The sequence below is a fragment of the Caulobacter sp. LARHSG274 genome, assembly GCF_052871235.1.
The window spans coordinates 503,490-559,054 of record NZ_JBIXJO010000001.1 but is presented as its reverse complement, the minus strand read 5'-3'; the positions used below and the strand labels follow the sequence as shown (position 1 = coordinate 559,054).

General features: G+C 70.1%; 51 protein-coding genes (2 of these 51 cut by a window edge). 29 read left to right on the top strand and 22 right to left on the bottom strand.

What is annotated here, in order from left to right:
• The 3 genes in view from ACIPQB_RS02575 to ACIPQB_RS02565 are tightly spaced (at most 46 nt apart) and all read left to right on the top strand, a layout consistent with a single transcriptional unit that may run on beyond the window.
• Positions 1-184, top strand: the end of a protein-coding gene (locus ACIPQB_RS02575) for a putative toxin-antitoxin system toxin component, PIN family (RefSeq protein WP_446483626.1). 242 nt of this gene lie to the left of the window's left edge; 184 of the gene's 426 nt are visible here — the last part of the coding sequence; its start codon lies beyond the left edge, outside the window; the stop codon is at positions 182-184.
• Positions 181-432: a toxin-antitoxin system HicB family antitoxin gene (locus tag ACIPQB_RS02570; protein WP_446483625.1), complete on the top strand. Its 252-nt coding sequence runs from the start codon at positions 181-183 to the stop codon at positions 430-432. Before ACIPQB_RS02575 ends, ACIPQB_RS02570 begins: the two co-directional genes overlap by 4 nt.
• A gap of 46 nt (positions 433-478) precedes the next feature.
• Positions 479-2,251, top strand: a complete 1,773-nt coding sequence (locus ACIPQB_RS02565) for a cation:proton antiporter domain-containing protein (protein WP_446483975.1) — start codon at positions 479-481, stop codon at positions 2,249-2,251.
• On the opposite strand, the gene ACIPQB_RS02560 is transcribed toward ACIPQB_RS02565, so the two are convergent.
• Entirely contained in the window at positions 2,248-3,366 is a 1,119-nt protein-coding gene (locus tag ACIPQB_RS02560; protein ID WP_446483624.1) for a hypothetical protein, read from the bottom strand. The genes ACIPQB_RS02565 and ACIPQB_RS02560 overlap by 4 nt on opposite strands.
• Before the next feature lie 388 nt (positions 3,367-3,754).
• Between ACIPQB_RS02560 and ACIPQB_RS02555 the strand changes: the two genes are divergently transcribed.
• The 5 genes from ACIPQB_RS02555 to ACIPQB_RS02535 all read left to right on the top strand — a co-directional run bounded on the left by ACIPQB_RS02555 (position 3,755) and on the right by ACIPQB_RS02535 (position 9,000).
• Complete coding sequence (locus tag ACIPQB_RS02555; protein ID WP_446483623.1) at positions 3,755-4,396, top strand: TetR/AcrR family transcriptional regulator; 642 nt, start codon at positions 3,755-3,757, stop codon at positions 4,394-4,396.
• Complete coding sequence (locus ACIPQB_RS02550) at positions 4,393-5,379, top strand: HlyD family secretion protein (RefSeq protein WP_446483622.1); 987 nt, start codon at positions 4,393-4,395, stop codon at positions 5,377-5,379. Before ACIPQB_RS02555 ends, ACIPQB_RS02550 begins: the two co-directional genes overlap by 4 nt.
• A complete protein-coding gene (locus ACIPQB_RS02545; protein ID WP_446483621.1) occupies positions 5,376-6,326 on the top strand; it encodes an ABC transporter ATP-binding protein in 951 nt (316 codons plus the stop codon). The genes ACIPQB_RS02550 and ACIPQB_RS02545 overlap by 4 nt, the downstream gene beginning before the upstream one ends.
• Positions 6,323-7,468, top strand: coding sequence for an ABC transporter permease (locus ACIPQB_RS02540; protein ID WP_446483620.1), 1,146 nt, complete (start codon positions 6,323-6,325; stop codon positions 7,466-7,468). The genes ACIPQB_RS02545 and ACIPQB_RS02540 overlap by 4 nt, the downstream gene beginning before the upstream one ends.
• Before the next feature lie 326 nt (positions 7,469-7,794).
• The gene (locus ACIPQB_RS02535; protein ID WP_446483619.1) at positions 7,795-9,000 is read left to right on the top strand and encodes an OmpA family protein; all 1,206 of its coding nucleotides are present in this window, start codon (positions 7,795-7,797) and stop codon (positions 8,998-9,000) included.
• A 100-nt stretch (positions 9,001-9,100) separates the two neighbouring features.
• Here the strand turns inward: ACIPQB_RS02535 and ACIPQB_RS02530 are convergent, their stop codons facing one another.
• On the bottom strand, positions 9,101-9,439 hold the full coding sequence (locus ACIPQB_RS02530; protein ID WP_446483618.1) for a hypothetical protein: 339 nt from the start codon (positions 9,437-9,439) through the stop codon (positions 9,101-9,103).
• A gap of 390 nt (positions 9,440-9,829) precedes the next feature.
• Here ACIPQB_RS02530 and ACIPQB_RS02525 point away from each other — a divergent pair, with 390 nt between their 5' ends.
• The 3 genes from ACIPQB_RS02525 (at position 9,830) to ACIPQB_RS02515 (ending at position 13,310) form a co-directional block, all read left to right on the top strand.
• On the top strand, positions 9,830-11,713 hold the full coding sequence (locus tag ACIPQB_RS02525) for a ribonucleoside-diphosphate reductase subunit alpha (protein WP_446483617.1): 1,884 nt from the start codon (positions 9,830-9,832) through the stop codon (positions 11,711-11,713).
• Positions 11,714-11,920: 207 nt separating this feature from the next.
• Positions 11,921-12,901, top strand: coding sequence for a lipid A-modifier LpxR family protein (locus ACIPQB_RS02520; RefSeq protein WP_446483616.1), 981 nt, complete (start codon positions 11,921-11,923; stop codon positions 12,899-12,901).
• A gap of 91 nt (positions 12,902-12,992) precedes the next feature.
• The gene (locus ACIPQB_RS02515) at positions 12,993-13,310 is read left to right on the top strand and encodes a hypothetical protein (RefSeq protein ID WP_446483615.1); all 318 of its coding nucleotides are present in this window, start codon (positions 12,993-12,995) and stop codon (positions 13,308-13,310) included.
• A 163-nt stretch (positions 13,311-13,473) separates the two neighbouring features.
• On the opposite strand, the gene ACIPQB_RS02510 is transcribed toward ACIPQB_RS02515, so the two are convergent.
• From ACIPQB_RS02510 to ACIPQB_RS02500, 3 genes are all read right to left on the bottom strand, one after another.
• Positions 13,474-14,727: a patatin-like phospholipase family protein gene (locus ACIPQB_RS02510; RefSeq protein ID WP_446483614.1), complete on the bottom strand. Its 1,254-nt coding sequence runs from the start codon at positions 14,725-14,727 to the stop codon at positions 13,474-13,476.
• Between the two features lie 7 nt (positions 14,728-14,734).
• Entirely contained in the window at positions 14,735-15,430 is a 696-nt protein-coding gene (gene trhA, locus ACIPQB_RS02505) for a PAQR family membrane homeostasis protein TrhA (protein ID WP_446483613.1), read from the bottom strand.
• Positions 15,431-15,505: 75 nt separating this feature from the next.
• Positions 15,506-16,282, bottom strand: coding sequence for a sulfite exporter TauE/SafE family protein (locus tag ACIPQB_RS02500; RefSeq protein ID WP_446483612.1), 777 nt, complete (start codon positions 16,280-16,282; stop codon positions 15,506-15,508).
• A 151-nt stretch (positions 16,283-16,433) separates the two neighbouring features.
• Between ACIPQB_RS02500 and ACIPQB_RS02495 the strand changes: the two genes are divergently transcribed.
• Complete coding sequence (locus ACIPQB_RS02495) at positions 16,434-17,111, top strand: hypothetical protein (RefSeq protein ID WP_446483611.1); 678 nt, start codon at positions 16,434-16,436, stop codon at positions 17,109-17,111.
• Here ACIPQB_RS02495 and ACIPQB_RS02490 read toward each other — a convergent pair.
• Together ACIPQB_RS02490 and ACIPQB_RS02485 are read right to left on the bottom strand one after the other, a co-directional pair.
• The gene (locus ACIPQB_RS02490; RefSeq protein ID WP_446483610.1) at positions 17,045-17,530 is read right to left on the bottom strand and encodes a GFA family protein; all 486 of its coding nucleotides are present in this window, start codon (positions 17,528-17,530) and stop codon (positions 17,045-17,047) included. The genes ACIPQB_RS02495 and ACIPQB_RS02490 overlap by 67 nt on opposite strands.
• Before the next feature lie 70 nt (positions 17,531-17,600).
• Positions 17,601-18,731, bottom strand: a complete 1,131-nt coding sequence (locus ACIPQB_RS02485; RefSeq protein ID WP_446483609.1) for an aminotransferase-like domain-containing protein — start codon at positions 18,729-18,731, stop codon at positions 17,601-17,603.
• Positions 18,732-18,805: 74 nt separating this feature from the next.
• Here ACIPQB_RS02485 and ACIPQB_RS02480 point away from each other — a divergent pair, with 74 nt between their 5' ends.
• From ACIPQB_RS02480 to ACIPQB_RS02470, 3 genes are read left to right on the top strand one after another with little or no spacing between them, the layout of a single operon-like run.
• Positions 18,806-19,246 (top strand): MarR family winged helix-turn-helix transcriptional regulator, encoded by a 441-nt coding sequence (locus ACIPQB_RS02480; protein ID WP_446483608.1) that lies wholly within the window; start codon positions 18,806-18,808, stop codon positions 19,244-19,246.
• 32 nt (positions 19,247-19,278) lie between these two features.
• Positions 19,279-20,418, top strand: a complete 1,140-nt coding sequence (locus ACIPQB_RS02475; protein WP_446483607.1) for a serine hydrolase domain-containing protein — start codon at positions 19,279-19,281, stop codon at positions 20,416-20,418.
• 20 nt (positions 20,419-20,438) lie between these two features.
• A complete protein-coding gene (locus ACIPQB_RS02470; protein ID WP_446483606.1) occupies positions 20,439-21,254 on the top strand; it encodes a transporter in 816 nt (271 codons plus the stop codon).
• On the opposite strand, the gene ACIPQB_RS02465 is transcribed toward ACIPQB_RS02470, so the two are convergent.
• From ACIPQB_RS02465 to ACIPQB_RS02450, 4 genes are all read right to left on the bottom strand, one after another.
• Complete coding sequence (locus tag ACIPQB_RS02465) at positions 21,251-22,672, bottom strand: DHA2 family efflux MFS transporter permease subunit (protein WP_446483605.1); 1,422 nt, start codon at positions 22,670-22,672, stop codon at positions 21,251-21,253. The genes ACIPQB_RS02470 and ACIPQB_RS02465 overlap by 4 nt on opposite strands.
• A 78-nt stretch (positions 22,673-22,750) precedes the next feature.
• Positions 22,751-23,653 (bottom strand): EamA family transporter RarD, encoded by a 903-nt coding sequence (gene rarD, locus ACIPQB_RS02460; protein WP_446483604.1) that lies wholly within the window; start codon positions 23,651-23,653, stop codon positions 22,751-22,753.
• A gap of 139 nt (positions 23,654-23,792) precedes the next feature.
• The gene (locus ACIPQB_RS02455) at positions 23,793-24,821 is read right to left on the bottom strand and encodes an aspartate-semialdehyde dehydrogenase (RefSeq protein WP_446483603.1); all 1,029 of its coding nucleotides are present in this window, start codon (positions 24,819-24,821) and stop codon (positions 23,793-23,795) included.
• 154 nt (positions 24,822-24,975) lie between these two features.
• Positions 24,976-26,172, bottom strand: coding sequence for a CaiB/BaiF CoA transferase family protein (locus ACIPQB_RS02450; protein WP_446483602.1), 1,197 nt, complete (start codon positions 26,170-26,172; stop codon positions 24,976-24,978).
• 118 nt (positions 26,173-26,290) lie between these two features.
• On the opposite strand from ACIPQB_RS02450, the gene ACIPQB_RS02445 reads away from it, so the two are divergent.
• Positions 26,291-26,890 (top strand): DUF4142 domain-containing protein, encoded by a 600-nt coding sequence (locus tag ACIPQB_RS02445; RefSeq protein ID WP_446483601.1) that lies wholly within the window; start codon positions 26,291-26,293, stop codon positions 26,888-26,890.
• 69 nt (positions 26,891-26,959) lie between these two features.
• Here ACIPQB_RS02445 and ACIPQB_RS02440 read toward each other — a convergent pair whose 3' ends face one another.
• Entirely contained in the window at positions 26,960-30,553 is a 3,594-nt protein-coding gene (locus tag ACIPQB_RS02440; RefSeq protein ID WP_446483600.1) for a M1 family aminopeptidase, read from the bottom strand.
• 11 nt (positions 30,554-30,564) lie between these two features.
• Entirely contained in the window at positions 30,565-31,443 is an 879-nt protein-coding gene (locus tag ACIPQB_RS02435; RefSeq protein WP_446483599.1) for an ABC transporter ATP-binding protein, read from the bottom strand.
• Positions 31,444-31,632: 189 nt separating this feature from the next.
• Between ACIPQB_RS02435 and ACIPQB_RS02430 the strand changes: the two genes are divergently transcribed.
• The 3 genes from ACIPQB_RS02430 to ACIPQB_RS02420 are packed head-to-tail and all read left to right on the top strand — an operon-like array spanning position 31,633 to position 33,602.
• Positions 31,633-32,331, top strand: coding sequence for a fumarylacetoacetate hydrolase family protein (locus ACIPQB_RS02430; protein WP_446483598.1), 699 nt, complete (start codon positions 31,633-31,635; stop codon positions 32,329-32,331).
• A 10-nt stretch (positions 32,332-32,341) separates the two neighbouring features.
• Entirely contained in the window at positions 32,342-32,983 is a 642-nt protein-coding gene (gene maiA, locus ACIPQB_RS02425; protein ID WP_446483597.1) for a maleylacetoacetate isomerase, read from the top strand.
• A complete protein-coding gene (locus ACIPQB_RS02420) occupies positions 32,976-33,602 on the top strand; it encodes a carbonic anhydrase (protein ID WP_446483596.1) in 627 nt (208 codons plus the stop codon). The genes maiA and ACIPQB_RS02420 overlap by 8 nt, the downstream gene beginning before the upstream one ends.
• Positions 33,603-33,670: 68 nt before the next feature.
• Here the strand turns inward: ACIPQB_RS02420 and ACIPQB_RS02415 are convergent, their stop codons facing one another.
• The 5 genes from ACIPQB_RS02415 to ACIPQB_RS02395 all read right to left on the bottom strand — a co-directional run bounded on the left by ACIPQB_RS02415 (position 33,671) and on the right by ACIPQB_RS02395 (position 43,510).
• Positions 33,671-34,498, bottom strand: coding sequence for a flagellin (locus ACIPQB_RS02415; RefSeq protein WP_446483595.1), 828 nt, complete (start codon positions 34,496-34,498; stop codon positions 33,671-33,673).
• Between the two features lie 280 nt (positions 34,499-34,778).
• Entirely contained in the window at positions 34,779-36,812 is a 2,034-nt protein-coding gene (gene pbpC / locus ACIPQB_RS02410) for a penicillin-binding protein 1C (RefSeq protein WP_446483974.1), read from the bottom strand.
• Between the two features lie 153 nt (positions 36,813-36,965).
• On the bottom strand, positions 36,966-42,029 hold the full coding sequence (locus ACIPQB_RS02405; RefSeq protein ID WP_446483594.1) for an alpha-2-macroglobulin family protein: 5,064 nt from the start codon (positions 42,027-42,029) through the stop codon (positions 36,966-36,968).
• Positions 42,030-42,129: 100 nt separating this feature from the next.
• Entirely contained in the window at positions 42,130-42,954 is an 825-nt protein-coding gene (locus ACIPQB_RS02400; protein ID WP_446483593.1) for a carbonic anhydrase, read from the bottom strand.
• A gap of 82 nt (positions 42,955-43,036) precedes the next feature.
• On the bottom strand, positions 43,037-43,510 hold the full coding sequence (locus ACIPQB_RS02395) for an Lrp/AsnC family transcriptional regulator (RefSeq protein ID WP_446483592.1): 474 nt from the start codon (positions 43,508-43,510) through the stop codon (positions 43,037-43,039).
• 119 nt (positions 43,511-43,629) lie between these two features.
• On the opposite strand from ACIPQB_RS02395, the gene ald reads away from it, so the two are divergent.
• From ald to ACIPQB_RS02345, 10 genes are all read left to right on the top strand, one after another.
• The gene (ald, locus tag ACIPQB_RS02390) at positions 43,630-44,742 is read left to right on the top strand and encodes an alanine dehydrogenase (protein ID WP_446483591.1); all 1,113 of its coding nucleotides are present in this window, start codon (positions 43,630-43,632) and stop codon (positions 44,740-44,742) included.
• A gap of 887 nt (positions 44,743-45,629) precedes the next feature.
• Entirely contained in the window at positions 45,630-47,267 is a 1,638-nt protein-coding gene (gene murJ / locus ACIPQB_RS02385) for a murein biosynthesis integral membrane protein MurJ (RefSeq protein ID WP_446483590.1), read from the top strand.
• A gap of 165 nt (positions 47,268-47,432) precedes the next feature.
• Positions 47,433-48,467 carry a tryptophan--tRNA ligase gene (trpS, locus tag ACIPQB_RS02380; RefSeq protein ID WP_446483973.1) on the top strand — a complete coding sequence of 345 codons (1,035 nt, stop codon included), beginning with the start codon at positions 47,433-47,435 and terminating at the stop codon, positions 48,465-48,467.
• A 63-nt stretch (positions 48,468-48,530) separates the two neighbouring features.
• A complete protein-coding gene (locus ACIPQB_RS02375) occupies positions 48,531-49,115 on the top strand; it encodes a NifU family protein (protein WP_446483589.1) in 585 nt (194 codons plus the stop codon).
• A 98-nt stretch (positions 49,116-49,213) separates the two neighbouring features.
• The gene (locus ACIPQB_RS02370; protein WP_446483588.1) at positions 49,214-49,801 is read left to right on the top strand and encodes a malonic semialdehyde reductase; all 588 of its coding nucleotides are present in this window, start codon (positions 49,214-49,216) and stop codon (positions 49,799-49,801) included.
• 180 nt (positions 49,802-49,981) lie between these two features.
• Positions 49,982-50,626, top strand: a complete 645-nt coding sequence (locus ACIPQB_RS02365; protein WP_446483587.1) for a DUF1131 family protein — start codon at positions 49,982-49,984, stop codon at positions 50,624-50,626.
• A gap of 4 nt (positions 50,627-50,630) precedes the next feature.
• The gene (locus tag ACIPQB_RS02360; RefSeq protein WP_446483586.1) at positions 50,631-51,281 is read left to right on the top strand and encodes a DUF1131 domain-containing protein; all 651 of its coding nucleotides are present in this window, start codon (positions 50,631-50,633) and stop codon (positions 51,279-51,281) included.
• Positions 51,278-51,919, top strand: a complete 642-nt coding sequence (tsaB, locus tag ACIPQB_RS02355; protein WP_446483585.1) for a tRNA (adenosine(37)-N6)-threonylcarbamoyltransferase complex dimerization subunit type 1 TsaB — start codon at positions 51,278-51,280, stop codon at positions 51,917-51,919. Before ACIPQB_RS02360 ends, tsaB begins: the two co-directional genes overlap by 4 nt.
• On the top strand, positions 51,916-52,359 hold the full coding sequence (gene rimI / locus ACIPQB_RS02350; RefSeq protein WP_446483584.1) for a ribosomal protein S18-alanine N-acetyltransferase: 444 nt from the start codon (positions 51,916-51,918) through the stop codon (positions 52,357-52,359). Before tsaB ends, rimI begins: the two co-directional genes overlap by 4 nt.
• Positions 52,360-52,406: 47 nt before the next feature.
• Positions 52,407-52,814: a Fur family transcriptional regulator gene (locus ACIPQB_RS02345; RefSeq protein ID WP_446483583.1), complete on the top strand. Its 408-nt coding sequence runs from the start codon at positions 52,407-52,409 to the stop codon at positions 52,812-52,814.
• A gap of 12 nt (positions 52,815-52,826) precedes the next feature.
• On the opposite strand, the gene trmB is transcribed toward ACIPQB_RS02345, so the two are convergent.
• The 4 genes from trmB to lnt form a co-directional block, all read right to left on the bottom strand.
• A complete protein-coding gene (gene trmB / locus ACIPQB_RS02340) occupies positions 52,827-53,507 on the bottom strand; it encodes a tRNA (guanosine(46)-N7)-methyltransferase TrmB (protein WP_446483582.1) in 681 nt (226 codons plus the stop codon).
• A gap of 114 nt (positions 53,508-53,621) precedes the next feature.
• Complete coding sequence (gene metK / locus ACIPQB_RS02335) at positions 53,622-54,845, bottom strand: methionine adenosyltransferase (protein ID WP_446483581.1); 1,224 nt, start codon at positions 54,843-54,845, stop codon at positions 53,622-53,624.
• A 112-nt stretch (positions 54,846-54,957) separates the two neighbouring features.
• Positions 54,958-55,392: a helix-turn-helix domain-containing protein gene (locus ACIPQB_RS02330; protein ID WP_446483580.1), complete on the bottom strand. Its 435-nt coding sequence runs from the start codon at positions 55,390-55,392 to the stop codon at positions 54,958-54,960.
• Between the two features lie 48 nt (positions 55,393-55,440).
• Positions 55,441-55,565, bottom strand: partial view of an apolipoprotein N-acyltransferase gene (gene lnt / locus ACIPQB_RS02325; protein ID WP_446483972.1) — the final stretch only. The gene runs 1,438 nt beyond the window's last position; 125 of the gene's 1,563 nt are visible here — the last part of the coding sequence; its start codon lies beyond the right edge, outside the window; the stop codon is at positions 55,441-55,443.

Below are 55,565 nucleotides of genomic sequence, written 5' to 3'. Positions count from 1 at the left end.
GGCCTTCCTTTGGCGTCCCGCGGTGCGGGACCCGGACGACGATATGGTGCTGGAGACGGCGGCCAACAGCCAAGCGGACGCCATCGTGACATTCAACATGCGCGATTTCGTCGTCGCCGAACGGTTTGGAATTGAGGTTTGGTCACCGGGTGAAGCGGTGCGAAAATTGGAGATGGATCGATGAGGAAAAGCAATTTCGCGTTGCGACTGCAGCCTTCGCTGCTGGACGAGGCGCGCAAGCTGGCCGAGTCCGAGGGTGTCGCCCTGAACCAGCTCATCAATGTCGCTGTCGCTGAAAAGTTGTCAGCGTTGCGGACAGAAACCTATTTCGCCGAGCGGGCGGCCCGGGCCGACGTGCCCAAGGCGTTGGCCATTCTCAAGCGGGCGGGAGCCGGCGCCAAGCCGGTGAAGGGCGACGAACTGACCGACTAGACCGAACCTCGACCCGCACAGGAGACGCGACCCCGTGAACCACGCCATGTCCCCGGCCGACTACAAGGACCTGGTGCTGTTCCTGGCCACGGCGGGGATCGTCGCGCCGCTGTTCAAGCGGCTGAGCATCAATCCTATCCTGGGCTTCCTGCTGGCCGGGGTGATCCTGGGGCCGTTCGGCCTGGGCAGCCTGACCCACATCGCCCCGTGGCTGGACTATGTGACCGTCGACAAGCCCGACGAGATCGCCCAGCTGGCCGAGTTCGGGGTGGTGTTCCTGCTGTTCATGATCGGGCTGGAGCTGTCGTGGGAACGGCTGCGGTTGATGCGCAAGCTGGTGTTCGGCCTGGGGGCGGCCCAGGTGTTCGGCGGGGCGGCGGTGCTGGGCGGGGCGGCGATGCTGCTGGGCCAGGGCCCGGTCGCCGGCCTGGCGATCGGCGCGGCACTGGCCCTGTCGTCCACCGCCATCGCCGTGCCGGTGCTGGTCGAGCGCAAGCGGCTGCACGCCGAAGGCGGCCGGGCGACCTTCTCGGTGCTGCTGTTCCAGGACCTGGCCGTGGCCCCGATCCTGATCACCCTGGCCATACTGGGCCGCGGCGACGGCGTCTTCCGGCTGGCCGACCTGCTGGCCTTGGGCCCGGCGGTGGTCGGCCTGGCGATCATCGTGCTGTTCGGCCGCCTGGCGCTGCGGCCGATGATGCGCTCGGTGGCCAAGGCCCGGAGCGAAGAGATGTTCATGGCCGCCTGCCTGCTGGTGATCATCGGCGCGGGCCTGGTCGCCGCCCTGTCGGGCCTGTCGATGGCGCTGGGGGCCTTCGTGGCGGGGATCCTGCTGGCCGAGACCGAGTACCGCCATGAGGTCGAGGTCAAGATCGAGCCGTTCAAGAGCCTGCTGCTGAGCCTGTTCTTCGTGTCGCTGGGCATCCGCCTGGACCTGTCGCTGCTGGCCGCCTCGCCCGGCCTGGTGCTGGGCGTCGCCCTTGGCCTCCTGGCGATCAAGGCGGCGATGATCGCCGCGCTGGGACGGCTGTTCGGCCTGAGCGGCCGGGGGGCGGTCGAAAGCGCCCTGGCCCTGGCCGCCGGCGGCGAATTCGCCTTCGTGATCCTCGACAACGCCATGGGGGCCGGGGTGGTGTCGCCCCGGGTCGGCCAGGCGGTGCTGGTCGCCGCCACCCTGACCATGTTCCTGATCCCCGCCCTGGCCGCCCTGGGCGCGCGGATCGCCAAGGGCGCGGCCGCCACGACCAGCGAGGCCCCCGAACCGTTGGCCGACGATGACGGCGAGGGCGCCGGCCGGGTGCTGGTGGTCGGCTATGGCCGGGTCGGCCGGCTGGTCGGCGACATGCTCGACCGCCACGACCTGCCGTGGATCGCCATCGACCGCATCCCCCGCTTTGTCGAACAGGGCCGCCGGGCTGGCCACCAGGTCTATTACGGCGACGCCGCCCGGGTGGAGCTGCTGGAGCGCTGCGGCCTGGACCAGGCCCGGGCCGTGGTGGTGACCATGGACGCGCCGGAAGCGGCCGAGGCGGTGGTGGCCGCCGCCCGCGGCCACCGTCCCGACCTGACCATCGTCGCCCGGGCCCGCGACGCTCGCCACGCCGCCCGGCTCTACGAGCTGGGCGCCACCGACGCCGTGCCCGAGACCATCGAGGCCTCGCTGCAGCTGTCCGAGGCGGTGCTGGTCGACATCGGCGTGCCCATGGGCCTGGTCATCGCCTCGATCCACGAACGCCGCGACGAATACCGCAAGGTCCTGAACCGGCCGGACGCGCTGGGCGGCAAGCGCCGGCGGCTTAGGGACGTGGGGCAGGTTTAGGCGGCGCAGGTCGGGCGCGCGACAGCCTCGTCGAGCCGGGTCAGCAACGGATCGGTTACGGGATATATCGTCGGGTTGGGGCTGTAGGTTATGCGCGCGTCGCGAAACGCGGCGCAGGCTTCGGCCGCACGTTCCAGCGCATCCAGGGCCAGGCCGCGCTCCAGCAGGCCTTCGGCGATCTGCGGGTGCATATGACCTTCGATGGGGCCGACGGGCGTGGGGCGCGGAGCCTCGGCGCGCATTAGGATCAGGCTGGCGTCGATCGTCTTCAGGGACGCGCCGGGATCGCCCGCCAGGCGCTCGGCCCTCGCGACGTCGATCAGGTTGACGCCGTCGTTCGGCTTGCCGCGGATCTTGGCCACCTCGGCCCAGAATTCGGCGACGGCTTTCAGGACGGGGAGGGCCTCGCGCGGCGCATCGACCCGCATCAGGTCGTCACCGATCTGTCGGAAGTGGTCGACCGAGAAGCGGGCGGGGTAGTCGGCTGTCCAACGATTGATGGAGATCGCGCCCTGAAACCTTCCGTCGATGACGGCGAACGGTTCGTCCTGGGCCAGGGAGATGGCCTTGCTGGCGCTGTCCAGCACCCCGACACGATCTTTGATCGCGGCGGCGACTCGCGCCTGGGAAACGTAGGCGTTCATCAGGGTCGCCTGAACCCCCCTCTCATCGAAGCTCTCCAGAGGGGCGTTGCGAAGCGGGTCGAGCGTGGCCTCGACGCGGGCGTAGGTCTCGGCGGCGGCCTTGTTGTCGTTCATGCGCTCCTGCGCGGCGCCCTGGCGAGAGATCATGCCGGCCAGCCAGATGATCGTTTCGGGGTCCCGGCGGGCCTCGACCAGGGCGCGCCAATGCCGTTCGCCCGTCCGAAGCAAGACCAGGGCGGCGGCCTGATCGACGTCCCATCCGACGGTGAGGGATCGGTACATCCGAGCCAGGGTCTCTTCGTCGGACCGTTCCGGAAGCGCCTTGCTCCGCACGATTTCGAGCGCACCGGCTTCGTCGCCCTTTCGCAGCCGGACCTCCGCCAATTCCTCCAGCGCGGTGTTCGAGGGCGACAGCCCCAGGCGCTCCTCGGCAATGGCCTGGGCGTCGTCCAGGTCGCCCGAGGCGGCCAATAGGTGCACGATGAACGACCAGGCGTTGTCGCGGCGGCTGTCGTCGCCGCATTGGGCGATCACCTTTTGCGACATTGCCGCCGCCTCATAGGGGATCGGGCGATAGCGATCGAGGAAGACGGACCAGAAATAGACGGCCATTCGCGCCGACGGATCGTTCAGCGGCTTGTCGAGCCGCGCGGCGCTGGCGGCGCAACGCCTGGCGGCCTCGTTGTTGTCCCGAGCCCGGGCCGGACCGGCGAGTACGAGGGCGGCGGTGAGGATCAGGAGGGTGCGCATGCGGCCAAGCTAGATTAGGCGCTACTTGTGGTCGAGTGCTGTGCGCCGTTTTGACAATGGACGTTCTTCCGATATATAACTGACCCGCGAGTTATATACGAGCGCCCTCATGCAGCCCGGCCAACCCAAGTGGCGACGACGTAGCGAGGCTCGCCCTGGCGAGATCCTTGAAGCGGCGCTGATGGTGTTTTCCGAGAAGGGCTTCGCGGCCGCGCGGCTGGACGACATCGCCGCCCGGGCCGGGATCTCCAAGGGGGCGCTCTATCTCTATTTCGAGACCAAGCAGGACCTGTTCCGGGCGGTGGTGCGCGAGACGATCGCGCCGAACCTGGCGACCGTCGCCGGCTTCGTCGCCCAGAGCCCGCTGCCGTTCGGCGACCTGATCCGCCTGGCCTTCGCCCGCGTCGCCGAGGTGATCACCGAGGGCCGGCTGGGCGCGGTGGCCAAGATGGTGATCGGCGAGTCGCGCAACTTCCCCGAACTGGCCAAGGTGTGGCACGAGGACGTGGTCTCGGTGATGCTGGGGGGGATCAGCGCGGCGGTGGTCGCCGCCCAGGCGCGCGGCGAGGTGCGGCCCGGCGATCCCCAGCTCTACGTGTTCAGCCTGGCCGGGCCTCTGCTGCTGGGCGTGCTGTGGCGCGAGGTGTTCGTACCGGTCGGGGTCAAGCCGATCGACCTGAAGGCCCTGCTGGCCCAGCACGCCGAGGTGGCGCTGTCGGGCATGCTGGTCGCGGCGGAGGGCGTCGCATGAAGCCTCCCGTCAGGATCGCCATCGTGGTCGTGGCGATCGCCGCCGCCGGGTGGCTGGGCTGGCGGCTGTGGGGGCCGGGATCGTCGCATCCGCGCCGGCTGTCGGGCTATGTCGAGGGCGAGACCTTGTATGTCGGCGCTTCGAGCGCCGGGCCGGTCAGCGCGGTGCGGGTCGAGCGCGGCCAGCGGGTGGCGGCCGGCCAGCCGCTGTTCGCCCTGGATGCGGCCCAGCTGGTCGCCGCCCGCGACCAGGCCGCCGCCCAGGCCCGGGCCGCGCAGGCCCAGGTGCAGGACGCCCTCAAGGGCCAGAGGCCCGCCGAACTGGCGGTCTATGACGCCCAGCGCGCCGCCGCCCAGGCCGCCCTGGCCCAGGCCCAGGCCGACTACGACCGCGTCGCGCCCCTGGCCGCCAAGGGCATCTACGCCCCGGCCCGGCTGGACCAGGCCAGGGCGGCCCTGCGCACGGCCCAGGCCGATGTCCGCACCGTCGCCCAGCAGCGCCGGGTCGGCACGCTGGGGGCGCGGCCTGACGCGGTCCGCGCCGCCGAAAGCCAGGCCGCCGCCGCCCGCGACCAGCTGGCGGCCGCCCAGAGCCGGCTGGACCAGATCAGCCCCCGGGCCCCGGCCGCGGCGCGGGTGCAGGACGTCTTCTACCAGCCCGGCGAGTGGGTGGCCGCCAACCAGCCGGTGGTCGCCCTGCTGACCGACGACCGGGTCCGGCTGCGCTTCTACGTGCCCCAGGCGCAGGTCGCGCTCTATCGCCCGGGGACCCGGATTCAGTTCAGCTGCGACGGCTGCAAGCCGGGCCTGGGCGCGCGGATCAATTTCGTCAGTCCACGGGCCGAGTTCACCCCGCCGGTGATCTACAGCCGCGAGGCCCGCGACCGCCTGGTGTTCCTGATCGAGGCCCGGCCCGACCGGCCCGCCGACCTGCCGCCCGGCCTGCCGATCGACGTCACGCCGCTGGCGAGACCGGGAAAATGAGCGCCGCGGCCGCACCCGACCTGGCCTCGCCCGATCTGGCCGTCGACGTGCGCGGTCTCGACAAGTCGTTCGGCGACAAGCACGTGGTCCAGGACCTGTCGATCCAGGTGGGGGTGGGCAAGATCACCGGCTTTCTCGGTCCCAACGGCTCGGGCAAGACCACCACCCTGCGGATGCTGTGCGGCCTGCTGACCCCGGACGGCGGCGAGGGCGAGGTGCTGGGCCGCGACTTCCGCCGCCACGCCGACGCGATCAAGCGCCAGACCGGCTACATGACCCAGAAGTTCTCGCTCTATGACGACCTGTCGATCCGCGAGAACCTCGACTTCGTGGCCCGGATCTACGGCCTCGACCGTCGGCGCGAGCGGGTGGGCGAGGCGCTGGAGCGGCTGGGCCTGGCCGGCCGCCAGAAGCAGCTGGCCGGCAGCCTGTCGGGCGGCTGGAAGCAGCGCCTGGCCCTGGCCGCCTGCGTGCTGCACGCCCCGCGCCTGCTGCTGCTGGACGAGCCCACCGCCGGGGTCGATCCCAAGGCCCGGCGCGAGTTCTGGGACGAGATCCACGCCCTGTCGGCCGAGGGCCTGACGGTGATGGTCTCGACCCACTACATGGACGAGGCCGAGCGCTGCCACGACATCGCCTATATCGCCTATGGCCGGCTGATGGCTCGCGGGACGCTCGAGGCGGTGATCGCCGGCTCGGGCCTGGTCACCTTCCGGGCCGAGGGGCCGGGGGCCGATCGGCTGGGGCGCGAACTGGCCAAGGCCCCGGGCGTGGCCATGGCCGCGCCGTTCGGCGCCGCCCTGCATGTCAGCGGCCAGGACCGCGCCGCCCTGGAGGCGGCGATCGCCCCCTATCGCCGGCCGCCCTTCGCCTGGACCGAGGTCTCGCCGACCCTGGAGGACGTGTTCATCCAGATGATGGCGGCCTCGCGGGACAATTTCCAATGAGCGACGCGCCCGGCCCCGACGGCCTGTCCGTGAACCGCGTCCTGGCGGTGCTGACCAAGGAGTTCATCCAGCTCACCCGCGACCGGCTGACCTATGCGATGATCCTGGTCATGCCGATCGTGCAGCTGCTGCTGTTCGGCTACGCCATCAACAACGACCCGCGCGACCTGCCGACCGCGGTGCTGGTCCAGGACCACGGGCCGATGGCCCGCTCGACCCTGTCGGCCCTGGTCAACAGCGGCTATTTCAAGGTCGTGCAGGAGGCCGGCTCGCCCGCCGACCTCGACCGGGCCATCGCCCGGGGCGAGGTGCAGTTCGCCCTGACCATCCCGGCCGACTTCACCCGCCGGGTGGTGCGCGAGGACCAGGCCCAGATCCTGGTCGAGGCCGACGCCTCCGACCCGGCCGCCACCGGCGGGGCGATCGCCGCCCTGGCCAATCTTCCGCGTACGGCGCTGTCCCGCGACCTGGTCGGCGCGGCGGCCCAGACCGGACGCGATCCGTTCGAGGTGGTGATCCACCGCCGCTACAATCCCGAGAGCATCACCGCCTACAACATCGTGCCGGGCCTGCTGGGGGTGATCCTGTCGATGACCCTGGTGATGATGACGTCGCTGGGCGTCACCCGCGAGTACGAGCGCGGCACCATGGAGGGCCTGCTGGCCACCCCGGCCCGGCCGATCGAGGTGATGATCGGCAAGCTGGCCCCCTATGTGGCGGTGGGAGTGATCCAGACGGTGGTGATCCTGGTGCTGGCGCGGGCGCTGTTCGCGGTGCCGATGGCGGGCGGCTGGGGGGCTCTGGTCCTGGGGGTGACGCTGTTCATCGTCGGCTCGCTGGCGCTGGGCTTCCTGATCTCGACCCTGGCCCGCACCCAGCTGCAGGCCATGCAGATGTCGTTCTTCTACATCCTGCCGTCGATCCTGCTGTCGGGCTTCATGTTCCCGTTCCGCGGCATGCCCGGCTGGGCCCAGACCCTGGGCAGCGTGATCCCGGTGACCCATTTCCTGCGCGTGGTGCGGGGATCTTTACTTAAAGGGCTGGGTGTTGAAGACCTGTGGGCAAGTCTTCTGGCCTTGGCTGCTTTTGTGGTGGCGATTGCGGCGGCGGCGATGATGCGATACCGGCGGACCCTCGACTGAGGTAGCCGGCGCCCGGCGCATATCCCTGTGTTCTGCAAGCCCGTGTGCGACGTTTTTACGCGCCCGCAGCCTGCAAAAAGCGCTGGAGGCCTTGCGCTACGCGGATTCGCGTGCGAACCGGTAGGATGCTGGCGCTTTTCCGCGATAGTCAGCCGATACGCTCGGAAGTTGATTGCGTGGGGCGGTCAGTTGTTGGAGTCGCCTTGTCTTGCAGGGCGACGAAACCTGACGGGTGTTGCTCTGCTGACACTTTCGCGGATCGTGCGCCTTGGTATAACAGTGCTCGGTCGGTCTCGGCCGGTGCAGGGCAATAGAGGGCTCTTGATATGAAACTCAAACTCCTGGCGGGAGTGGCTCTAGCCGCGGTGTTCGCCGCTGGCGCCGCTTCGGCCCAAGAGACCGGCTGGTACGGCGCGGTCGACCTTGGCTATCACTGGCCGGAAGGCATCAACGCCGAATCTGACAACGCCATGCCGGACGGCGCGACCGCCCACTATACCTGGGCGGCCGACAACGACTGGGCCGGCTTCGTCCGCCTGGGCTACCAGTTCACCCCGAACTGGCGCGCTGAAGTCGAAGGCGGCTATCGCCCCGGCGACATCACGAGCGTTCACGGCAACCCGATCCGCCAGCAGCCCTATGCGCTCTGCACCCCCGGCGTGACCCGCACGACCGCCGCGCCGAAATGCGGCAGCCCGGACGGCTCGATCGACTCCTGGTCGCTGATGGCCAACGTCCTGTACGACTTCGCGCCGGATTCATGGTTCAACCCCTTCATCGGCGCCGGCATCGGCATCAATCGCCTGGACGTCAAGGCTTTGGGTCAGTTCAGCGGCGTGGGCGCGGTGACCGCCACCAATCCCGCTATCCAGAACCTGACCGTCGACGATGACGACATCGCCGTGGCCTGGCAGGCGATCGCCGGCGCCTCGATCAAGGCGACCGACAAGCTGAAGATCGACCTGACCTATCGCTGGTTCGCCACCCAGGATCACACCTGGCAGTCGACCGGTTCGTCGGCGATCCAGCCGGGCGCCTGGGAAGGCCAGTACAAGGACCAGTCGGTGACGGTCGGCCTGCGGTATTCGTTCGCCGCTCCGCCGCCCCCGCCGCCGCCCCCGCCGCCGCCTCCCCCGCCGCCTCCGCCCCCGCCGCCTCCGCCTCCGCCGCCTCCCCCGCCGCCTCCGCCGGCATATGAAGCGCGCGAGTTCATCGTCTACTTCCCGTTCGATCAGTACGTGCTGACGCCGGAAGCCCAGTCGGTGGTTTCGGAAGCCGCGAGCTACGCCAACGGCGGTCATGCGACCAAGATCGTGGTGGTCGGTCACACCGACACCTCGGGTTCGCCGAAATATAACGCCAAGCTCTCCGAGCGCCGCGCCAAGGCCGTCGCCGACGCCCTGGTCGGAGCCGGCGTCGCCGGCGACACCCTGGCCGTGGACTGGAAGGGCGAAAGCGCCCCCGCCGTCGCCACCGGCGATGGTGTGAAGGAACCGCTGAACCGCCGTTCCACGATCTCGATCAACTTCTAAGATCGCGATCTCTATCGACTTGGGAGGGGCCCGGCGGCGACGCCGGGCCCTTTTCTTTTATCGATGCTCAGAGCCGTGCGGTTGTCCCAGCCGAAGCTTCTCAGGGGCCGGTGTAGTCAGCGTAGACCCTGACCTCCGTCACGCGCCGACGCTCGTCATAGATGATCCGGATCGAGGCGGACTTCTCGATCAGAAACGATCCTCCCCGGATGCCCCGGATGATTGCGTAGACGGTCCGCTCGCGGGCCTGATCGCTGTTTTCAACGTGATTGGCGTCCAGATAGGCCAGGGCCGGGCCGACTTCCCCGCCCACTGGCGCGGCCTTGCGGATCGCCGCGTCGATTTGGGCCAGCGTATTGTGACGGCTAATGTCACTCGCTAGGGCAGGCGTAGCGGCGAACAGCGCCACGCACAACGCGACAGGCAGGGTGTGGCGCACGGCGAACTCCTAGAGATCCAAGCATGGCCATTTGGCGCGCGCGGCGTTTTAGGCGCAAGCCGTCCTCGCCGACTAGACGCGTCGAATGGCAAGGGCTTTCAGCGGAATCCACTCCGCCGCCGGATCACTTCTTTGTTGACCGCGACAGGGCGTCGCAGCCGCCATCGCCTTGAACCTGCAACCCTTTGATCGCGCCCAGTATCTTCCGGAACACCGACGTTCGTTCACAGCTTGTTAAGAAAAAACTCGCCCCCGAGACGCATCTCGCCGTTGACGAGTCATTAGCCACTGTGGCCCCATATGTGGGCTGAGGGGGCTCCTCGGCCACAAGATGTAGCGGCTGGACGGGGCGTTTCCCTTTTCCGGAACACGCTGATTGATTATGGATTTTTGATCATGACCGGCAGTGAAGCGGCGAAGACGACTGCGCTCCCCCAGGCCCGCACCGAGGGCATGCGGACGGCCGAGCGCCCCAAGCTGGCGCTGGTGCGCAAGGTCGAGGTTGACCGTTCGCGCGACGCCCTGCTGACCGACTTCGGCAAGACCACCCTGGAGGATCGCTACCTGCTTCCGGGCGAGTCGTACCAGGACATGTTCGCCCGCGTCTCGACGGCCTTCGCCGACGACGCCGACCACGCCCAGCGGGTCTATGACTATATGAGCCGCCTGTGGTTCATGCCGGCCACCCCGGTGCTCAGCAACGGCGGCGCCGAGCGCGGCCTGCCGATCAGCTGCTTCCTCAATTCGGTGTCCGACAGCCTGGACGGCATTCTCGGCGTCTGGAACGAAAACGTCTGGCTGGCCGCCAATGGCGGCGGCATCGGCACCTACTGGGGCGGCGTCCGGTCGATCGGCGAGAAGGTCAAGGGCCAGGGCCAGACCAGCGGCATCATCCCCTTCATCCGGGTGATGGACAGCCTGACCCTGGCGATCAGCCAGGGCAGCCTGCGCCGCGGTTCGGCGGCGGTCTATCTCGACATCCACCATCCCGAGATCGAGGAATTCCTTGAGATCCGCAAACCGTCGGGCGACTTCAACCGCAAGTCCCTGAACCTGCACCACGGCATCTCGATCACCGACGCCTTCATGCACGCCGTCCGCGACGGCCAGAAGTTCGGCCTGCGCTCGCCCAAGACCGGCGAAGTGGTCCGCGAGGTCGATGCTCGCAACCTGTGGCAGAAGGTGCTGGAGCTGCGCCTGCAGACCGGCGAGCCCTATCTGATCTTCTCCGACACCGTGAACCGGGCCATGCCCAAGCACCAGCGCGAGCTGGGCCTGAGCGTGCGCCAGTCGAACCTGTGCAGCGAGATCATGCTGCACACCGGCCTCGACCACCTGGGCAACGACCGCACCGCCGTCTGCTGCCTGTCGTCGGTCAACGCCGAGACCTTCCTGGAATGGCGCGACCACCCGACCTTCATCGAGGACGTCATGCGCTTCCTCGACAACGTGCTGCAGGACTTCATCGATCGCGCCCCCGAGCCGGCCAAGGCCGCCGCCTACGCCGCCATGCGCGAGCGCTCGGTCGGCCTGGGCCTGATGGGCTTCCACAGCTTCCTGCAGAGCCAGAACGTGCCGTTCGAGAGCGCCCTGGCCAAGAGCTGGAACATGCGGATGTTCAAGCACCTGCGCCGCGAGGCCGACAAGGCCTCGATCGCCCTGGGCGAGGAGAAGGGCCCGTGCCCCGACGCCGCCGAGCGCGGCTCGATGGAGCGCTTCTCGCACAAGCTGGCCATCGCCCCGACCGCCTCGATCTCGATCATCTGCGGCGGCACCAGCGCCGGCATCGAGCCGATCCCGGCCAATATCTACACGCACAAGACCCTGTCGGGCTCGTTCGCGGTCAAGAACCCCTACCTGGAGAAACTGCTCGAGGAGAAGGGCCAGAACACCGACGCGGTCTGGGGCTCGATCCTGGAGAACGAGGGCTCGGTCCAGCACCTGGACTTCCTCAGCCAGGACGACAAGGACGTCTACAAGACCGCCTTCGAGCTGGACCAGCGCTGGGTGGTCGAACTGGCCGCCGACCGCACGCCGGAAATCTGCCAGAGCCAGTCGGTGAACATCTTCCTGCCCGGCGACGTCGACAAGTGGGACCTGCACATGCTGCACTGGCAGGCCTGGGAGCGGGGCGTGAAGTCGCTCTACTACCTGCGCTCCAAGTCGGTGCAGCGGGCGGCCTATGCCGGCTCCGACGTGGCGGTGGCCGGGCCGATCAACGGCTTCGACGCGCCCGAGAAGACCGATTACGACGAGTGCCTGGCCTGCCAATAGGGCCGGGCTTCAAATCCTGGACAAACGAACGGCGGCGCGAGGCTCTCGCGCCGCCGTTCGGCGTTCTGGAACCCGACGCACGGCGATTTGTTAAGGACGTGGGGATTTGTCCCATGGACGCCGCCGCAATTGCGGGTAGGCTCCTTGGGGGGAACTTGGGACGAGGGGTCCGGCATGCGTGCGGTGGCGTTCGTGGTGAGCTTGGGCGTGAGCCTGACGGCTTGCGCTGTCGCCCAGGCGCACCCGGCCCGCGCGAAACCCGCCCCGAAGGCCGCGGCCGCCACGTCGTCCGAGACTTCAGATAGGACGCCCGCCGCCGGCCGCAAGGCCAAGCCCGCCACCATGGCCAGTTTCATTGTCGACAGCCGCGCCACGCGGCCGATCGATCTCAGCGCCCATAGCCTGCGCCCAGCCGCGATCGGCTTTTCCGAGGCGCCGCGGACCGCCGCCCCGCGCGCGGATGATCCCAGCTTCGCCCTGTCTCCGGCCGGGGCCTATGGCGACGCCAAGCTGCTGGACGCCGACCGTTACTATGCCGGCCGCGGCGCGGTCACCTGGCGCTCCAACGCCTTCGTGGTCGGCGACAGCGGCCACGCGGTCGACTCCGTGCGGGTGTCGGTCGCCAAGGTCGCCCAGAGCGGCGCGACCCGGCCCCTGTCGATGGTCCGGCCGGACGAGGACAGCTTCGAGGACCGCGACGTCGACGTGACGGTGACCCGCGGCTGGCCGGCGGCGGTCCGGCTGGGAGCCGGCAAGTACGCCCTGGACGTCTCCCCGCACGCCGGGCTGGGCATTGGCGCGGCCGGGGGCTCGGCCGAGGCCGGGGCCACAGTGCGGTTCGGCAAGAAGATGGGCGACCGGGTGGTCAATTCGCTCGGCGTCAGCGACGGGCGGGCCTTCGGCGACCGCGGCCGCTGGTACGTGTTCGCCGCCGCCAGCGGCCAGGCCGTGGGGCTGAACATGCTGCGCAGCGCGGACGGCGACTGGAGCCGGGCCGGCTTCACCTCCGACAGCAGCAGCAAGCTGGTCGGCGACGGCCAGGCCGGCGTGGCCTGGCGGCGCGGGGCCATGCAGGCCTCGTTCGGCTATGTCCACCGCAAGATCAGGGCCAAGGACCAGATCATGGGCATGGCCACCCAGAAGGACGAGATGGTGGCGCTGTCCTTCAGCCTGAAGCCGCATTGGTAGGACCCGATCGGCGCGAATCGCGCTCGGGCGCTTGAGTTTCCGGGCCAGATCATGCAGCTAGCGCCCGACCCTCAACGAGCCATCGACCGTCATGAGCGATAGCGAGCCTCCTCGCCGCAAGATCCTGAGCCTGAAGAGCGGCGTCGCCGCGCCCGGCGGCCCGCCGCCGCTCGAGCGCATCCAGCGTCCGGCCCGGCGCGTGGTTCCCGAACCGCCGCCGGCTCCCCCGCCGCCGACCGGTGACTTCAAGTGCAAACCCTGCGGCGCCCGTTTCGATCCGCCGGCCGCCCTCGCTGACGAGGACTCGGTGCGCTGCCCGTCGTGCAACGCCCGCCTGGGCCTGGCCGGCGACTTCCGCGCCGATCCGCCGCGCCTGGAAAAGCTGCGCGCCCGCTACGTCAAGAAATAGCGGCTGAATCGACTTTCACTCAGTCTCCCCGGCGAAGGCCGGGGTCCAGGTTCAGCCGTCGTGCTGGCCGTCTATCCGAAACACACCGCCCTATGATCTGGACCCCGGCCTTCGCCGGGGAGACGGAAGGGGGCGTTCCCGCGCACCTTGGCCCTAACCGCCCTCAGACCTCCGGCGGCGGGTCCAGGGTCGAGGCCCCCGGCTCGCGGCGCGCGGCCGGGCGGCGGAACAGCTCGCGCCAGGCCGGGGGCGGCGGCGTCGGCTGGGCCCACAGCCGGCCGGCCAGGGCCAGGGCCCGGGCGTCGTCGAAGGTGCGCCTCATGCTGGCCGTCTCGAACCGCATCATGTTGAAGCCGTCGAAGCTGGACGGGATCGAGGCGACGCTGAGCGGCAGGTTGTGGCGGAGGCAGAAGCCGGCCGCCAGGCTCAGGGCTTGGCGATAGGAGAACCGCAGCATGGTCTCGAAGCTGCGCCCGACGATCGAGGCCACCCCCGGCTGGGTGGTGCGCGGCGTCGGCTCCAGCACGGTGTTGACGATCACATAGACCCGGCCGCGCCGCAGGCGATGGCCCAGTTCGCGCCAGCGCAGCAGGGCGTCGGGCATCAGGAACAGCGGCGCGGCGACGCCGCCGTCGACATGCATTTCCTGGTGTCGGACGACGCCGCCCTCGCCGTCGGGTACCTCGACCTCGAACAGCTTGGGCGGAAACAGGCCGGGCAGGGTGGCCGAGGCGACCAGCACGTCGCGGAACAGCCGCACGGCGGCCTCGCCCCCGTGGCTGGCGATCGCCCCCATGTCCCAGATGGCGGCCTTCTGGCTGTCGAGATTGGTGGTGGCGATCAGCAGCCGGCGGCCGCGGGCGTGTTCCTGGGCCACGGCCTCGATCATCGCCTGGTCGACGAACGGCGCCACCAGGCTGTCCAGCGCCTCGCCGCGGAACAGGCTCTGGCCCAGGGTCGGCCCCAGCCGCTTGAGGCTGAGCAGCTCGGCGGCGTGGCCGCCGACATAGGCGTCGGCCAGCCGGTCGTCCCAGGCCGGGCCCAGGAACGCCAGGGGAGCGATCAGCGCCCCGGTGCTGACTCCGGTGACGATGGCGAAGTCCGGGCGGGTTCCGGCCTGGGTCAGGCCGATCAGCGCGCCGGCCCCGAACGCGCCCCCGGCCGCGCCGCCCGACAGGGCCAGGATATTGAAGTCGCCGCGACCCAGCAGCGGGCGGGCCGGGGCCAGGCGGTCGGCCACGTGCCGCAGGGCGACGTCGGCCTCGTCGACGCTGAGCCGCACGCCGGGAAAGCCGACCGCCTCGGCCTCGGCCTCGGCCGGCGGGGCCGCCAGCCGCTTGCCGCGCGGCGGCTGCGCGGCGCCGCGATCCCGGAAGAAGGTCTGGAGGGTCCGTTTGGAGTCCGGCGGCAGGGTCAAGGCAGGCTCAGGGGTGTCCGCTCGAGGCCAGGACCACCCCGACCAGGATGGCGGCGTAGTGCAGGCCGGCCCCTCCGATCACATGACCGTGCCAGATGGCGCGCCGGAACTTCAGCCGCTTCATCAGATAGAACACCGTACCGGTCGAATAGATCACGCCGCCGATCGCCAGCAGCAGCAGGGCCACCCAGCCCAGGCCGGCGATCATCGGCTTGATCGCCACCAGCACCAGCCAGCCCAGAGCCAGGTACAGGCCGACCCAGAAGCGCTTGTCGAGGCCCGGCAACAGCAGCTTGGCCAGCACGCCGATCCCGGCCACCGTCCACACCGCCGAGGTCATGCCGATCGCCCACCAGCCGTGCAGGTTCTGGGTGGTGAACGGGGTGTAGGAGGCGGCGATCATCACGAAGATGCCGGCGTGGTCGAAGCGGCGCAGCAGCGGCCGCCAGCGGGCGGTGGAGAAGTTGTAGGCGGTCGACAGCGACAGCATGGTGATCAGGCCGACGGTATAGACGGCGATGGCCGCCACCTGGCTCAGCGAGCCCAGACCGAAGGCCAGGCCCAGCATGATGCCGCCGCCCAGCAGGGCGCAGGCCAGGCCGGCCAGGTGCACCACCAGGTCGGCGCGCAGGGCGCCCGGCGTCGGATAGTGCTTGGGCGCGTCCTCGGCCGGCGCTGGAAGCTTGCTGGTCGTCGTGATCATGGCCCGCCCACTCTACGCGCAATCGATGACATATAAACGCCGATCATCGTGGCGGCGAAAAGGCCGCAGGCCTGCCTAGGCTCCGCCCAGCAGCCCGCTGGCTCCATCCCAGGCCAGCTTGCCGCCGACCGCGATCAGCAGCAGGTAGATGATCCGGTAGAAGCCCTCGGCCGGCACCCGTCGCACCAGCCACACCCCGGCCCAGGTCGAGGCCAGGGCCAGGGGCAGCAGCACGGCGGCGGTGGTCAGCACCGGGCGGGTGAACTGGCCCAGGGCGACATAGGCCGGCACCTTCATCCAGTTGACCGTGGCGAAGAAGATGGCGCTGGTGCCGATGAAGGTGTCGCGCGGCAGGCGGCGCGGCAGGACATAGATCTGGAACGGCGGTCCGCCGGCGTGGGCGACCTGGCTGGTGAAGCCGGCCGCCGCGCCGCACAGGAGCCCCAGCCAGGGCCGGGCGGGGCCGGCCTCGACCGCGGCGGCGGCCTTGACCGCCCGCTCGGCCCACAGGCGCTGCAGCGAAAAGGCGATGGCGATCACGCCGATGGCCAGCTCGACCGCCGACACCGAGACCCGGGCCGCCAGCAGCCAGCCCAGGAAGATGCCGACGGCGGCGGCCGGCAGCATCAGGATCAGCAGGCCCCTGTTCCAGGTTTTGCGGAACGACCAGACGCTGACCACGTCCTGGACCAGCAGGATCGGCAGGGTGATCGAGGCGGCCAGCACCGGCGAGACCGCCAGGGCCATCAGCGGCACCGCCACCACCCCGATCCCGGCGAATCCGCCCTTGGCCAGGCCCAGCAGGATCACGGCGGGAATGGCGACGGCGTAGAACAGCGGATCGGTCAGCATCCGATGCTGTTAGCAGCTTCGCCGGGCGGTTCGAAAGTGTCGCGGCCTCGGACGGTCGTCAGCAGGGCCGTTCGCCCACATTTGGCGTAGGATGGTTGCGGAACGAAGCCCGGGCGCCGCGCGCCCTGGCGGTTCGGCGTCGAGGCCGGTGATGCGCAGCGAGCCATCCTTCGCGGTCCTGGGGTTTCGGCCCTATACCTACTGGACCGCCGCCGTCGCCCTGGCGGGCCCGCCGGCCGGCCCGCGCGTCGTCGTCCGCCGGCGGATCGTCTTCGCGACCGGGCTGGAGCGGTTCGTCTATCACCAGGCGGCGGCCGACCGCGCCGGGGCCGTCGCCCTGATCGCCCGGGTGCGGGCCGCCGCCGAGGCCAAGACGGCCGGCGAGATCGGCCGGCTGGCCGCCGAGCTGCGCGCCGACGGCTTTTCGGTCGCCATCGCCGTGACGCCAGTCGGCGCGGCCCGGATCCCGGCGCGGCTGGAAGACATCCTGCGGGCCCACGCCCTGATCCACGCCGCCGAGGGGGCGTTCTATCGCGACGTCGTCGCGGCGGGCGGCGGCCTGGCGGGGCTGGAGGTCCGCCGCGTCGCCGAGCGCGACCTGCCGACCTTGGTGGGCGACGCCCTGGCCGTCGGCGAGCCCGAACTGGCGGCGCGCCTCAAGGCCCTGGGCGCGGCGCTCGGTCCGCCCTGGGGCGAGGACTACCGGCTCGCCGCTCTGGCCGCCTGGACCGCCCTGGCCGACCCGCCGCCGGAGCGCGAGCGTCAGAACGGGTCGTCGATCATCCGGCGCGGCTTGCGCCGGGGCCGCTCCCACATCACGCCGGGATAGCCCTTCAGCGGGGCCAAGGGCGCGCCGGCATAGGTCCAGTCCGGGGCCTCGTGCAGGGCGACGTGATAGCGCGGCTCGCGGCCGGTGCGCTCGGTGAACAGGGCGCGGGGGATGTTGACCATGGTCGGCGCGCGGGCCCGCTCATAGTACAGCGGCGTGCCGCAACGGGCGCAGAAGCCGCGCGCCGTCCCGGCCGCAGCGTCCTCGAAGCGGGTGATGCTGTCGGCGCCGGCGAGAATCCGGAAGCGGCTGCGATAGCTGCCGACATAGGTGGCGAAGGCGCAGCCCTGGGCCAGGCGGCTGGCGGCCGAGTGGTCGTGCCAGGCCCAGCGGGCCGGAACGTCGATCTCCAGCCGCACCGCCCCGCAGGCGCACTGTCCCGCCGCCTGCACCGCCGAAGCCTTGGCCTTCCTGCCCATCTCGATCCCCACAACCCTTGAGGGCCGCGATCTAAGACCGATCCGGGCCGGCGATCCACCCGGATCGGCGCTAGGCCGGGTCCCGCAGCAGGTCGCCGAGGATCCGCAGCCCGCGCTCGGCCGCGGCCGGCTCGGCCAGGCTGAAGTTCAGCCGCAGGGCCTGGCTGGCGCCGCCGTCGGCCAGGAAGTGGCCGCCGGGGGTGAACAGCACCCCCTGCTCCAGCGCCCGCTTCAGCAGCCGCTCCGGATCGGCCGCCCCCGCCAGGGTCAGCCAGAAGAACAGGCCGCCGGGCGGGGCGGTCCAGGTCGCCAGACCGCCCAGGTGTCGGGTCAGGGCCGCGTCGAAGGCGTCGCGCTTGCCGCGGTAGAGATCGGCCACCCACGCCATCCGCGCCGCCCGGCCCGGATCGTTCAGATATTGCAGCACCATCCATTGGCTCAGGCGGTTGGTGTGCAGGTCCGAGGCCTGCTTCAGCCGGGTCAGATAGGGGAACAGGTCCTCCGAGGCGGTCAGGAAGCCCAGCCGCAGCCCCGGCGCGACGGTCTTGGAGAACGAGCCCTGATAGATCCACGAGGCGGTCTTCAGCCCGGCGCAGACGGGGCGGCGCTCGCAGGGTTCGTAGACCAGGTCGCGATAGGGATCGTCCTCGAACAGGATCACGTCATGGACGTCGCAGGCCTGGGCCAGGGCCTGGCGCTCGGCCGCGCTCCAGCACTGGCCGGTCGGGTTCTGGAAGGTGGGCGTGACATAGGCCAGGGCCGGCGCCGCGTCGGCCCAGCCGGCGGCGGGATCGGCGCGGTCGAGAATCTCGAACCGCGCGCCGAAGAACCGGAACACCTGCAGCGCCGCCAGATAGGCGGGGGACTCCACCGCCACCGCCGCGCCCGGGTCGACGACCAGCTTGGCGGCCAAGTCGATGCCCTGTTGCGAGCCCGACAGCACCAGCACCCGGTCGGGTCCGCAGTCCAGGCCCAGGTCCGCCAGGTCTTCGGCGATGCGGGCCCGCAGGGCCGGCTCGCCCTCGGTCGGACCGTATTGCAGCAGGTCGCGCGGCGGTGGCGGCAGGTCGAGGCCCGCGAAGGTCTCCGGCGACGGCAGGCCGCCGGCGAACGAGATCATCCCCGGCCGCTGGGCGACGCTGAGCATGTCGCGCACCGGCGAGGGGTGCAGATCGCCGGTGCGCACGGACAGCCGGGCCATGGTCGTTCCCCCAAAATAGCGTCAAGTCTATTGACCTATCGACACCGTAAGGGCCGGGCGCTTATTGTGTCAACATGCTTGACCTAGATCGCCAGGACGACCTGCACAGCGCGATCGAGCTGCTGTACTTCGCCTATCGCGGCTTCACCGACCGGCCGGACCGGATCCTCGAGCGCCGCGGCCTGGGGCGGGTGCACCACCGCATCCTCTATTTCATCGGCCGTCGGCCCGACGTCTCGATCCGCGGCCTGCTCGACCTGCTGGCGGTCAGCAAGCAGGCGCTGAACGCGCCGCTGCGGCAGCTGCTGGAGATGGGCCTGGTCGCCGCCGCCCCCTCCGCCGGCGACCGCCGGGTCAAGAACCTGCGCCTGACGCCCGAGGGCGAGCGGCTGGAAGGCGAGCTGACCGGGGTCCAGATGCGGCATCTGCAGGCGGCCTTCGACCGCGCCGGCCCGGCCGACCACCAGGGCTGGCGGACGGTGATGGCCGAACTGGCCCGCGACGGACGCGGGTGACAAGGGCTTTGGCCGTGCTGTAGACGGGAGTCATGACCGTCGACATCACCGGCCTGTGCCCCGACCGCTTCGCCGCCGTACGCGACGCCTTCGCCGGCAATTTCGACCCGAACGCCCCCGGCGGCGGCGAGCTGGGGGCGCGGTTCTGCCTGACGATCGACGGCGAGGTGGTCGTCGACCTGATGGGCGGCTTCGCCGACCGCACGCACGAGCGGCCGTTCGGCCCCGACACCCTGACCCCGCTGTTCTCGACCACCAAGGCGGTGGCGGCCCTGCTGGTCGCCCGCCTGGTCGACCAGGGCCGACTGACCTATGACCAGACCGTCGCCTCGGTGTGGCCCGAATACGCCCAGGCCGGCAAGCAGGACGTCACCATCGGCCAGGCCCTGTCGCACCAGGACGGGCTGTCGGGCTTTCCCGACCAGACCGACCCGGCCATCTGGTTCGACTGGGACGCCACCTGCGCCAAGCTGGCGGCCATGGCCCCGCTCTGGCCGATCGGCTCGGCCAGCGGCTACCACCCGCTGACCTTCGGCTTCATCGCCGGCGAGATCTTCCGCCGGGTCGACGGCCGGACCATGGGGACGGCCTTGCGCGAGGACCTGGCCGGGCCGCTGGGCCTGGACCTGTGGATCGGCCTGCCCGACAGCGAGCACGACCGGGTCGCCGAGCTGATGCGGCCGACCGCCCTGCCCAAGTTCGGGGCGGTGAACGAGGCGGTGAAGGCCGCCTTCATGACCAAGTGGGCGGCGCCGGGTGGGCGCGGCACGGCCGAGTGGCGGCGGGTCGAGATTCCCTCGGCCAACGGCCACGCCACCGCCCCAGCCCTGGCCCGGCTGATGGGGGCCCTGGCCTGCGGCGGGACGCTGGACGGCGTGCCGGTGCTGTCGCCCGAGACGATGGAAAAGGCCCGGGCCGAGCGGATCGTCGGCCAGGACCTGGTGCTGCCCTATGTGATCAGCTGGGGCGCGGGCTTCATGCGCAACACGCCCAACCTCTTCTACGGCCCGTCGCCGGACGCCTTCGGCCACAGCGGCTGGGGCGGCTCCTGCGCCTTCGCCGATCCGGCCCGCGGGGTGGCGGGGGCCTATGTGATGAACCGGCAGGGCAGCGAACTGATCGGCGACGCCCGCGCGGTGCGATTGATCCAGGCGGCCTACGGGGCGCTCTGAAGCAGGTTGAAGGGGGCGGCATGCGGACGGCTTTGAGGATCACCGGCCTGGCCGCCGGGCTGGCGGCCTTGGCCGGCCTCGCCCAGGCCCAGGACGCCGGGCGCGATTTCTGCGCCGACCGGCCCGGCAAGGGCTCGCCGCCCTGTGTGCTGGACGCCGGCCGCTTCCAGGCCGAGCTGGGCTTGGCCGACGCCGCCTGGAGCCGGGGCGGCGGGACCTCGGTCGACGATGTCGCCTTCGGGGGGCTGGAGCTGCGCCTGGGCCTGGCGTCGATGGTGGAAGGCCAGGTCAGCTGGACCGCCCATGAGCGGGTGCGCCAGAAGGACCGGGCGACGGGGGCGGTCTCCGTCGTCGACGGGATCGGGGACGTCAATTTCGCTCTGCGCTGGTCGCTGCGCCATCCCGGCGGCGACGGCGTCTCGGTCGCCCTGCAGCCGTTCGTGACCGCCCCGGTCGGGACCGACGGCGTCGGCGGCGGCCGCTGGCAGGGCGGGGTGATCGCGCCGGTCAGCCTGCCGCTGGGCCCGGTCTGGTCGCTGGCCCTGTCGCCGGAGCTGGACCTTCGCCCCGACGCCGACGGGCGCGGCCGCCATGCGGGCCTGGCCAGCGCCGTCGGGCTCGGCCGGGCGATCGGGCCGGTGTCGCTGGGCGTGGAGCTGTGGGCCGATGTCGACGACGACCCGGCCGGCCGGGTCACCGCCGCCAGCTTCGACCTGACCGCCGCCTGGACGCCGGCTTCCGTCGAGGACCTGCAGCTGGACGCCGCAGCCTATCTGGGCCTGAACCGCGACACCCCCGACCTCGAGCTGGCGATCGGCGTCGCCAAGCGATTTTAAGATCGCTTCGGCGCGGGGCCGGCCTCGATCATCAGCCCGCCGACGATCCCGGCGACGACGGCGGCTGCGGCGCTGATCCCCATCACCCACGGATAGCCCTGCGGTCCCGGCGCGAAATAGACCAGGCCCAGCGCCGCCACCGCCAGCAGGCCGGCGATCCGGGCCACGGCGTTGTTGACCCCCGAGGCGATCCCGGCATGGCTGGCGGCGACCGCGCCCATCACCGTGCTGGTCAGGGGCGCGACACTGATGGTCATGCCGACCGCCAGCACCAGCACCGCCGGCAGCACCCCGGTCCAGTAGCCGCTCCCCACCCACGGGGCGCCCAGCAGGCCGAAACCGATCCCGGCCAGGATCGGCCCCACGGTCAGCAGCGGTCGGGGCCCGAAACGGTCGGCGGCCTTGCCGGCCACCCCCGACAGCGTCCCCATCACCAGCGAGAACGGCAGCAGGGCCGCCCCGGCCTTGGCGGCCGAATAGCCGTGGCGGGCGATCAGCTCGAACGGCAGGAAGAACAAGGCCCCGGTCAGGCCGAAATACAAGGCCAGGGTCAGCAGGTTGGCGCCGCTGAAGGTCCGCGAGCGGTACAGCGACAGCGGCATCATCGGCTGCTTCCCGCGGGCTTGGCTGAGGACGAACAGGCCCAGCAGCACCGCGCCCAGGGCCAGGGCCGCCCACACCGCCGGACTGGTCCAGCCGCGCTGGCCGGCCGCGGTCAGGCCCCAGGTCGCCGCGCCCAGACCGGTCGCGGCCAGGCCGGCGCCCAGCCAGTCCAGGCGGTCGACTTCCGGATCGCGGCTCTCGCGCACCGCCGCCAGGGCCAGCCAGACGGTGGCGGCGGCCAGGGGCAGGTTGATCAGAAAGATCGCCCGCCATGAGACATGGTCGACCAGCCAGCCGCCCAGCACCGGGCCGATGGCGGTGGTCACCGCCCCGAATCCGGCCCAGGCCCCGATCGCCCCGCCGCGCCCGTCATCGCCGAAAGTCGCCCCGAGGATGGCCAGGCTGGCCGGCACCAGCAGCGCCGCCGCCAGGCCCTGGGCGGCGCGGGCCGCGATCAGCCACCCGACATCGGGGGCCAGCGCGCAGCCCAGCGAGGCCAGGCCGAACAGCACCACCCCGAGCACGAACATCCTACGCCGCCCATAGCGGTCGCCGGCCGAGCCGCCGATCAGCACCAGCGCCCCGAGCAGCAGCAGATAGGCGTTGACGATCCACTGCACCTCCCCGGCGTCGGCCTTCAGGGCCGCGCGCATGGCCGGCAGGGCGACATTGACCACCGAGCCGTCGATGAAGGCCATGCTGGAGCCCAGCACCGTGGCGGCCAGGGCCAAGCGCTTGCGCGGCGCGGCCTGGTCCGACCGCGGCTGCGCCCGGATCAGGCCCTCGTCGCAGGGAGGATGCTGCGTGCCGATCATGGGCCGGGAGCATGGCCCAACCGAGCCGGATCGACCATCCCGCAAATGCCGCGCGGACGCCGAGACGAGCAGATCAGACTAAACCGCCGCCGTCACCCGCGTCCGCCGCCAGGCGCCGTAGGCGAACACCGCCACGCCCAGCCAGATGAACAGGAACGACAGGGCCCGCATCGGGGTGAAGGCCTCGCCCAGGGCGACGCCGAGCAGGAACTGGATGGTCGGGGCGATGAACTGCAGGAAGCCGACGGCGCTGAGCGGCAGGCGGCGGGCCGACCAGGCGAACAGGGCCAGGGGAACGACGGTGGCCGGACCGGCCAGCATCAGCAGCAGGGTGACCGGCGCCCCCGAACCGAAGTGACCGGCGCCGCTCGCCTGCAGATGCCAGACATAGGCCAGGCCCGGCAAGGCCAAGTAGGCGCACTCGATGAACAGCCCGGTCTGGGCGTCGGCCTTCACCTGCTTGCGCAGGATGGCGTAGACGCAGAAGGTCAGGGCCAGGCCCAGCGAGACCAGGGGCAGGTGGCCCAAGGCCGCCGTCTGGATCGCCACCCCGACCGCGGCCAGGCCGATGGCGATCTTGCCCTCCAGGCTCATCCGCTCGCGAAACAGCAGGGCCCCGGCCGCCATGTTCATCAGCGGGTTGATGTAGTAGCCGAGACTGGCCTCGATGACCTTGCCGGCGTTGACCGCCACCACATAGATCGTCCAGTTGCTGAAGATCGCCAGGGTCGACAGCAGCAGCAGGAGCAGGGTCTTCGGCTGGCGCAGCACCGCCGCCACCTGGCCGCCCTGGCGGGCCAGCAGCACCAGGCCGCCGGCCCACAGCACCGACCACAGGGTGCGGTGGGCGATCATCTCCAGCGAGCCGACGCCGAGCTTGGCCAGCAGGTGGAAATAGAGCGGCAGGAAGCCCCATAGGCTATAGCAGGCCACGCCGGCGACATAGGCGGGCCGAGCGTCCGGGGCGGAACTGGTCGTCATGGAAAGCGCCTTTCGGAAAGGGATCTGACAGGAAAATCCCCTGTCGTCCGCCCGCATCTTGCGCGGGGCGCGATGTCCGGTCCCGAAGGCTGGTCCGTCGTCGTCCCCCGCCGCTGGCGAGGGACGACTTGGGGTCGTCTTAAGCCGGCGTCTTCTGCTTGATCAGGCCGCGCTCATGCAGGAGCTGGGCGATCTGCACGGCGTTCAGCGCCGCGCCCTTGCGCAGGTTGTCGGCCACGCACCACAGCGCGATGCCGTTTTCCACGGTCGAGTCGGTGCGGATACGCGAGACATAGACCGGGAACTCGCCGGCGCTTTCCTTCGGCGTCATGTAGCCGCCGTCCTCGCGCTTATCGACCACGACCACGCCATCGGCGTCGCGCAGGATCTCGCGGACGTCGTCCTCGTCGAGCGGGGTCTCGAACTCGATATTGACCGCCTCGGCGTGGCCGACCATCACCGGCACCCGCACGCAGGTGGCGGTCAGCTTGATCGCCGGATCCAGGATCTTCTTGGTCTCCGCCATCATCTTCCACTCTTCCTTGGTGAAGCCGTCTTCCATGAAGACGTCGATGTGGGGGATGACGTTGAAGGCGATCTGCTTGGTGAACTTCTTGGGAGCCGGCGCGCCCAGGACGAAGACGCCCTTGGTCTGCTCCCACAGCTCGTCCATGCCTTCCTTGCCCGCGCCCGACACCGACTGGTAGGTCGAGACGACCACCCGTTTGATCTTGGCTTCGGCGTGCAGGGGGGCCAGCACCACCACCAGCTGCGCCGTGGAGCAGTTGGGGTTGGCGACGATGTTCTTGGGCAGGCTGTTGACGGCGTCGGGGTTCACTTCCGGCACCACCAGCGGCACGTCCGGATCCATCCGGAAGTGGCTGGAATTGTCGATGACGATCGGACCGGCGGCGCCGATCTTCTCGCCCCAGGCCTTGGAGATCGACCCGCCGGCGCTCATCAGAACGATGTCGACCTTGGAGAAGTCGAACGTCTCCAGGTCCTCGCACTTGATAATCTGATTGCCGAACGAGACTTCCACGCCGATGGATTTGCGCGAGGCGATGGCATGCATCTTCTCCACGGGGAATTTCACTTCCTCGAGGATGTTGAACATTTCACGGCCCACATTGCCCGTGGCGCCGACCACGGCGACCCGGTAACCCATCGCAGCCTCCAATTCGATCTTGAGCCCGCCAGCGGCGGCGGGAGCGGACCCGTTACGCCCGGTCCGGCCCAGAAGCAAGAACAGGGTTTCTAATGCGACGCTTAGCCCGCGGGATTTGACCGGTCCTGGACGGGACCTGCACGCCGGCGGGGGATCAGATCACCTTGCGCTCGCGCAGCCCGGCGATGGCCTCGTCCGACAGGCCCGCCACCTTGCGCAGCACCGCCTCGGTGTGCTCGCCCAGGGCGGGGCCCGGCCAGCGCACGCCGCCCGGGGTGTCCGACAGCCGCGGGAAGGCGTTCTGCATCTTCACCGTCCCGAACACCGGATGGACCACTTCGACGATCGACTGGCGGGCCTGGAACTGCGGATCGGCCAGCATGTCCGGCGCGCGATAGACCCGGCCGGCGGCGACGCCGGCGGCGTCCAGCAGCGGCAGCAGGGCGTCGATGTCGTGCTCCACCGTCCAGCCGGCGATCGTCGCGTCCAGCTGCACCTGGTGGGCGCCGCGCGCGGCGTGGTCGCGGTAGCGGGGGTCCTGGGCCAGTTCGGGCCGGCCCATCGCCTCGCACAGGCGCTTGAACAGCGTGTCCTGGTTAGCCCCGATCAGCACCAGTTCGCCGCCGCGGGTGGGATAGACGTTGGAGGGGGCGATGCCGGGCAGGATCGCGCCGGAACGCTCGCGCACATAGCCCGACAGGTCGTATTCGGTGATCAGGTTCTCCATCACCGTCAGCACGCTCTCATAGATCGCCGCGTCGACCACCTGGCCGCGGCCGGTGCGCTGGCGGGCGTGCAGGGCCATCATCGTGCCGAGGGCGGCGTTGAGGCCGGCCAGGCTGTCGCCGATCGAGATCCCGGCCCGGGCCGGCGGCCGGTCGGGCTCGCCGGTGATGTGGCGCAGGCCGCCCATGGCCTCGCCGATCAGGGCGTAGCCGGCGCGGCGCGCATAGGGGCCGGTCTGGCCGAAGCCCGAGACCCGGGTCATCACCAGGCCGGGATTGACGGCGGCCAGGTCGTCATAGCCCAGGCCCCACTTCTCCATCGTGCCGGGGCGGAAGTTCTCGACCACCACGTCGGCCTTGGCGATCAGGGCGCGGGCCAGGTCGCGGCCCTCGGCGGCGCGCAGGTCGAGCGTCACCGAGGTCTTGTTGCGGCCGATCACCGGCCACCAGGGCGAGTGGCCCTTGGGCTTGGTGCGGCCCCACTGGCGCATCGGATCGCCCGCCGCCGGGTCTTCGAGCTTGATCACCTCGGCCCCGAAATCGCCCAGCACCTGGCCGCAGAACGGCCCGGCGATCAGCGAGCCCATCTCGATCACCCGCAGGCCCGTCAGCGGCGCGTCGGCCATGGCTTTCCCTCCCCGATCACGGAACCGGTCACGGCCGCGTGAAGTTCTTATATCCACGTCGGCGGCGCGCGACGCCGGCTCCCGTTTCCGTTTCTAGAAAACGCGCAGGGAGAAAGCCATGACCCGCAAGCTCCTCATCGTCGGCGCCGCCATCGCGGCCTTGAGCCTGGCCGCCTGCGGCCAGAAGTCCGACGAGACCAAGGGCGCGGCGACGCCGACCGAACAGGCCGCCACGCCGGACGCCAACCCCACCGCCACCGTGCCGACGCCGTCGGACGAGACCAAGGCCGCCACCTTCGTCGAGAAGGCCGCCGCCAGCGACATGTACGAGATCGAGGCCGCCAAGCTGGCCGCCAAGCGCTCGGCCAACGCCGAGGTCAAGGCCTTCGCCGCCAAGATGGAGAAGGCCCACACCAAGACCACCGAGGACCTCAAGGCCGCGATCAGCGCCTCGGGCGCGGCGATCACCCCGCCGGCCGCTTTGCCCGCCGACCTGCAGGGCAAGCTCGACGATCTGACCAAGGCCGACGACAAGGACTTCGACAAGAAGTACGCCGACGACCAGGTCGACGCCCACCAGGCGGCCCTGAACCTGCTGCAGCGCTACGCCCAGGACGGCGACACCCCGGCCATCAAGGCCTTCGCCGCCGCCACCGCCCCGGCGGTGCAGGAGCACCTGAACATGGCCGAGGGCCTGAAGAAGGGCTTCGTGCACTAAGCTAAAGCCAGGGAAATCGAGCCGGGATTCCGGACTCTCCAGTCCGGCGTCTCGGGCTCGGTCCCCGGCTCACCGCATCTCGACCTTGGTGGTGTTGTCGTCGCCGTTGCGGTCGATGACGATGTTGTAGGGATCCACCCCCGCCACCTTGGGCGCGGCCTGGGTGACGAAGGTCAGGGTCTGGGTTCCCGAGCGGATCGGCCGCCGTTCGAAGGCGATGACCTTGTCGGGGCCGAAGCCCTTCTTGCCCGGCTCCAAGGTGAACAGGCCGACGTCCAGGACCTCGTTCATCGGCGCGGCGGTCTCCTGGCCGCGGCCCTGAGCGTAGAGCTTCCTGGCCTCTACCACCAGGGTGGTCTCGAACCGCCCGTCGGGCCGCTTCGTCACCGTCGCCGACTTGGCCTTCAGGTCGTAGAGGGTGATCTTCTCGAACAGGTCGGTGATCAGCCCCTGCTTGTCGGCCGGGGCCTCGGCGCGCAGGGCGGCCAGGAAGTCCAGGGTGGTCGGATAGGGCGCGCCCTTGAAGGCGTAGCTGGCGATCAGCTTGCGCAGGGCGCGGTTGACGGCCGCCTCGCCGATCTCGTCCTGCAGCCGGTACATGACCAGCGAGCCCTTGCGGTAATAGATGTAGGGCTGGTTTTCGACCCGGGCCAGCGGCTGCTCCTCCAGCGGATCGCCGCCCCGGGCCCGCAGGTAGCTGTTCAGCTCGAACTTCAGGAACTTGCGGATCTGGGCCTCGCCGTACATCCGCTTCATGACCATCAGGGCCGAATACTGGGCGAAGGTCTCGCTGAGCATGGCGCCGCCCTGCTGGTCGGCCCCGATCACCTGGTGGGCCCACCATTGGTGGCCGATCTCGTGGGCGCCGACATAGGTGACCATGTCGATCTTTTCCGGATCGCGGTAGTCGGCGATGAAGAACAGGTTCTCCGACCAGGGGATGGTGTTGGCGAACGACTGGGCGAAGTCGGCGTAGCCGGGGAATTCCTGGATGCGCAGCTGGCGGAACTGGTAGGGGCTGAAATTGGCCTGGTCGTAGTCGAGCGAGGCCTTCATCGCCGTCTTCATCCGTTCGATGTTCCACGGATGGTGCGGGTCGTAATAGATCGCCAGGTCGACGCCCTTGTAGCGATCACGCGCCACGGCGTAACGGGCCGACTGGATCGACAGATAGGGCATGATCGGCGCCTCGGTGACGAAGCGGGCGGTGCGGCGGTCGCCATGCACCCGGTCCGACACCTGGTAGCCCGGCGCGATCGGCGTCTGGTCGGCGTCGGTGGTCACGGTGATGTCGGTGGTCACGAAGTCGGCGTCGTGGCGCAGACCATTGAATTGCCGGCTGACCAGGTCGCCGAGCTTGGGCGGCCGCATCTCGGGCGGCAGGCCGTACTTGCGGCGCTTGGCGCGCTCCTGCAGCAAACCGTCGCGGCTCATGCCGAGGATGGGAGCGATCTCGGTGTTGTCGATGAACGTGCCGTTGTCGACGATGCGGGTGTCGTCGCCGCGATTGCGGAAGCCCCTCTGGACGCGTTCGGTGATGAAGCTCATGGCCCGCCGCTCGCCCGGCCGCATTGGCGTGTCGAAGGCGAAGATCCGGTAGTTGAAGCGGTCGAAGGTCCGCTTGGAGCGGGCGCCCTGGATCGACAGGCCCCCGACCTTGAGGTCGCGATCGAAGCGGACGTGGATCTCCTTCAGCGGCTGGTCGGTGCGGTTCTCCAGCACATAGACGCCGGTGACCTCGGCGCGGGACTCATGGGGATGCAGGTCGACGTCCAGCTTCATCGACACGATCTTCGGCTGCGGCGTGTTCTCGAAGCGCAGCAGGGTCTTTTCGTAGTCGGCCTGCCATCGCTCGTTGTCGATCTTGGTGCGGTAGACGTTCCAGACATTGGTGTTGACGAAGATGAACGCGCCGCTGGCCATGAACACCGCCGCCGCGGCCGCGAAGGTCAGGCCGGCCTTGCCGGTCAGGCGGCCCGGCAGGCGGTGCAGGCGCGGCCACAGCCGGGTCTCGGTCCCGCGCCGCCAGAGGGCGTAGGTCAGCACCACCAGCCCGACCGCGAAGGCGCTCCAGTAGAGGCGGAACCACCAGGCCCCGATCCAGAACCGCCCCAGGCGGTTGAGGTCCGAGGTCGGGACGTCGGGCGCGTTGCCGTAGTTGTAGAGATTGTGCTCGAAGCCGAGGTTCACGAAGGTCAGGGTGGCGACGATGTAGATCACCATCAGGCCCCAGCCGATGAACTTGTGGCCGCTGACGGCCTGCAGGAACACCGCCAGCACCGCCAGCAGCACCACGTCGACCGCCTGCGGGGCCAGGTACCACAGCAGGTACTTGTCGAACTCGAGGTGGGCGTAGCCGTGGGCCAGCTGGCTGACCATGGCCGCCAGCACGCTGACCGCCAGGGTTGACAGCAGCACCAGGGAGATGGCCGCCACCTTGGGCGCGACGAAGGCCCAGTCGGCGACGGGGGTGGAGTCGATCAGTTCGTGGGTCTTGCGGTCGCGCTCGCGCCAGACCAGCTCGCCGGCGTAGTAGATGGCGATGATCATCGGGATCAGGCCGAACGAGCCGGCCAGGGGCCGCAGCAGTACTCGGGTCAGCGGATAGATCGCGCCGCCGTAGTCGGCCGCATCGGTGGCGAACCACAGGGCTCCGGCGGCGTTGAACAGCCCCACCACCAGCAGCACGAAATAGGCCGGGCTCTTGAACACCTGGCCCATGTCCAGCCGCGTGCGGGCCGCCAGCTGGACCCAGGCCCAGCGGGCGTCGTAGCGGGGGGCGACCGGGGCCGCGAGGAGGGCGGGCGGCGGCTCGACCTCGACCGCCCGGGCCGCCCGCGCCGTCGACGCTTTGCGGCCGGACAGGCCGTCGGACTGGAAGCGGAACAGGCCGAAGGCCAGCGCCAGGAAACCGGCGGCGGCGGCCAGCACGAAGACCCGGTTGAACAGCAGCGGCCCGGCCAGGGGCGGGATCAGCGTATTGTGCTCGCTGGCCGTCCAGTACTTGGTGGCCAGGCCGTAGGCGGCGGTGCCCAGGGGCTCCCACAGGGCCGCGTCATGCTCGAACTCGGGCTTGCCCAGGGCGATGTTGCCGACCACCCACAGCACCATGAAGACGATGACCCCGACATAGGTCCACATCATCGAGCGGGTGATCGTGGCCAGGGCGAAGAACATCGCTGCGGTCAGCAGCAGCGACGGCAGGGCCAGGGCGAAGTAGGCGAAGACATAGGCGTCCAGGCGGTTGGGTCCCAGCAGCTCGCTGTCGATCCACGGCATCATCGAGCCCAGGAACACCGCCAGCGGCACGAACAGGAACGAGATCGCCGCCGCCGCGAAGGCGCCGAGGAACCGGCCGTAGAGATAGTCGAACTTGCCCACCCGGGTGGCGCGCAGGATCGGGCCGAACCCGGTCTCGTCGTCGCGCACCACCACGTTGGAGACGAAGGCGGTGGTCACGAACATGTAGAACAGCGAGAACACCAGGTGGGCCTGGGCCAGGGCGTAGGGGCCATTGCGGTGGTCGCTGGGGCCCAGGCCGATGCTGATCTGCGGGATCGTCGTCGCCCCGAAGGCCAGCAGGAAGAAGATCACCGCCACGACCCAGAACACCGGCGACTTCACCTGGTAGCGGAACTCGAAGGCCGCGACTTTGCCGAACATGCCCACGCGCCTCAGGCCGCGCGTCGGGTGTTGGACAGGGTCGAGAAATAGACGTCTTCCAGCCCGCCCTCCACCGGCGCGAAGCCGGTCCCGGGATCCTGGTCGGCGAGGACGTGGATCACGGTGCGGCCGCCCAGCAGGCGGGTCGAGATCACCTGGTGTTCGGCCTTGGCGGCCTCAAGCTCGGCCTTGTCGATGGTCTTGCGCCAGATGCGGCCGGCCAGCTGGCCGACCAGGTCGGCGGGGGCGCCCTCGCGGACGATCCGGCCGTCGCAGATGATCGCCATGGCCGGGCAGAGGTCGGAGACGTCCTCGACGATGTGGGTCGACAGGATCACCACCACGTTCTCGCCGATCTCGGCCAGCAGGTTGAGGAAGCGGTTGCGCTCTTCCGGGTCGAGGCCGGCGGTCGGCTCGTCGACAATGATCAGGCGCGGGTCGCCGATCAGGGCCTGGGCGATGCCGAAGCGCTGGCGCATGCCGCCCGAGAAGCCGGCGATGGCCTTCTTGCGCACGGTCCACAGATTGACCTGCTGCAGCAGGCTCTCGACCGTCTCCTTGCGCTCCTTGGCGCCGGCGATCCCCTTCAGCACCGCCATGTGGTCGAGCATGTCGTAGGCCGACACCCGCGGATAGACGCCGAAGTCCTGCGGCAGGTAGCCCAGGGTCCGCCGCAGCAGGTCGGGCGACTTGAGCACGTCGATATCGCCGAAGCGGATATGGCCGGCGGTGGGGGCCTGCAGGGTTGCGACCGTGCGCATCAGGGTCGACTTTCCCGCCCCGTTGGGGCCGAGCAGGCCGTACATGCCGCGGGGGATCGTCAGGCTGACCTCGTCGAGGGCTTTGACGCCATTGGCGTAGACGTGGGTCAGGTTCTCGATGATCAGCATCGCCGGTCCGCGGCCCCTCGATCTCAGTTTGGCGGGTTTTCGCCACAATTGGTTCCCCGTCATGACTCGGCGCCGGGTCGAGGGGCAAGTGAAAGAACGTTTATGCCGTCCCGTTGGCGAGGATGTTTCAGGACCATGTTCGTATCGAGGAGACTTTTGGCCGGACGGGTTTGGGGCTAATCAGGCCGCATGAGCAACTTCGCCTTTCCCCCGCCCGCCTCGCCCACGGTCCCGGTCGAGGGCGGCCCAGAAGGTTCCGGGGTCGTCTTTCCGGTGCGGCGGATCCTCTGCGTCGGCCGCAACTACGCCGCCCACCGGCGCGAGATGGGCGGCGACGAGCGCGACCCGCCGTTCTTCTTCGCCAAGCCGGCCGACGCGATCGTCGCGCTGACAAAGCCTGGCGAAGTCCCCTATCCCGTCGCCACCCACGACCTGCACCACGAGATCGAGCTGGTGGCGGCCCTGAAATCGGGCGGCGCCAACATCGCCGTCGAAGCGGCCATGGACTGCGTGTTCGGCTACGCGGTCGGCGTCGACCTGACCCGCCGCGACCTGCAGGCCGCCGCCAAGGCCAAGGGCCAGCCGTGGGACGCCGCCAAGGGCTTCGACGCCAGCGCCCCGATCTCGGCCATCCGCCCGGCCGGCCAGGCCCGGCCCGACGGCGCGATCCGGCTGTCGGTCAACGGCCAGCTGCGCCAGACCGGCCAGGTCGCCAACATGATCTGGACGATTCCGGAGATCATCGCCGAGGCCTCCAAGCTATGGACCCTGGCGGCCGGCGACCTGATCTTCACCGGCACCCCCGAAGGCGTCGCCGCTCTGGGTCGCGGAGACCGGGTCGAGGGCGAGGTCGAGGGCGTCGGCCAGCTGGCCTTCACCGTGGTCTGAGAGGGCGGACATGAAGCTCATCCTGCACAGCGCCTGGCGGGCCAGCGCGCCCTATCGGGTGCGGATCGGCCTCAATCTCAAGGGCCTGGCCTATGACTATGCGCCGCTCGACCTGGCCGGCAACCAGCATCACCAGCCGGCCTATGCGGCGCTCAACCCGCAGCGGCTGACGCCGACCCTGGAGGTCGACGGCCGGATCCTGACCCAGAGCCTGGCCATCCTGGAATGGCTGGACGAGACCGTTCCCCAGCCCGCCCTGCTGCCGGCCGATCCGTTCGACCGGGCGACGGTGCGGGCCATGGCCGAGATCGTCGCCTGCGACATCCACCCGGTCAACAACCTGCGCATCCTGCGGGCCCTGGCCGGGCTGGGGGTCGAGGAGGACGGCCGCAACGCCTGGGCGCGGCGCTGGATCCACGACGGCTTTGCGGCCCTGGAGCCGATGATCGCCCGCCACGGCCGCGGCTACGCTTTCGGCGAGGCGCCGACCCTGGCCGACTGCTGCCTGGTCCCGCAGGTCTACAACGCCGCGCGCTTCCAGGTCGACCTGGCGCCGTTCCCGGCCCTTCGCGCCGCCGTCGCACGCGCCCTCGAACACCCGGCCATCCAGGCCGCCCATCCCAACCTCCAGCCGGACGCCGTTCATGCTTGAAGACCTGAAGAGCAACAACCTGGCCTGGTCGCTGCGCAAGACCGAGGCCGACCCGCAGTTCTTCAAGCGCCTGGAAGGCCAGCAGAGTCCGGAATATCTGTGGATCGGCTGCAGCGACAGCCGGGTGCCGGCCAATGAGATCGTCGGCCTGGATCCGGGCGAGCTGTTCGTCCACCGCAATGTCGGCAACCTCGCCCCGCCGCAGGACGCCAACTATCTGAGCGTGCTGCAGTTCGCGGTCGACGTGATCAAGGTCAAGCACGTGATGGTGGTCGGCCACTATGGCTGCGGCGGGGTCGCGGCGGCCATCGACGGCCAGCGGCGCGGCCTGGTCGACCACTGGCTGCACCCGATCCGCGAGGTCCATGCCGAGCATCGGCATGAGCTGGACGCCTTGCCCGACCAGAAGGATCGGCTCAACCGCCTATGCGAGCTGAACGTCATCCGCCAGGTGCGCAACGTCGCCTCCGACGTCTTCGTGCAGGACGCCTGGGCGCGCGGCCAGTCGCTGTCGGTGCACGGCTGGGTCTATTCGCTGTCCAACGGCCTGGTCACCGACCTCAATGTCGGCATCTCCAGCCTGGCCGACTACGAGAAGGTGGCCAGCGGCGCCGGCTGAGGCCGGCATGCAGAAAAAGGGGCGGGCCCGGCGACCCGCCCCGTCAGTCTCAAAAGTCGTTCACGCCGTCAGAGCGAACGAAACAGACTGAGGATCGACGCCGACGACTGGTTGGCGATCGATAGGGCCTGGATGCCCAGCTGCTGCTTGGTCTGCAGCGATTGCAGCCGCGCGCTCTCCTTGGCGAGATCCGCGTCGACCAGATTGCCGACACCGGCTTCCAGGCTGTCCTGCAGCTTGCCAATGAAGGTCAGGTGGGTGTCCAGGCCCGTCGAGCTGGTGCCCAGCGAGGCCAGCTTGTTGGTCGCCGTGCCGATGGCGTTGGTCACGGTGGCGATCATGGTCTTGGCGGCCGCGGCGGTCGTGAAAGTCGACAGGGCGGTCAGGCCCAGGCCGACCAGGGACAGGGTCTTGGAGCTGACCGTGAAGCCCGAGCCGTCGGTATTGGCCAGGAAGGTCAGCTTGGTGGTCGAGCCGTCGGCGATGCTGACGCCGTTGAACTTGGCGTTGGTCACGGCCTTGGTGATCTGGTCGCGCAGTGAGTTGAAGTCCGACTTCAGCGCATTGAACGAAGCGGTGTTCAGCGAGGTGTCGGAAGCGGCCAGGGCCTTTTCCTTCATCTTGCCCAGCAGGTCGGTGACGGTGTCGCCGGCCGCCAGGGCCACGTCGATGGTGGACTGGCCGCGTTGCAGCGAGTCTTTCACGGCGTTCAGCGAGTTGGCGGTGGTCGACTGGTTCTTGGCCATCGCCCAGATCGCGCCGTTGTCCTTGGCGTTGCCGACCTTCTTGCCGGTGTTGATCCGTTGCTGGACCGTCATCAGCTCGGCGCTGGTCCCGTTCAGGTTCTGCAGGGCGATCATCGCCCCGGTATTGGTGTTGATGCTATTCAAAGCCATTATGCAAAGTCCTCGTTCAAGGTTCCGGTGTCATTCTGACGACCGAGAGCTTTTTGCCCGTCCCTAGCAACGCGTTGCTTGCCTTTAGGAAGAGTGAATCGACTCGTTTTCCCGCAAAACGTGCCCGCGCCATTTCAGCACATCGGTAAATCTACTTAGGCAAAACATTGAAAGCTTCATTCGCGGCGTTCTGTCGCAAAATGAAATCATCATTTCTCAAAATGGACTTCACGCCGGAGGCGGCCTTGGCCCGAATCTTGGGGCCAGGACCAAGACAACCTCAGCCGCCCTTGATCCGCACTCGGGCCGAGGCGGCGCGGCCCTGGTCGTCGACCACCCGCAGCTTGTAGAAGCCCGCCGCGGCCGGCCGCCAGATCACCTTGCCGCTGACCGGATCGGCGGCCAGGGGCCGGCCGGCCACGTACCAGGTCAGGTTGTCGCCGCCGGCCGCCATCACCAGGCCGCGGGCGCGGGGCCCGACCGCGTCGACCTGCACCGTGGCCCCGTCGGGCGGGAAGATCAGCCGTGGCCCGTCGGCGGCGGCCTGCAGGCGCTGCAGGGCCCCGGGCGCGGACTTTGGGGCGATCGGTCGCGGGGCGGCGGCCGGGCCGCCGATCAGGTCGGCGACGTCGAACAGCAGCGGCAGGGCCGCGTCGCGCCCGGTCAGGCCGCCGCGCGCCCCCCCGTCGGCCCGGCCGGTCCAGACGATGATCGCATGGCCGCCGACCACCCCGGCCGCGACCGCGTCGCGAAAGCCGTAGGAGGTGCCGGTCTTGAAGGCCATGGCCGGCCCGCCGCGGGTCAGGGCCGAGGGGGCGCGGCCGCGCGGGGCCGGCGCCTCGCGCAGAATGTCCAGCACCTGGCCCACGGCCTCGGCCCGGGCCAGGCGGACGCCGCCGGAGCGGGCGCGGGCCTGGGCCTGCGCCTCGGTGAAGGCCAGCGGCTTGGCGATTCCGCCGTCGCCCAGGGCGGCGTAGAGCACGGCCATGTCGCGCGGCGTGATCCCGGCCCCGCCCAGGGCCAGGGCCAGGCCGGACGCCTTGATCGCCGTCTTCGGCCGCACCAGCCGCACCCCGGCGCTCTCCAGCCGGGCGGCGAACGCCTCGGGCCCGACCTTCTCCAGGGTGGCGACGGCCGGAACGTTCAGCGAATAGGCCAGGGCCTCGCGAGCCGTGACCTTGTCGTGGAACACGTGGTCGAAGTTCTCGGGCTGATAGTCGGCGAAACGGGTGGCGGCGTCATCGATCTGGGTGTCGGGGGCCAAGGTCCCGTCGTCGAAGGCGAAGGCGTAGATGAACGGCTTCAGGGCGGAGCCGGGCGAGCGCACGGCCCGGGTCAGGTCGACCCAGCCGCCGGGCCGCTCGCGCCCGGCCGAGCCGACCAGGGCCCGCACCGCCCGGCCCTTGAGCTCGACGACCAGGATGGCAGCGGTGACGTCGGGGCCTTGCGACGCGGCGACGGCGGCGGCCATCGGCTCCAGCCGGGCCTGCAGGTCGGCGTCGATGGTCGAGACGACGCTGGGCTGGCTGGAGGGGGCGGCGGCGGCCAGCTCGCCGGCCAGGTGCCAGGTCAGGGTCGGGAACGGCGCCCGGCGCGGCAGGGGCTCGGCGTCGGCCTCGGCCGCGGCGGCCTCGGTCAGCACATGGGCCCGGACCATCTTGTCGAGCACGGCGCGGCGGGCGGCGCGGGCCGCCTCGGGGCGGCGGTCGGGACGACGGGCCTCGGGCGACTGCGGCAGGGCGATCAGTAGCGCCTGCTCGCCGTCGGTCAGGCTGGTCGGTTCGTGGCCGAAATAGGCCAGGCTGGCGGCCCGCACCCCCTCCAGATTGCCGCCATAGGGCGCCAGGGTCAGGTAGAGGGCCAGGATCTGCGGCTTGGTCAGCCGCGCCTCCAGCTGGGCGGCGCGGACCATCTCGATCAGCTTGGAGCCGAGGTTGCGCGGCCGCGGCTCCAGCAGGCGGGCGGTCTGCATGGTCAGGGTCGAGGCGCCGGAGGTGGCCCGGCCGTGCGCCGCCGCCGAGCCGATCGCCCGGACCAGGGCCAGGGGGTCGACGCCGAGGTGGCGATAGAACCGGGCGTCCTCGACGGCGATCAGCCGCTTCTGAAAGGTCTTGTCGGTGCGCTCGAGGTCGGCCCGCACCCGCCAGCGGCCGTCCTCGACCGGCAAGGCCCGCAGCCAGGCCCCGCGCCGGTCGAGCACGACGGGCGAGGACCGTTCGGCCCGGGCCATGTCCGGCGGAAAGGCGGCGCTCAGGGCGAAGAGCGCCGCCTGGACGGCGACGAAGCCGACGAGAAGGCTGGTGAATATTGCAATCCTCCCCTCCCGTTGGCGGATGGGGGAGGGGTCGGGGGTGGGGGTGACAACGGCGGTGGGGTTCACAACGGCCGCGCCTCATTCGGACACGGTTTCACCCCCATCCCCGGCCCTTCCCCCATCGAGGGGGAAGGGAGATATAGCTGGATCACCTCATTGCCCCGGTGAAATCGCCACGCGCCCCGCCGCCGACCGGGCGTTCAGGCTCGGGCGATACATGTCCTTGGCGACCGCGCCGGGCAGGAAGAACTCGCCCGGGGTCACCGCCCGGGCCACATAGGCCATGGCGAAGACCTTGTTGCCCTCCAGGTCGAGCGCGGCGATGTAGCGGTCGTCGCGGCTTTCCTGGACGTCGGGGTCGGTCAGCGCTCCCAGGAACTTGAACGGCCCGTTCTGGGCGTCGGCGGCGCCCAGGGTGGTCTCGATCTCGAAGCCGGCCGGCAGGGCGTCGTCGACCACCAGGGCGGTCGACCGGGCCTGCATCGAGCGGCCGCTGACCAGCACGATCACCCGGTCGCCCTGGCGGATCGCCGCCGGGTCGACCGACCCGCCGGTCATCGACAGCAGCCGCTTGCCCACCGACAGCCCGTTGTTCTCGGCCCCGGGCGCAGCCACCGGCGTGCCGCGGACGCTGACCGTGCGCCACAGGGCGCCCTGGCCGCGGTTGGTGAAGCGGGCGTCGGCCAGCCTGCCCACCGCCCAACGCGGCGTGCCCGCGGCCGGCGGCAGGGCCGTCACGCCCTGGGCGTCGATGGTCATCTTGCCGGACGCCTTCAGCAGCTGGCTGGCCGCGAACAGCAGCGAGGCCTGCTCCTGGGTGTTGAGGCTGTCGGGATCGCGGACCACGCCTTCCAGCCGGCCCTGCAGCTGACGGGCCACGTCCATCTGGCCGGCCTGGACCGCCAGGCCGGTGACCGCGGCGACGTCGCGCAGCGGGCTCTGGTACCAGTCGCCCTCGTCGCGCCAGCCCAGTGACCGGACCGCCTGACGCATGGCCGAGCGGGCCCGGGCCTGGTCGCCCATCAGGGCCAGCCCGGCGGCGATCTGGGCCTTGGCCAGGGGCTGGTCCTCGTCCTTCATCTGCACGTCGTGCCACCAGCGCAGCCGCGCCAGGTCGCCGCGCCCGGCCTTGGCCATCACATAGAGGGCGTAGGCGCTGGCCCGGCGGCGCATGCGCTCGGTGGCCTTCTTCGAGGCGTCCTCGTTCGACATCCACCAGCCGGGATATTCCAGGCGGTAGGACACCGAGCTCCAGCCGTCGGGGCGGCTGATCTGGCGCATGGCGTTCAGGGCCTTGTCGAGCGCCTCGTCGGGCACGGCGATGCCCTGGCCCTTGGCCTCGACCAGGAAGTCGGTGGCGTAGGCCCCCAGCCAGGCGTCGGCCTCGCCGTCGCCGACCCGCCACAGGCCGAAGGCGCCGTCCAGGGTCTGGCGGTCCAGCAGCTTGCCCACCGCCGCGGCCAGGATCGCCGGATTGCGCTTGAGCTTGGGATCGCTGGAGACGCTCTGGGCGTAGAGCAGCGGATAGGCGGTCGAGACCAGCTGTTCGGTGCAGCCGTAGGGATAGCGCTGGAGGGCCACGGCGATCGCCGAGGGGTCGAAGCCTCGGAACGGCGAGTAGCTGACCTGCAGCGTCACATCGCCGGCCGCCAGGCCCGACAGCAGCTGGGCGCTGGGAGTGTAGGTCGCGCCGGGCTGCTGAAGTTCCGTCGTCGTGCGCACCACGTCCCCCCAGCCCAGCCGGGTCTGGATCGGATAGTCCTTGGCCGTCTGGAAGCCCGGGCCGGCGACCTTGAAGCCGACCTTGCCGATGCCGGTGACGGTCGGAGCCAGGAACGGGATCTTCTCGGCGATCCGCTGGCCCAGGACCAGTCTGATCACCTTCCTGAAGGCCACGGCGACGCCGTTGGTGGCGTTGGCCTCGACCGTATAGTCGCCGGCCTTGCCCTCGACATTGTGCAGCTCCAGCGTCGCCACCGGCTTGTCGCCGGGGGCCAGGAAGCGCGGCAGGTTGAGGTCGGCGACCACCGGCTGGCGCACGGTCAGGGCCTTGGAGCCCGAGCCGACGGCGTTGTCGGTCCAGGCCACGGCCATGATCCTCAGCTCGCCGTTGAAGTCGGCGGCCGGCAGCTTGACCACGGCCTTGCCGTCCATCCCCGTCTCGACGACCCCGGACCACAGGGCCACGGTCTTGATCGGCGTCACCGTCAGCCCCTCACCGCCCAGCTCGTCGGCCCCGAAATTGACATTGGCCGGCGCGCCCATGTTCGGATCCAGCAGGCGGCCGTAGTCGTCGCGATAGTTCAGGGTCAGGGCCCGCTTGCCGAAGTACCACTTGGCCGGGTCGGGGCTGTCCTGGCGGGTCAGGCGCAGTATGCCCTCGTCGACCGCGGCGATGGTGACCTTGGCTTTCTGGCCGAAGCCCAGGCCCTGGACCTTGATCGGCACGTCGACCGGGGCCTTCGAGTCCAGCTTCACCGGCGTGCCGATGTCGACCGTCAGGCGGCGGCCCTTGGGGTCGAGCGGCACATAGATCAGGCCCAGGGCCCGCTTGGGCTTGGGCGAGCTGACCGGGTCGCGCGGCTGGATCACCGTGACCATCACATAGGCCCCGCCGCCCCAGGCGGCCGAGGTCTTCAGCTTCACGGTCGTACCGTTCTCGCCGACGCTCAAGGTCTTGAAGTCGATCAGCCGGTCGGTGGCCACGGCCACCTGGGCCTGGCCGGCATAGGGCGACTTCAGGGTGATCTCCACCGTGTCGCCCTGGGCGTAGGCCTTGGTCCCGGCGCTGACCCGCACGACGTCGGGCGCCTCGCCCTCCTTGGCCGGCGAACCCCAGCCGGACGAGAACTTGGTCACGGTCTTGGCCCCGTCCGGCCCCTCGACCACCAGGCGGTAGTCGCCCCAACCCAGGCGGCGGTTGAAGCGCGCCGGCGCGCCGACCCCGATGGTGACCGTGGCCTTGGCCACCACCGCGTCGCGGCTGGTGCGCCGCCACTGCCAGCGGCCGTCCTGCTGGAACCAGTCATAGTTCCAGTTCTCGCTGACCAGGGTGTAGGTCGCGGTCGAGGCGATGCGGGCCCCGGCGGCGTTGACCGCGATCATCTCCAGGCTGACCGGCGGATCGCCGCGCCCGGCGTCGCCCTGCTCGACCTTGACGCCGTAATAGACCGGCTTGCCGCGGACCTTCAGCTCCAGGGCCTCGCGCACGGGCCGGCCGCCGGGCTCGAACACCGAGGCGGTCACCGCCGCCACCAGCGGCTGGGCGGTGTCGCCGGCCTCGCCGGTTCCCAGGTTCAGCATGGCGTGGCCGTCGCCGTCGGTGACGGTCGTGCCCAGCTCGATGAACTTTTCGTCGAAGGGCGCCAGGTCGTCGCCCCACTCATAGCCCTTGTATTGCGGGAAGGGGTCGGTGTCGGTGCGCAGCCGCGCCTCGCCCTGGGTCTGCAGGCCCGCGCCCGGCGCGCCGTAGAGGAAGCGGGCCGAGACGTCGATCTTGCGGTCCTGGCCGGCCGCGACCGGGACGGACTCCTGGCCGGTGGCGGTGACCGCCAGCCGCTGCGGCGCGAAGTCCTCGACGCTGAAGCTGAACGACCCGGCGTCGGCCTCGATCCCCTCGATCTTCAGCACCGCGGTCCAGCGGCCGCGCGGGGCGCTGCGCGGCAGGGCGATGTCGGCCAGCACGGCGCCGGCCTCGGCCCGGCTGAACGGATAGCGCCGGAACTCCACCCCCGAGGGCCGCTTGACCAGGATATAGCCCTTGCGGTCGTTGACCGCCTTGGCCAGCCGGTCGCGGACCATGGCCGCCAGGTGCACGGTCTCGCCCGGGCGATAGATGCCGCGGTCGGCATAGAGGAAGCCGTCGATGTCGCTGGCCACGGCGCGGCCGCCGTCGGACTCGGTGCGGCCGCCGACCCCCTGTTTGGACAGGTCGACCGGCGAGCGGTCCAGATCCAGCACCGCCAGGTCGCCCTGGTCGCCATAGGCCATGACCATCTTGGCGTGGGCGGCGCCTTCGCCGTCGAGGAGGGCGCGGGCGAAGCGCACCCGGCCGTCGGCGTCGCTCTTGGCCTCGGCCAGGTCCTCGCCGTCCTTAGCCACCAGGGCCACGCGCACGCCGGCCATGGTCTTGGCGGTCTTCAGCGAGCGGACCACCACGTCGAGGGCCTCGCTGCCGTCATAGGCGACCAGGGCCATGTCGGTGAACAGGATCCAGCGCCGGGCCTGGGCCGGGGTCGGCTCGCCGTCGCTTTCGTCGTCGCGCTCCGCCTTGCGGCCGCCCGAGGCGTCGCGGGCCTTGATCACGTAGCCGCCGGGCTTCATCTCCTTGAGCACCGCGCCCAGCGGGAAGACGGTCGTGGCCTTCTGGCCGGCCTGGCCCTCCACCTTGACCACGCCCTTCCAGACCGGGCGGCCGTCCTCGTCGGGGCTGTCCTCGCCATAGTCGCTGGCGTAGTCGCCTTCGCCGGTCGGGTCGGGGGCGCTGATCGATTTGCGCACCAGGTTGCGGTCCGGCACCCGCCAGACCTCGATGGCCAGCCTGGAGACGTTCATGGTCTCCAGGGCCACGCCGTCGGACTCCTCGCGCGGCAGGATCACCCCGTCGCCGGCGAAGCCGACATAGGGCGGCTTTTCGCCAAACGTGAAGTCGACGTCGGCGTTGGCCCCCAGGGTCTCGCCGTTCCTGCCCGGCAGGCCCTTGAGCAGGGTGACGCGGTGGTCGGTGAAGCCGACGCCGCCGACGCACAGCTCGTCGTCCCTGACCCGCACGGCCGGCTGGCGGCCGATGTCGGGCGACAGCAGCACGAAGTCGGCATAGGGCTTGGACGGGTCCAGCGGCTTGGTCATCTGGACGCAGGCCATCGGCGCGGCGCCCGAGCTGTCGACCCGGCTCTGCCAGACCGCGAAGCCTTCAGGCTTGGGAACGCCGCGGCGAGGGGCGTTGGCGCCGCGCGGCTTGCCGAACAACGACCAGGCCAGGCCCTTGGGCGCGGTGGCCGTGGCCGCCGACTTGCCGCCGCCGAACCAGCCGAGGTCCGAGACCTTGCCGACCGCGAAGCCGCCGCCGAAACCGACGACCAGCGCCCCCACGGCCACGGCGGCCAGGGGCGACTTCAGGCTCGGCGGGAGCTTGGCCTTGAGGGCCGCCCAGCGGTCGGTCCAGGACGAAGGGGAGGCGGCGCGGCCGCCTTCGGGCGGAGTCTCGTCCGTCGACATCCCAGGTCTCCCCCAACTTAAGCGTGTTGAGGGGACTTGAGCCTAAGCGGAGCAAGGGGTCAACGGGTGGATGATCCCTGTTCCCTTGCGGGAGAAGGATTTAGGCGTCGAACTCGACCTGGGCGGTGGCCAGGTTGTAGCAGGCCGACACCACCTTCAGCCGGCCCTCGCCGATCCGCTCGGCCAGCAGGCCGTCGGCGACCTTCAGGCGGGCGGCGACGTCGCGGACGTTCTGGTGGATGGCGGCGTCCTGCAGGTCGGCCGGATGGCGGTCCTGGGCCTCCATCACCGCCGGCAGGATCGGCAGCACCATGTTCAGCAGCGCCCCGTGCAGCTCGGCGTGCCTGGTGGCGACGTCGACGGCCGCCCCGACGGCGCCGCACTGGCTGTGGCCCAGGACCACGACCAGCGGCGCGTTCAGGTGTTCGACGGCGTAGACGATCGAGCCCAGTCCCTCCTGGCTGACCGTCGAGCCGGCCACCCGGACCACGAACAGTTCGCCCAGATTGCAGTCGAAGATCAGCTCCGGCGCCACTCGGCTGTCGCTGCAGCCGACGATGACCGCGAACGGCTGCTGGCCGGCCGCCAGTTCGGCGATCCGCGCCGCGCCGGGCAGGGCGATGCTGGCCCCGCCGCGCGAAAAGATGGTGTTGCCCTGCTTGAGCCGGCCCAGGGCCTCGTCGGGGCTGACCCGCTGCGGCGCGACGACCTGGGCGGCCTCGACCGGCTCGGGGGCCTCCAGCGGCTTGACCTGGCCCAGCGCCTTGTCGAGCGCGGCCTTGTCCGTGGCCTGGGTCTTCAGCGCCCGACGGGTGCGGCGGCCCTTGCGGGTCAGGATCGACGGCGCGTCGCCCTCGGCCCAGGCCATGACGGGCGCGGCGAAGCCGGACGCCAGGGCGCCCAGCAGAATGCGTCTCGAAACCATCTCATCCCCCGACAAGAACAGCGGTTGTGTCGCACCACTCCTGGCAGGCGAAGGTTAACCGCGGCGCAACGGGCGGCCGATCTCAAAGCGGCAATTCGACACGTTTGACCACCGTGCGCATGGCGATGCTGGAACTGACCCGGACCACGCCGGGAATGCGGGTCAGTTCCTGGGCGTGGACCCGCTCCAGGTCGTCGACGTCGCGCACCACCAGCCGCAGCAGATAGTCCGAGCCGCCGGTCATCAGGTAGCACTCAGCCACTTCGCGGACATTGGCCACCGCCTTCTCGAAGGCGCTGAGCGTCGCCTCGGCCTGGGACGACAGGGTGACGGTGACGAAGACGCTGAGCGGCAGGCCCACGGCCCGGGCGTCGATCACCGCCGCATAGCGGTCGATGACCCCGGCCTCCTCCAGGGCCCGCACCCGCCGCAGGCAGGCGGATTCGGAAAGATTCACCGCCTCGGCCATTTCCACATAGCTGGACCGGCCCCGGCGCTGGAGCAGGTTCAGCAGCTTGCGATCGAAGGCGTCGAGGGTGACCGCAGCTTTTTTCACCGGCGAGGCTCCCTGATGCAGGATTCCTGCATATCACGGTTCTGGTCACATGAAATCCCCGGGAACCTGCATGGGTGCGGGCGTAAACCAGCGTCAAAGACCTTTAGGAGGAGATGATCATGCGCGTTGGCGTGCCTTCCGAGATCAAGCCGGGCGAACACCGGGTCGGCCTGACCCCCGTCGCCGTCCGGGAATATGTCAGCCACGGCCACGCCGTGCTGGTGCAGGCCGGCGCCGGCCTGGGCGCGGGCTATTCCGACGAGGTCTATGTCAAGGCCGGCGCGACCATCGCTCCGGACGCCGACGCGGTGTTCGCCGGGGCCGAGCTGATCATCAAGGTCAAGGAGCCGCAGAAGGTCGAGTGGGAGCGCCTGACGCCCCGCCACATCCTGTTCACCTATCTGCACCTGGCGCCCGATCCGGCCCAGACCGAGGGCCTGCTGGCCTCGGGCGCGGCGGCGATCGCCTATGAAACCGTCACCGACGCCCGCGGCGGCCTGCCGCTGCTGGCCCCGATGTCGGAGGTGGCCGGGCGCATCGCGGTGTTCAGCGCCGCCGAGACCCTGCTCAAGCACAATGGCGGCATGGGCCTGCTGCTCTGCGGCGTGCCCGGCGTGCCGCCGGCCCGCGTGGTGGTGCTGGGCGGCGGCGTCGTCGGCTCCAACGCCGCGCGGATGGCCGCCGGCCTCGGGGCCGAGGTGGTGGTGCTGGAACGCTCGATCCCGCGGATGCGCGAGCTGGACGACCTCTACCAGGGCCGCATCCTAACCCGCTATTCGACCGTCGCCGCCGTCGAGGAGGAGATCCTCAAGGCCGACGTGATCATCGGCGCGGTGCTGACCGCCGGGGCCGCCGCGCCCAAGCTGGTGCGCCGCGAGCACCTGGCCCAGATGAAGCCCGGCTCGGTGCTGGTCGACGTCTCGATCGACCAGGGCGGCTGTTTCGAGACCAGCCACCCGACCACCCACGCCGAGCCGACCTACACCGTCGACGGCGTCGTCCACTACTGCGTGGCCAACATGCCCGGCGCCGCGCCGCGCACCTCGTCCGAGGCCCTGGGCAACGCCACCCTGCCGTTCGGCCTGGCCCTGGCCGACCACGGCCTGGACGCGCTGAAGACCAACCCTCACCTGGCCCGCGGCCTTAACGTCCTGAACGGCCAACTGACCCACCCGGCCGTGGCCCAGGCCCTGGGCAAGGCTTCGGTCGATCCCTACGGGGCGTGGACGTAGCCTCCTGTGCAGTAGGGGAGGGTGAGGGATTACGCCCTCACCGTTTTGTCCCACCGTCCTGCCGGCGCTTTCTCCTCCCCCGTACAACGGGGGAGGTGGCCGCGAAGCGGACGGAGGGGGCGTCCTGCTGAGGCCGCCGCGACGCCCCCTCCGTCACGATGCGTATTCGCATCGCGCCACCTCCCCCGCATGGCGGGGGAGGAGAAAAAGACCGTCGGTCCCCGCGGTTCACGGGGATGGAGGGCGGTCGAGCCCAACGAAATCAACACCCTGCGATTTTCTCACTTTTTTCCGTCCTCACCCTCCCGGGGCGCCGCGATAATGCTCCTCACCCAAGAGCACGGGGAGGGCGCACGTACGGCGACCGCTGCGGCTTTCGGGGGTGGACGAGCGGGAAGGCTGGTCCGCCGCGTTTCCTTCGGGAGACGTCTTCGGGACGGATCGGATGCAGGCTCACCCTGGTCGTGACGAAGCTCCGGCGCTGAAGACAGGCGGACAAGCCAGCAGGTGCGAGGGGGTTACTCGCACAGTCCGGGACCGGGGCTCGCCGCCCTGGCCCGCCCGTCGGGGGCGCGAGCGAAAGCGTCCGGTAAGGGGTTAAGACCCCCGCCAGCCGGACCGCTCCCGAATAACGGTTCTGCGCGAAGCGCCTGCACTTCGTCGAAACGGTAACAACATCAAAGCTCATCCGGGCGAGGCCCGGGCGCTTCGCACCCTCCCCATCCACTCAGCGGAGTTCCGCGTGAGGCGGCGAAGTCGCGCCTGCTGGGAAAGCCCGCGAAAAATCCTCCGCCTGCGCCCATCGGAAGCCACGAATCCGGCGCCAAGCTCCGCCTCCTCCCCCGGCCTGGCTTGACGGCCTCCCGCCCAACCCGCAGAAGCCGCTCGTGACCGACACCGCCCCCCCCGACCAAGCCGCCCCGCCCGCCGACGCGCCCAAGAAGGCCGGCGGGCTGCTGAAGTCGTCGATGATCTATTCGGGCCTGACCCTGGTCAGCCGCTTCATGGGCTTCGCCCGCGACCTGGCGGTGTCCTATCGCATGGGGGCCAGCCTGACCCCGGCGGCCGACGCCTACAACGCCGCCCTGGCCTTTCCCAACCTGTTCCGGCGGTTCTTCGCCGAGGGAGCGTTCGCCGCCGCCTTCGTGCCGGCCTACGCCAAGTCGCTGCAGACCGACGGCGAGGAGACCGCCGACATCCTCGCCGCCGACGCCATGGCCACCCTGGCGGCCGCGACCATCCTGATCACCGTCATCTGCCAGCTGGCCATGCCCTGGCTGATGATGCTGATCAGCCCCGGCTTCGCTTCCGACCCGGCCAAGTACAAGCTGGCGGTGCTGCTGACCCAGATCACCATGCCCTACCTGCCGTGCATGGCCATCGTCGCCCACCTGTCGGGGGTGCTCAACGCCCGCGACCGCTTCGTGCTGTCGGCCGGGGCGCCGATCCTGCTCAACATCTTCACCCTGGCCTTCATCCTGCCCCAGACCACGGCGATCGACGCGGCCAAGTTCGGCTCGATCGGGGTGATCGTCGCCGGCGTCGCCCAGGCGGCCCTGCTGACCTGGGGGGTCAACAAGTCCGGGGCCAAGGTCCACTGGCGGCTGCCGCGCCTGACCCCCGAGGTGAAGGCCCTGATCGGCAAGGCCATACCCGGGGCCCTGGCGGCCAGCGCCACCCAGGTCAACATCTTCATCTCCGGCAACCTGGCCAGCCACGTGCCGGGCGGCCGCTCCTGGCTGGCCACCGCCGACCGCCTGTACCAGCTGCCCCTGGGCCTGGTCGGGGTGGCGATCGGCGTGGCCCTGCTGCCGCGGCTGTCGCGCGCCGTCCACTCCGAGGATCGCGCCGACGCCCAGAGCGCCATGGACCAGGCCATCACCCTGGCCCTGGCCCTGACCCTGCCGGCCGCCGCCGCCCTGGTGGCAATGCCCGGCTTCCTGTCGGACGCCCTCTACACCCGCGGCCAGTTCACCCCCTTCGACGCCAGCCAGACGGCCTCGGCCCTGTTCTTCTACGGCCTGGGCACCCCGGCCTTCGTGCTGCAGCAGCTCTATTCCCGGGCCTTTTTCGCCCGCGGCGACACCAAGAGCCCGATGCGCTTCGCCCTGGTCTCGGTGGCGGTCAATGTCGTGTTCGGCATCGCCCTGTTCCACCTGATCGGCGTCAAGGGCATCGCCGCGGCCACCGCCATCGCCTCGTGGCTGAACGTCGCCCAGATGGCCCTGGGCCTGTCGCGCAAGGGCCACTACAACCCCTCGCTCCAGACCTGGTCGCGGGTGGCGCGGATCCTGGCCGCCAGCGTCGCCATGGGCCTGGCCCTGGCGGCGGCCTCGCACTGGCGGCCGCTGATCGAGGCGCCGCTGCAGGCCCTGGGCCTGAAGGGCCACGTGATCGGGGCCAAGGAGATCGCCCTGCTGCTGACCGTGCTGGTCGGCGGCGCGCTCTATCCGCCGCTGGTCTTCCTGTTCGGCGGGGTGACCCCGGCCGAGCTGAAGGGCGTGCTGCGGCGGGGCAGGGGGTAGAGCCTTGCTCTCGTCGCCCTGGCCCGCTAACCAGCATCCATGGCTTCGATCGGTTCTTCCGCGCCGCGATGGCGCCGCTTCATCTGACCCCGACCACCGCGCTTGCGGCGCGGTTCGCGTTCTCACGCGCCCGCCATGCCCGCCACCCGTTCCAAGGCTGAAGCCATGACCGACCACACCCCCGTCGCCTATACGGGTCCGACCCGCGTGCTCTCCGGCGTCCAGCCGTCCGGCGCCCTGCACCTGGGCAACTATCTGGGCGCCCTGGTGAAGTTCGCCCGGCTGCAGCACGAGATGGACACCTTCATCTTCGTCGCCGACCTGCACGCCATCACCGTCTGGCAGGATCCGGCCCTGCTGGCCCAGCAGACCCGCGAGATCGCCGCCGCCTACCTGGCCGCCGGCCTCGATCCGGCCAAGGCCACCATCTTCCCGCAATCGGCGGTGCGCGAGCATTCCGAACTGGCCTGGATCTTCCAGTGCGTCGCCCGCCTCGGCTGGCTGGACCGCATGACCCAGTTCAAGGAAAAGAGCGGCAAGCACAAGGAGCGCTCCAGCGTCGGCCTCTACACCTATCCGGTGCTGCAGGCCGCCGACATCCTGGTCTACAAGGCCACCCACGTGCCGGTCGGCGAGGACCAGAAGCAGCACCTGGAGCTGACCCGCGACATCGCCGGCAAGTTCAACCACGACTTCGGCGTCCAGGGCTTCTTTCCGCAGCCCGAGCCGCTGATCCAGGGGCCGGGGGCGCGGATCATGAGCCTGCGCGACGGGACGGCCAAGATGAGCAAGTCCGACCCGTCGGACTACAGCCGCATCAACCTGACCGACGACGCCGACGCCATCGCCGCCAAGGTCAGGAAGGCCCGCACCGACCCCGAGCCGCTGCCCGAAACCCTGGAGGAACTGGCGACCCGGGCCGAGGCCGACAACCTGGTCGGCATCTTCGCGGCCCTCGCCGGACGGACCAAGGCCGAGGTGCTGGCCGACTATGCCGGCAAGGGCTTCGGGACCTTCAAGCCGGCCCTGGCCGAGCTGGCGGTCGACAAGCTGGCCCCGGTCGGCGAGACCATGCGCCGCTTCCTGGCCGACCCGACCGAGATCGACCGGATCCTGAAGGCCGGGGCCGAACGCGCCGCCGAGGTCGCCGCCCCGACCGTGGCCGAGGTCAAGAAGCTGGTCGGGTTCTGGGGGGCGTAGGCCGGGTTTCTTCTTCTATCGCCGCCTCTTGTCCCGAGCGCCTCGCAGGTCCATGTCTCCCCCATGTTCATCCAGACCGAAACCACGCCCAATCCCGAGGTCCTGAAGTTCCTGCCCGGCCGCGAAGTGCTCGGGGAAGGCGCGCGCGAGTTCAAGACCGCGCAGGAGGGCGACGCCTCGCCCCTGGCCAAGGCCCTGTTCCGGCTGGGCGAGGTCAACCGGGTGTTCTTCGGTCCCGACTTCCTGACCGTCACCAAGGCCGAGCACGCCGAGTGGCCGCACCTGAAGGCCCCGATCCTGGCGGCGATCATGGACCACTTCACCAGCGGCCGGCCCCTGCTGCTGGATGCGGCCCCAGGCGAGAATGGGGAAAGCGGCCACGACGAAGACGGCGTCTATGACGAGGAAACCTCGCAGATCGTCGCCGAGATCAAGGACCTGCTCGACACCCGCATCCGCCCGGCCGTGGCCCAGGACGGCGGCGACATCGTGTTCAGCAAGTTCGAGCCGGCCACCGGCGTGGTCTGGCTGCACATGCGCGGCGCCTGCTCGGGCTGCCCGTCCTCTTCGGCGACGCTGAAGGCCGGGGTCGAGAACATGCTCAAGCACTATGTGCCGGAAGTGACCCGGGTCGAGCAGACCCTCTAGGCGCCCCAGAAAAACTACGCCCCGCCAAGCTTGCGAGCGTCCCGTCGAGCGCATATTGTAACTACAAGAGTTACTAATATTGCCCTTGAGGATCGTTCATGTCCAAGCTTGACGCCGCCGCCCTCGCCCAGCTGTACACCGAGGCGCGCACGCGCCACGGCTGGCAGCCCGAGCCCATTCCCGAACCGGTGCTGCGCGAGCTGTACGACCTGGTGAAGTTCGGACCGACCGCCTTCAACTCGACGCCGGCCCGCTTCCTCTTCCTGACCAGCCCCGAGGCCAAGGCCCGGCTGGCGGCCCTGTCGTCGGGCTCGAACGGCGCGAAGATCCTGAAGGCCCCGGTGACGATCATCGTCGGCTACGACCTGGATTTCCCCGAGACCCTGGACACGCTGTTCCCCAACCTGCCCGGCGCCAAGAACTGGTTTGCCGATCCCGCGGCCAAGGAGGTCGCGGCGCTGCGCAACAGCTCGCTGCAGGGCGGCTATCTCATCCTGGCGGCCCGGGCCCTGGGCCTGGACACCGGCCCGATGTCGGGCTTCGACAACGCCGGCGTCGACGCCGAATTCTTCGCCGGGACTAGCATCAAGTCCAACTTCATCGTCTCGATCGGCTACGGCACCGACGAGAAGCTGTTCCCGCGCAACCCGCGCCTCGACTTCGACGCGGCCGCGAAGATCCTCTGATCGGGTCACGACGCCCCCTCCGTCGGGCTTCGCCCGCCACCTCCCCGGTTGCACGGGGAGGAGAGGTCGGCTTCTCCTCACCCGCAACGCGGGGGAGGTGGCGCGATGCGAATACGCATCGCGACGGAGGGGGCGTCCGGCCCTCGCCGCTGACCCCAACCTGGTGCTAGAACGCGCTCCATGACCCAGCGCCTCGCCCTGATCGCCGCCCCGCTGCTGCTGCTCGCCGCCTGCGGCCCCGCCGACAAGAAGACCCAAGCCGCCGCCCCGCCCGCCGCCGAGGCCCCCAAGTCCGGCCCGGTGACCGTGGCCGTGACGCCCTACACCGGCGGGCCGCTACGGATCCATGTCGACGGCGTCGGGCCGCTGACCGGGGCGACGGCCTTCGACGAGGCGACCATCAAGGCCCTGTTCCCGCAGGCGGTGGTCAAGAGCGCCTTCATCCATGTCGGCGAGGGCCCGCCCGGACCGATCATCACCGTCGAGCAGGACAACGTCCCGCTGCTGGAGATCGGCAAGGGCGCCGAGGGCGGCATCGGCGAGATCCGCCTGGCCGGCGGCGACGTCCGCGGCCCCAAGGACGAGACCCTGCTGACCAAGTGGCGCGAACTGGGCTTCGACCTGGCCCAATGCCGGGCCGGCCGGGACCGCACCGTCAACCAGACCGTCTGCGTGCGTCCCGAGGCCCCGACCGTGGCCTATATGTTCGGCGTGCCCGGCTGGACCAAGCGCAGCCTGCCGCCGCTGGACGTCCTGCGCGACAAGGCCCAGCTCAACGAATTCGTCTGGCGTCCCGCCGAGCAGGCCGCCGTCGGCGCGGCCTGAGCTGATGTTTCGGCGCTTCCTTCTGGCCGCGCCCCTGCTGGCGCTGGCCGCTTGTGGTCCCGCCGACAAGCCGGGGTCGACCAAGCCCGCCGCTGCGGCGCCTGCCCCAGCCCTGGTGACGCGCCGGACCGCAGACGGCAAGATCGACCGGTTCACGCCTTACGTCGGCGGCCCGCTCATGCTGGACGAATTCTCGGTCGGTCCGCTCATGGCCCAGACCGAGTTTTCGATGGAGGCTGTCAAGCCGCGCTTTCCGGAAGCTAGGGTCGAGGAAATTTACGGAGGGCAAGGCCGCGGCTCGACGTTGATCGGAATTCATGTCGATGACGGCCATGGCGGCGTAGTCACCATCTATTCCAATCCAGGTACTCGTACGGTCGGCGACATCAGCATCAGTGGAGGTTCGCCCAAGGGGCCGCGCGGCGAAACCTTGGGGTTGAACTGGGGCGACGCAGATATGGACTACAAACGCTGCAGGATAGATCAAGGTCCTGACGGCCGCATCGTGATCTGCACCCAGCCCGGCGAGCCGGTGCTGCGCTACATGTTCGACGTGCTCGGCTGGACCCAGGATACGATGCCCTCAGAGGCGATCCTTCGAGACAAGGCGATCTTGCGCGGCTTCCTCTGGCGTGGCGGAGCGCCGGCCCAATGATCCTCGCCGTCGACACCTGCCTGGGGGCCAGCTCGATCGCCGTGCTGGACGGCGGCGCCGTCCGCGCCGCCCGCAGCGAGCCGATGACCCGCGGCCACCAGGAGCGCATCGCCGTCCTGGCCCGCGAGGTCGCGGCCGAGGCCGGGATCCGGTTCGCCGACCTGACCCGGATCGCCGTCACCGTCGGCCCCGGCTCGTTCACCGGCCTGCGGGTCGGGCTGGCCTTCGCCAAAGGCCTGGCCGCGGCCCTGTCGATCCCCTGCGTCGGGATCAACAGCCTGGAGGCCCTGGCGGCCACGGCCGGGGCGACAGGCTTCGTGGCCGCGGCCCTGGATGCGAAGATGGGCCAGGTCTATCTGCAGGTCTTCGACGGGACGACGGCGCTGATGGCCCCCGACGCCCTGGAGGTCGGGGTGGCCGCCGCCCGCCTGGCCGAACTCTATTCCGGCGGCCCGGCCACCCTGGTCGGCTCGGGCGCGCCGCTGCTGGCCGAGGTCCTGCCGCAGGCGGTCGTGCTGACCCCGGCCTATGCCGATCCCGTGGCGATCGCGCATCTGGCCGCCGGCCGTCCGGCGCCGCGCCATTCGCCGCGGCCGCTCTATCTGCGCGCGCCCTACGCCGTGGCCCCGGCCGCATGATCCTGCATCCCGTCGGGCTGGAAGCCTGCTTCACCCTGGCCGACCTGCACGACCGGGCCTTCGCCCGGCCCTGGACCGCCGAGGCGTTCGAGACCCTGCTCAAGAGTCCCGGCGTGTTCGCGGTGTTGGGCGAGGGCGACCAGCCGCAGGGCTTCATCCTCTGCCGGGCGATCGCCGGCGAGGCCGAGATCCTGACCGTGGCGGTCGCCCCGGCCGCCCGCCGGCGCGGCTGGGGCGCGGCCCTGGTCGAGATGGCCGCCGGCCTGGCCCGCGAGGCTGGCGCCGAGGCGCTTTTCCTGGAGGTGGCCGACGACAACCAGGCGGCCGTCAAGCTCTACGAAGCGACCGGTTTCGACCGCGTGGGCCTGCGCAAGGGCTATTATCCCCACCCGGATGGGGCCCGGGACGCGGTGGTGATGCGTCGGACGCTTAACACCTAGGTCGCCAGCCCCTATCTTGCGCCCGAATCTTTGCCGGAGACGCCGCCGTGGACCGCCTCGAAAAGCTCTGCATCGAAAAGGGCATGCGCATGACCGACCAGCGCCGGGTCATCGCCCGCGTGCTGTCGTCGGCCGACGACCATCCGGATGTCGAGGAGCTGCACCGCCGCGCCCACGCCGTCGACCCGCACATCTCGATCGCCACCGTCTACCGCACGGTGCGCCTGTTCGAGGAGAGCGGCATCATCGAGCGCCACGATTTCCGCGACGGCCGCTCGCGCTACGAGGAAACCCCCGACCACCACCACGACCACCTGATCGACATGAAGACCGGCAAGGTCGTCGAGTTCGTGGACGAGGAGATCGAGGCCCTGCAGAACGCCATCGCCCGCAAGCTGGGCTACAAGCTGGTGGACCACCGGCTGGAGCTGTACGGGCTTCCGCTCGACGAGTGAGCGGAGACGGCCTCAGGTCCGGATGAAGTCGAGGAACACTGGCGCGCAGTCGCCCAGCTTCTTTTCCTCGTAGCGCGTGGTCACGTGGTCGGCCGGCGGGGCGTTGCGATCGGCCGCGGGGTCGGCGTAGCGGAAGGCCGGGTCGGCCAGAACCCGCTCGATCGTCCACTCGGCGTAGTCGGCCCAGTCGGTGGCGAAGCGGAAGGCCGCGCCGGGCCTGAGCACTCGCGCCAGTTCGCCGACCACCGCCGGCTGGATCAGCCGCCGCTTGTTGTGCCGGGCCTTGTGCCAGGGGTCGGGGAACATGATGAACAGGCGGTCGAGGCTGGCGTCCGGCAGCCAGGACAGCACGTCGCGGGCGTCGCCCTCGTGGATGCGGACGTTCGACAGGCCCTGCTCCTCGACGTGGCGCACGGCGCTGGCGACGCCGTTGACGAACGGCTCGGCGCCGATCACCAGCACGTCGGGGCGGCGGCCGGCCTGGGCGGCCATGTGCTCGCCGCCGCCGAAGCCGATCTCCAGCCAGACTTCCCGGGCCTGCGGCATCAGGTCGCGGGGCTGGAACGGCGCGGTCGGGATCGCCAGGGTCGGCAGCAGGCTGTCGAGCAGGGCCTGCTGGCGCGGCTTGACCGGCCGCGACTTCAGGCGGCCGAACGAACGCAGCGGGCCGTGGGGCTGTTGGGGGTTGGTCATGGCGGGGGTCTTAGCCGGCATCGATCCGGGAGGCCAGGGCGCCTGGATCGCAAACGAAAACGGGCCCCGATCAAGAGATCGAGGCCCGCTTCGTGCGGTCTAGGAGCGTGAGGCCTACGCCACGCCCTTCAGTTCGCCGACCAGGTCGGTCTTCTCCCAGGAGAAGCCGCCCTCGTTGTCCGGCGTGCGGCCGAAATGGCCGTAGGCGGCGGTGCGGGCGTAGATCGGACGGTTCAGCTGCAAGTGCTCGCGGATCGAGCGCGGGGTGGCGCCGCCGATCAGCTGCGGCAGGATCGTCTCCAGCAGGGCCGGGTCGACCTTGCCGGTGCCGTGCAGGTCGACGTGGAACGACACCGGCTGGGCCACGCCGATGGCGTAGGCGATCTGGATCGTGCAGCGGTCGGCCAGGCCGGCGGCCACGACGTTCTTGGCCAGGTAGCGGCAGGCGTAGGCGGCAGAGCGGTCGACCTTGGTCGGATCCTTGCCCGAGAAGGCGCCGCCGCCGTGCGGGGCGGCGCCGCCGTAGGTGTCGACGATGATCTTGCGGCCGGTGACGCCGGCGTCGCCGTCCGGCCCGCCGATCTCGAAGCGGCCGGTCGGATTGACCAGCCACTGGGTCTTCTTGGTGATCAGGCCGTCCGGGAAGATCGGCAGGATGTGCGGCTTGATCAGGTCGAGCACGCGCTTGGAGGTCGCGGCCTTGCCGTCGATCTTCTTCTTGTGCTGGTGCGAGACCACGATCGAGACCACGCGAACCGGCTTGCCGGACGCATCGTATTCCAGGGTCACCTGGCTCTTGGCGTCGGGCTCAAGCTCATGCAGCTCGCCCGAATGGCGCAGCTGGGCCAGGCGGTTGAGGATGTTGTGGCTGTACTGCAGGGTGGCCGGCATCAGCTCCGGGGTCTCGGTGCTGGCGTAGCCGAACATGATGCCTTGGTCGCCGGCGCCCTCGTCCTTCTTGTCCGAGGCGTCGACGCCCTGGGCGATGTGGGCCGACTGGCCGTGCAGGAAGTTGGCGTACTTGGCCTTGGCCCAGTGGAAGCCCTTCTGCTCGTAGCCGATGTCCTTGATCGCGGCCCGGACCTTGGGCTCCAGCGACTTGAGGATGTCCTTGGTCACCTGCTTGTTGGCAACCTTGTCGCCGCCCGGCTTGCCGGCCCGCACTTCGCCGGCCAGGACGATGCGGTTGGTGGTGACCAGGGTCTCGCAGGCGACCCGGGCCTCGGGGTCGACGCTCAGGAAGGCGTCGACGACGGTGTCGCTGATCCGGTCGGCGACCTTGTCCGGATGGCCTTCGGAAACGCTTTCGCTGGTGAAGATGTAGGAAGAACGGCTCAAGGGTCAGCTCCGGACATGACGCCGCCCGCGCGGACGGCCTGCCCGACGGACTGAGCCAGGAACATATAAAGATATGTTTATGTCCGCAAGCGGCGAGAGCGGCTTTCGCCGATCAGGCCGCGGCCTCTTCCTCGATCATGTCGTCGGCCATCGAGCGGACGAGATCCAGGATGCGGCGCCGAACGCGGGACTTGCCGATGCGCGGGAACAGCGCCGCCAGCTCCAGCCCCTCGGGGGTCATCAGGAAGTCGTGCACGAACTGCTCCGCGCCGTTTTCCGAGAAACCGTCGGCGTCGGTCGGATCGGCCAGGCCCTCGAAGAAATAGGACACCGGCGACTGCAGGCTCTTGGCGATCTCATACAGCTTGGAGGCGCTGACCCGGTTGGCGCCGCGCTCGTACTTCTGCACCTGCTGGAAGGTCAGGCCAAGGTCGTCGGCCAGACGCTCCTGGCTCACGCCCAGAATCTTGCGACGCATGCGAATGCGGGCGCCGACATGCAGGTCCACCGGATTGGGGACGCGGTCTTGGTCAGGAGTCGTGTTCATGCCATCGTCAATTCAGTGGAATTACGGTTTTAATTTAGCCTGTGTGTTTCAGTTCGGGTACTTTTCCAAGCCCGAACCTCTTGTCAGGGGAATCGCCGCGGCGATTGAAACCAAAAGCAGCAGCCCGAACGGCCAATGCCCAAGATGAGAAAACGGGGTCGTTCGGCCGATGG

Coding starts and splice junctions, on each gene's coding strand:
- ACIPQB_RS02570 (WP_446483625.1), top strand. CDS start 181: ATGAGGAAAAGCAATTTCGCGTTGCGACTGCAGCCTTCGCTGCTGGAC.
- ACIPQB_RS02565 (WP_446483975.1), top strand. CDS start 479: ATGTCCCCGGCCGACTACAAGGACCTGGTGCTGTTCCTGGCCACGGCG.
- ACIPQB_RS02555 (WP_446483623.1), top strand. CDS start 3,755: ATGCAGCCCGGCCAACCCAAGTGGCGACGACGTAGCGAGGCTCGCCCT.
- ACIPQB_RS02550 (WP_446483622.1), top strand. CDS start 4,393: ATGAAGCCTCCCGTCAGGATCGCCATCGTGGTCGTGGCGATCGCCGCC.
- ACIPQB_RS02545 (WP_446483621.1), top strand. CDS start 5,376: ATGAGCGCCGCGGCCGCACCCGACCTGGCCTCGCCCGATCTGGCCGTC.
- ACIPQB_RS02540 (WP_446483620.1), top strand. CDS start 6,323: ATGAGCGACGCGCCCGGCCCCGACGGCCTGTCCGTGAACCGCGTCCTG.
- ACIPQB_RS02535 (WP_446483619.1), top strand. CDS start 7,795: ATGAAACTCAAACTCCTGGCGGGAGTGGCTCTAGCCGCGGTGTTCGCC.
- ACIPQB_RS02515 (WP_446483615.1), top strand. CDS start 12,993: ATGAGCGATAGCGAGCCTCCTCGCCGCAAGATCCTGAGCCTGAAGAGC.
- trhA (WP_446483613.1), bottom strand. CDS start 15,430: ATGATCACGACGACCAGCAAGCTTCCAGCGCCGGCCGAGGACGCGCCC.
- ACIPQB_RS02500 (WP_446483612.1), bottom strand. CDS start 16,282: ATGCTGACCGATCCGCTGTTCTACGCCGTCGCCATTCCCGCCGTGATC.
- ACIPQB_RS02495 (WP_446483611.1), top strand. CDS start 16,434: ATGCGCAGCGAGCCATCCTTCGCGGTCCTGGGGTTTCGGCCCTATACC.
- ACIPQB_RS02490 (WP_446483610.1), bottom strand. CDS start 17,530: ATGGGCAGGAAGGCCAAGGCTTCGGCGGTGCAGGCGGCGGGACAGTGC.
- ACIPQB_RS02485 (WP_446483609.1), bottom strand. CDS start 18,731: ATGGCCCGGCTGTCCGTGCGCACCGGCGATCTGCACCCCTCGCCGGTG.
- ACIPQB_RS02480 (WP_446483608.1), top strand. CDS start 18,806: ATGCTTGACCTAGATCGCCAGGACGACCTGCACAGCGCGATCGAGCTG.
- ACIPQB_RS02475 (WP_446483607.1), top strand. CDS start 19,279: ATGACCGTCGACATCACCGGCCTGTGCCCCGACCGCTTCGCCGCCGTA.
- ACIPQB_RS02470 (WP_446483606.1), top strand. CDS start 20,439: ATGCGGACGGCTTTGAGGATCACCGGCCTGGCCGCCGGGCTGGCGGCC.
- ACIPQB_RS02465 (WP_446483605.1), bottom strand. CDS start 22,672: ATGATCGGCACGCAGCATCCTCCCTGCGACGAGGGCCTGATCCGGGCG.
- rarD (WP_446483604.1), bottom strand. CDS start 23,653: ATGACGACCAGTTCCGCCCCGGACGCTCGGCCCGCCTATGTCGCCGGC.
- ACIPQB_RS02455 (WP_446483603.1), bottom strand. CDS start 24,821: ATGGGTTACCGGGTCGCCGTGGTCGGCGCCACGGGCAATGTGGGCCGT.
- ACIPQB_RS02450 (WP_446483602.1), bottom strand. CDS start 26,172: ATGGCCGACGCGCCGCTGACGGGCCTGCGGGTGATCGAGATGGGCTCG.
- ACIPQB_RS02445 (WP_446483601.1), top strand. CDS start 26,291: ATGACCCGCAAGCTCCTCATCGTCGGCGCCGCCATCGCGGCCTTGAGC.
- ACIPQB_RS02440 (WP_446483600.1), bottom strand. CDS start 30,553: ATGTTCGGCAAAGTCGCGGCCTTCGAGTTCCGCTACCAGGTGAAGTCG.
- ACIPQB_RS02435 (WP_446483599.1), bottom strand. CDS start 31,443: ATGCTGATCATCGAGAACCTGACCCACGTCTACGCCAATGGCGTCAAA.
- ACIPQB_RS02430 (WP_446483598.1), top strand. CDS start 31,633: ATGAGCAACTTCGCCTTTCCCCCGCCCGCCTCGCCCACGGTCCCGGTC.
- maiA (WP_446483597.1), top strand. CDS start 32,342: ATGAAGCTCATCCTGCACAGCGCCTGGCGGGCCAGCGCGCCCTATCGG.
- ACIPQB_RS02420 (WP_446483596.1), top strand. CDS start 32,976: ATGCTTGAAGACCTGAAGAGCAACAACCTGGCCTGGTCGCTGCGCAAG.
- ACIPQB_RS02415 (WP_446483595.1), bottom strand. CDS start 34,498: ATGGCTTTGAATAGCATCAACACCAATACCGGGGCGATGATCGCCCTG.
- ACIPQB_RS02405 (WP_446483594.1), bottom strand. CDS start 42,029: ATGTCGACGGACGAGACTCCGCCCGAAGGCGGCCGCGCCGCCTCCCCT.
- ACIPQB_RS02400 (WP_446483593.1), bottom strand. CDS start 42,954: ATGGTTTCGAGACGCATTCTGCTGGGCGCCCTGGCGTCCGGCTTCGCC.
- ald (WP_446483591.1), top strand. CDS start 43,630: ATGCGCGTTGGCGTGCCTTCCGAGATCAAGCCGGGCGAACACCGGGTC.
- trpS (WP_446483973.1), top strand. CDS start 47,433: ATGACCGACCACACCCCCGTCGCCTATACGGGTCCGACCCGCGTGCTC.
- ACIPQB_RS02375 (WP_446483589.1), top strand. CDS start 48,531: ATGTTCATCCAGACCGAAACCACGCCCAATCCCGAGGTCCTGAAGTTC.
- ACIPQB_RS02370 (WP_446483588.1), top strand. CDS start 49,214: ATGTCCAAGCTTGACGCCGCCGCCCTCGCCCAGCTGTACACCGAGGCG.
- ACIPQB_RS02365 (WP_446483587.1), top strand. CDS start 49,982: ATGACCCAGCGCCTCGCCCTGATCGCCGCCCCGCTGCTGCTGCTCGCC.
- ACIPQB_RS02360 (WP_446483586.1), top strand. CDS start 50,631: ATGTTTCGGCGCTTCCTTCTGGCCGCGCCCCTGCTGGCGCTGGCCGCT.
- tsaB (WP_446483585.1), top strand. CDS start 51,278: ATGATCCTCGCCGTCGACACCTGCCTGGGGGCCAGCTCGATCGCCGTG.
- rimI (WP_446483584.1), top strand. CDS start 51,916: ATGATCCTGCATCCCGTCGGGCTGGAAGCCTGCTTCACCCTGGCCGAC.
- trmB (WP_446483582.1), bottom strand. CDS start 53,507: ATGACCAACCCCCAACAGCCCCACGGCCCGCTGCGTTCGTTCGGCCGC.
- ACIPQB_RS02330 (WP_446483580.1), bottom strand. CDS start 55,392: ATGAACACGACTCCTGACCAAGACCGCGTCCCCAATCCGGTGGACCTG.